Below are 57,671 nucleotides of genomic sequence, written 5' to 3' on the forward strand. Positions count from 1 at the left end.
TCTGGAATGTTGATGGTTGAAAATCTAAGAATGAGTGAGCAAACGCGAGAAAACATTAATTTATAGTGGGAGGATTGATACGATGTATAAGAATTGGTTCTCCGTTGGAGGTTTATTGATTGGCCTGATTGGATCATTGATGTCATTAATTGTTTGCTATGACTATATTTTTGGTGAATCCTTTAAAGGCCTCGACTTCTTGCTATTTTTGCTGATCATGCTTCCTGCCATTTGCGCTTTAGTTACGTCCTTCGTAGCCGCACCGATAATCTTGGTACCTTTTATTTGGTCGTTACCGTTCAGTACTTATCTGTTTATTGCATCAGATGTAAAATGGTTTGCGATTTCCTGCGTTACGTACCTTATTTCCGCATATCTAAAATTTCAGGGAACCAAAGACCATATCCATTTATCAAATTGAGCATTTTGTAAAATCCTGAGCAACCTCTAGTTGTCCATCCTAATCAAATCATTTAGAATTTACTGGATATAATTTCCATACAGGAGGGCTAGAGCATGCTTCCCGTTAGTCTTTTAAAATTACTCGCAGTGCTAATCTTGACAGTCATTATTTATAACCTAATTGATGCAATCTCTAGAAAAGGTATCGTTGATTTTGTTGATTCAATCGCTTGGTTGTTATCGTTAATTGCATCTACTCTTATAGTCCAGATGCTCACAGAAGACAAAGACCGTTAAAGCTATTTAACATAATTGAGCTTGTGTTTAATAGGTTCACTTCTCAACAATCTTGCCAGTAAAGTTTAACGCCTGTGCCAATTTAGCACGATATTATTCAGTCTACATCTGCATTGTCTTGCAATATTTGCTTTGAGCAAGGGAATCTTTTGCTCTGTTTTTTGGGGGGATAGCCAAGAGGCTGTCCTCTTATTATTTTTGTGAATATAGGACACGTTGATCTAGCAGTAGCGGTGGGCACCCCAAAGAACTTCGCTTTTTTCTCCTGCTTCCATCCGAAGCGGAGTAAAAAAAGAGAAACCTGCCTTTAGCGTCCACCCATGAGATGCAACTTGAAACGGCTGCTATGGACGCGGGTTTCCCTGTTTTTTCTCCTACACAAAAGCACGGTCGATAACGTTTTTCTTTTAACCAACAAGGAAGAATATTCCGGTATAAGCTGTCATAAGGTCTACTATACATTCTTCTAGAATTTTGGGTTGACAAGAAAACGGATTCAGGAGTATATTAATCACACAAATATGAAACCGGTTACAGATAATTAAATTAGCTAATTATCTTATTTTTTTAATTTATGTGTAACCGGTTACACATTATTATTCGGAGATATGATCATGCCAACGATTCGAGATGTCGCCAAATTGGCGGGAGTATCCGTAGCAACAGTCTCGCGGGTGCTCAATAAAAACAGCTATGTAAACAAGGACACCGAACAAAAGGTGGTAAAGGCGATTGAGCAGCTCCAGTACGAGCCCAGCACTGTTGCAAGGGGATTAGCTGGGAAAGAGACGGGAACAATAGCGTTAATCTTGCCTGATATTTCCAACCCTTTTTTTCCCGTTATCGCCAGGGGAGTGGAGGACGTTGCCCAAAGGCACGGTTACACGGTGATTTTGTGTAATTCGGACGATCATGGACAGAAGGAAAAGGGCTATATAGAGATGCTGCGAAAAAAATACGTCGATGGCATGATCTTCGCTTCTAGTACGTTGAGCGAAGTGGACGTAGAGCAGATGCGGAAAAACAAGATTCCCTTAGTCGTCCTGGACCGTGCGTTGACGAGCCAATCCTACAGTGTCATTCGCGCACGCAACTACGAGGGAGCAAAACTGGCTGTCCGCCATCTGTTGGATAAAGGCTGCAAGAAAATCGCTCATCTGTACGGACCGCAAGAGATGATTACAGCAAGGGAACGGCTACAGGGGTATGAAGATTCCGTGAAGCATGCTCCTTGGTATACGCCTAGCTTGATGCTGCCTGGTCACTTTCATATGGATGGTGGCCTTCGAGCAGTCAAGGATTTGATGGAAAAGCATCCTGATATAGATGGTATTTTTTGTGGAAATGACCTCATGGCTGTCGGTGCGCTGAAGGGCTTGCACCAATTGGGGATTCGAGTTCCGGATGATGTGGCCTTGATCGGTTTTGACGGCATTAGTCTGACAGAAATCACGCAGCCGGAGCTGTCTACCATTGCCCAGCCAAACTATGACATGGGTAAGCTGGCAGCAGAGGTGTTGTTTGAAGCCATTCAGTCAGGAGTCGTACAGCCCAAGCTGTATGAGCTGGAGGTTACGCTCATCGAGCGAGATTCGACTGCACGCAAGCCAACAGACAGGCCATAGAGAAAGGGAGAGACGCATGAGTCAAAAGCCGCACATTGCCATCATTGGCAGCTTGAACATGGATATCGTGGTAGAAGCAGATCGTCCGCCTATGCTCGGAGAAACCGTCATGGGCAAGCAGGTTCATTTTATCCCCGGTGGAAAAGGAGCCAATCAGGCGGTTGCCTCTGCACGACTTGGAGCGAAGACAACGATGATCGGCGCTGTGGGCAACGATGCCTTTGGTCAAGAGCTGATTCTAGCCATGCGTCATGAAGGGATTGATACAGAGGCAGTAAAGACGGTGAGCGATAGCCCTACGGGAGTGGCATCGATTGTTTTGGCGCAAGGAGACAACCAGATCATCGTCGTGGCAGGAGCCAATGAGGCTTGTTTGCCGCAGGACCTGACTACCCAGGAAGATCGGATAGCCGACGCTGATCTGGTGCTTTTGCAGCTGGAAATTCCGCTGGAGACGGTCGTTTCTGCAGCCAAGACAGCGAAGCGCTTGGGCAAAACCGTCGTTCTGAACCCTGCACCTGCCCGACCCTTGCCAGACGAACTGCTGCAAAACGTCGATGTGCTGATTCCGAACGAATCGGAGCTGTTCTTGCTAGCGGGAGTAGAGGCGGGGCACGATATAGAGTCTGCCATGCGTTCCCTACTGAACAAAGGGGTCCAAACCGTCGTCACGACCTTGGGAGCCAAAGGAGCAGCCTATCTGTCAGAGTCGGATGGAGCCGGATTTGTTCCCAGCCATTCGGTACAGGTCGTGGATACGACTGGGGCAGGAGATTCCTTCAACGCGGGCTTTTCCTATGCGTATGCGACAGGCTGCAGTGTTGCAGATTCCGTCGCTTTTGCCACCAAAGTAGCGGCGCTGGCTGTCACCAGATTGGGTGCACAAGCAGGTATGCCTACCCTGACACAGGTCGAGGAGTTCAACAGAGAATAAGGGGTTGTCGATATGAAGAAATTGGGCATTTTAAACAGTGAACTATCAGCAGTTATCAGCCAACTCGGGCACACGGACCAGATCGTCATCTGTGACGCAGGTCTGCCCATTCCCGATTTTGTGACACGCATCGACCTGGCAGTTGTACCGGGGCTCCCCTCCTTTGCTGATGTTGTGGAGGCCGTATTGCTGGAAATGCAGGTGGAAAAAGCGATTGTCGCGGATGAACTGGCTGTGGCTCAACCGCCATTGCTCGATCAGCTGAAAGAAACACTGCCGGATGTCCAATGGGAATCGGTCAGTCACGAATCCTTCAAGGATCTGACCAAAAAGGCAAAAGCGATTATCCGCACAGGGGAATGTAGCCCATACGCCAATGTGATCCTGCAATCCGGTGTTACGTTTTAACTGGATCTAAGGAGAAGGGAGGGAGAATGCATGTCGGGTTATTTGTTGGAGATGAAGAACATCAGCAAGTCTTTTCCGGGAGTCAAGGTGGTGGACAATGTCCAACTGAATCTGAACAGTGGCGAGCTGGTGGCCCTGATGGGGGAGAATGGCGCTGGGAAATCCACGCTGATGAAAATCCTCGGGGGCATTTATGAGCGGGATTCCGGGACGATCATCGTCAAGGGAACCGAGCAGGAAAAAATGACGCCGGATATTGCCAGCAGTCTGGGAATCGGGATCATTCACCAGGAGCTCAATCTCATCTCGCATTTGTCCGTCATGGAAAATATTTTCCTGGGGCGTGAGTTTACCTACGGAATCACGGGGTTTGTCAATTGGAACAAGATGAGAGAGGAAGCCAAGCACTGGCTGGATCAGCTGGATATCAAGCTTTCGCCGGATACGTTGGTTGGAGATTTGTCTGTTGGCCAGCAGCAGATGATTGAAATCGCGAAGGCCTTGTCCATGCAAGCCGACATTCTCGTCCTGGACGAACCGACAGCAGCACTAACCAACCGAGAAATTGAAGCCTTGTTTCAGGTGATCAATTCCCTGAAGAAAAAAGGCGTCGGCATGATCTACATCTCGCACCGGATGGAAGAGATTTTTCAGGTAAGCGACAGGATTACGGTACTGCGAGACGGTCAATACGTAGGGACAGTCGAGACCCCACAGACGAACATGGATGAGCTGGTGAAAATGATGGTTGGTCGCGAGATTACAGATCGCTTTCCCAAAGAGCAGATCGAATGGGGAGATGTACGTCTGCGCGTGGAGAATCTCAGTGTCAAAGGAAAGCTGGAGAAGGTCAGCTTTTCTGTCCGAAGCGGCGAGATTGTAGGAGTGGCAGGACTGATGGGTGCTGGAAGGACCGAGATGGCCAAAGCCATTTTTGGTCTGGAGCATGTGCATGAAGGCCAGATTTTCGTGGATCACCAGCCTGTGCGCATCACGCGTCCCATCGAAGCGATACACGCTGGGATTGCCCTGGTCACGGAGGACCGTAAAGAGGAAGGCCTGGTTCTGTCGCTTCCGGTACGGGAGAACATCTCATTGCCCAATCTGGAAAAAGTCTCGTCCTTTGGCGTCATGAAGCCGAAGCAGGAGCTGGACTTGAGCAACGATGCCATCAAGCGGCTGTTTATCAAGACGGCAGGCGGCGAGCAGATCGTCGGATCTCTCTCGGGCGGCAACCAGCAAAAAGTCGTTATCGGCAAATGGCTGGCGACCGAGCCGAAAATCCTGATTCTGGATGAACCGACACGTGGTGTGGATATTGGCGCGAAGAAAGAAATTTACGATATCATGAACCGCCTCGCCCAAGCTGGGGTAGCCATCCTGATGATCTCATCGGAGCTGCCAGAGGTCCTTGGAATGAGCGATCGGATCCTGGTCATGCATGAAGGGCGCATCACTGGCGAATTTAGCCGAGAAGAGGCAACACAAGAACGAATCATGCATGCCGCAACGGGAGGGAAGAGCCATGCCGTTTAACTTTTTGAAAAAAATGGGTCCCCTTTTGGGGCTGGCCTTGATCATCATTGTCCTATCCGTGATTACCACCGACTTTCTTACGGTGAGCAATATCTTCAACGTTTTGCGTCAGATTTCGATCAATGCCCTGATCGCGTTTGGGATGACGTTTGTCATTCTGACAGGCGGAATCGACTTGTCTGTCGGCTCCATTCTGGCACTCTCCAGCGCACTTACAGCTGGTCTGATGGCGGGTGGAATGGATACGACGCTTGCCGTACTGATCGGTCTATTGGCTGGAGCAGCGATGGGGGCAATCAACGGAGTGATCATTTCCAAAGGGAAAGTGGCTCCGTTTATTGCGACATTGGCTACGATGACGATTTTTCGCGGTTTGACTTTGGTCTATACAGAAGGAAGGCCGATCACCGGTCTCAATCCTGACTTTGCCTTGTTGGGAAAAGGATTTTTCCTGGAAATCCCGATGCCTGTCATCTGGATGCTGATTTCCTTTGCCATCCTCTACTTTATTCTTCGTCATACTACGTTTGGACGCCATGTGTACGCACTTGGCAGCAATGAAGAAGCGACCAGACTGTCTGGAATCAGTACGACGAAGGTAAAAGTAAAGGTCTATGCGATCAGCGGACTATTCGCTGCAATCAGTGGGATCATTCTCACGTCCCGCCTCAATTCGGCACAGCCGACAGCTGGTACATCCTATGAGCTGGATGCCATTGCTGCGGTCGTGCTGGGTGGAACCAGCTTGTCTGGGGGCAATGGGTGGATCGTCGGAACCTTGATCGGTGCGATGATCATCGGTGTGTTAGATAACGGTCTCAATCTGCTGAACGTCTCTTCCTTCTACCAGTCGGTAGTCAAAGGGGCAGTCATTCTCTTGGCAGTATTGCTCGACCGATCTAAATCAAAGAAATAAATAGCATGTTAAGCAGGAGGGATGGTTTTCATGAAAAAGTTTTTGAAAATGGCACTCGCATCAACAATGGTTTTGGGCGTTTTGGCAGGCTGCTCCACTTCGTCTAATCTGGAGAACAATACACCGGGGCAATCGACCGGAAATACAGGCACTACGGATGGAAAAGTAACCATCGGCTTGGCCGTTTCTACTCTCAACAACCCATTCTTTGTTTCTCTCAAGGAAGGGGCCGAAAAAGCGGCGAAGGATGCTGGTGTAGAACTTCTTGTCGTAGATGCACAGGATGATACAGCGAAGCAAATCAGCGGCGTAGAAGATTTGATCCAGAAAAAAGTGAGCGTCTTGATGATCAACCCGACGGACAGTGCTGCGATCGTGACAGCAGTCGAAGCAGCGAATGCAGCGAACATTCCGGTGATTACGGTCGACCGCGCTGCTGAAGGGGGTCAAGTTGTGTCCCACATCGCTTCCGATAATACCGCTGGTGGTAAGATGGCGGGAGATTTCATTCTGGAGAAGCTGGGTGGCAAAGGGAACATCGTCGAGCTGCAAGGCATTGCCGGAACCTCCGCTGCACGCGATCGAGGTCAAGGCTTCCACGACGCGGTAGACAACAAGGAAGGCGTGAATGTAGTTGCTTCCCAGCCTGCTGATTTCGACCGTGCAAAAGGGCTGACTGTCATGGAGAACATCCTGCAAGGAAACAAGGACATCCAAGCGATCTTTGCGCACAATGACGAGATGGCACTGGGTGCTCTGCAAGCGGTTGAAGCACAAGGCAAAGACATTCTGGTCGTAGGCTTTGACGCGACCGATGATGCGGTAAAATCCGTTGAAGATGGAAAAATGGCAGCCACCGTTGCGCAAAAGCCTGCTGCTATCGGTGAAACCGCTTTGCAAACCGCTGTGAAAGTGGCGAAAGGCGAGCAAGTGGAGAGCAATATTCCGGTAGCGCTGGAACTGGTGACAAAAAAATAAAAAATGATGTCAGACTAAGTCTCGCGAGTAGTGTATTCTACTTGCGGGGCTTTTTTTGTACTATCGGAAAGTTTAAGTGCGCTAAAGCGCTAAAAAGATTAGCGGAAGATAGTATAAGTGCAACTAAGGCTCCGCCAAAAGCTTGGCCGTAGCCAAGTTTTCTAATAGATGTGAGTCCAAATTACTGGAATTGATTGCGGAGTATGAGAAAGACTACGACGAAATCGTAGAGGAAGACGTAGCTTGGGAGATCGCAGACGTGGAGATCGCCAAGGTAGAGGATGGCGAAGTGACTGCTCTCAAGAAAGGTCGTACAACCCTCACAGCTTACTATGGTGGAAAGAGCACAAAGATCAACGTTAACGTGAAGTAAAAGGGAAAGTGTCAGCCCGAATCTGAGCTGGCACTTTCTTTCTCTTTTGATCAGAAGGTAGAGATCGCTCGCTGACAGAATGATTGCAAGGCGTTCAGGACATAGTTATAGAAAGGAAAAAAATAAACGGACCTGTCCTGAAACTGTTTACAAAACGAATCATACACGATATATTTACCTAGATTAGGATGAGTATTTCTACATATGGTGAGATGACAAGATGAAAACAATCATACATTTGGATACAATCGAAAAACAGTTTGCTGGTTCTGTCGTCGTTCCCCCTTTTTCTCTTTCAATAGAAGAAGGGGAGTTTTTGACATTGCTAGGTCCCAGCGGTTGCGGCAAGACTACCTTGCTGCGGATGATTGCGGGCTTTGAAGAACCGACCTCCGGTGAAATCTATCTGGATGGCAAACCACTAGCGCATGTCCCAGCTTATCAGCGGGATATGAACATGGTGTTTCAGCAATACGCTCTCTTTCCTCATATGACAGTCGAACAGAACATCCTGTTTGGCTTGAAAATGAAGAAAGTGGACGGCGCAGAGCAGAAGCGGCGACTGGAAGAAGTGTTGCAGTACGTTCAATTGACCGAGCTGAGAAAACGTACGCCGAAGCAGCTTTCTGGCGGTCAACAGCAGCGCGTAGCGATTGCCCGGGCAATTATTAACAACCCGAAGGTTCTGCTGCTGGACGAACCATTGGGTGCGCTCGATTATCAGTTGCGCAAAAGCTTGCAGCTGGAGCTGAAGAATTTGCAAAAAAACCTGGGCATTACCTTCATTTATGTAACGCATGACCAGGAAGAAGCCATGGCGATGTCTGACCGGATTGCCGTCATGAACAAAGGACGGATTGAACAGATCGCTTCGCCTGCTGAGATCTACAACCGACCACAGACGTTGTTTGTTGCTACCTTTATTGGGGAAAACAACATCTTTAAAGCAGAAGGCTCCTGTACGGCTGTGCGCCCTGAAAAGGTGAAGCTGTATCCGATTGATACGGAATCCGACAAGCACAAGAAGACTGGCAGAATCACAGATGTCGTATTTCTTGGAAATCTGCGAAAGATTTACATTCGCTTGGATGGAACAGAAATGAGCGTGTTGGCCCATCAATATGCCAATGAAGGCTTCGACTGGCAGGTGGATCATCAAGTGGCGATTGGTTGGTCACAGACGGACGAGGTGGTGCTTTCTTGTTGAAGACAAAGCGTATCAAACTACTCGCGCTTCCGACACTCGTGTGGATGGGGGCGCTCTTCGTCTTGCCGATGATCCTGATGCTGGTTCTCTCGTTCCTAACGAGAGGCACGTACGGGCAAGTTGTCTATCAGTTTACGATTGACAACTACATTCGCATCTTCGACCCTTTGTACGGACTGATTTTTTGGGATACGCTGGTCGTCGCAGTTCTTACGACAGTATTTTCGATCCTGTGTGGCTATCCATTGGCGTACTACATCTCCAGGCTGGATAAATCCAAGCAGCAAATCTGGCTGCTTCTCGTGATGATTCCTTTCTGGATCAACTTTCTGGTTCGTTCCTATGCGTGGGTGATCATCCTGCGTTCACAGGGGGTCGTGAATACGCTCCTGCAATGGCTGGGCATCATCGACGAACCGCTGACGCTTCTTTACAATTCAGGCTCTGTACTCGTCGGGATGGTGTACACGCTGCTGCCTTTCATGGTTCTGCCCATCTACGTTTCCCTGGAGCAGATGGATCACCGGAAGCTGGAAGCAGCATACGATCTCGGTGCCACACCGCTGAAGGCGTTCTGGCATGTCACACTTCCCATGACCAAGACGGGTGTGGTGACGGGTTCCATCCTGGTCTTCGTATCCTCGATCGGCATGTTCGTTGTACCGGACGTCATGGGTGGTGCGAAGTCAGCTTTGATTGGGAATGTCATTCAAAACCAATTCCTCTCGGCGCGTGACTGGCCATTCGGATCGGCTTTGTCCATCGTCCTGATGCTGTTGTCCATGCTGCTGATTCTTCTTTACTTCAAGGCTACGCAAGCTGGTGAAGCCAAGGAGGGATCAGCATGAAAAAGCGCAATAATGCGTTGACGGGATTTTCCTGGCTGATGATCGTCTTCCTCTACCTGCCGATCGCAATCCTGATTCTTTATTCGTTCAATGAATCGCGGATCAATGCGGTGTGGAACGGCTTTACCTGGAAATGGTACATCTCTTTGTTTGAAAACAGACAAGTCATGCAAGCACTCACGAACAGTCTGACGATTGGTTTGATCAGCAGTATACTGGCTACAGTGTTAGGTACAGCAGCGTCCATCGGGATCAAGCACTATTCCTTGCGCTGGCGAAATGTAGTCAACGGCTTGATTTATTTGCCGATTGTCATTCCGGAGATCATGCTGGGATTGGCTTTGCTCGTTTTGTTCAGTCAAATGAAAATGGATTTGGGTAAAGCGACGTTGATCATGGCGCATACGACCTTCAGTATTCCGTTCGTCATGGTCATCATCTCCGCGAGACTGGCCGATATGGGCAAGGAGCTGGAGGAAGCCGCGCAGGATTTGGGTGCAACCCCTTGGCAGACGATGCGGTACGTGATCCTGCCTTTGATCATGCCAGGGATTGTTGCAGGGTTTTTGATGGCCTTTACGCTTTCCTTGGATGATTTTATCATCTCGTTTTTCGTAGCAGGTCCCAATTCCACGACCTTGCCTTTGTACATTTACGGACTCGTGAAACGAGGCGTATCACCAGAGGTCAATGCACTCTCGACGCTGCTGATCGTCAGTACCGTACTACTCGTGATCGTGGCAGAGCTTTTCAGACGCAAGGATTCAAAGACAATTACCTATTGATAGGAGGATGAAAAGATTGAAACGTTTCAAATCATTGATGGTTGGCGTATTGAGCGCCGCACTTGCATTCACGGCCGTGGGCTGTTCTTCGTCATCGGGAGGAGACGCTCAGGTTCTCAACATCTACAGCTGGGCTGACAACTTTGATCCCGATGTGATTGCTGATTTTGAGCAAAAATTCAACGTCAAGGTAAACTACGATGTGTACGGCAGCAACGAAGAGATGCTGGCAAAAATCCAGGCGGGCGCATCGGGCTATGACCTGATCCAGCCATCGGACTACATGGTTGCGACCATGATCGAGCTTGGACTTTTGGAAGAGATCAACAAGGAGAATGTTCCGAACCTGAAGAACATCGTCTCGACATTCCAGACACCTCCTTTTGATCCAGGCAACAAATACTCCATTGTGTACACATGGGGCATTACAGGGATCGCGTATAACAAAAACTACGTAAAAGAACAGCCAACTAGCTGGAATGACCTGTGGAAGGACGAGTACAAAGGCCGTGTGATTTTGTTGAACGACCCGCGTGAAGTCATGGGTATGGCTTTGATCAAGAACGGTTTTTCCAACAGCTCTACCAACAAGACTGAGCTTGAAACTGCGTTTGCAGATATGAAGACGCTTGTGCCGAATGTCATCGCTTTTGATACCGATAATATCAAGCAAAAAATGATCGCTGAGGAAGCGTGGATCGGCTCTGTATGGTCTGGTGACGCAGCGTATATCCAGGCTGAGAATGCCAATGTCGATTATGTGATCCCGAAAGAAGGGGCTACCATCTGGGCAGATACGATGGCGATTCCAAAAGGGGCTAAAAACAAGGAATTGGCAGAGAAATTCATCAACTACCTGATGGATCCGGAAGTAAGCGTGAAGAACTACGAATCGATCGGCTACAGCAACCCGAACGAACAGGCGTATCCGCTGCATAGTGAAGAGTATCGTTCGAATAAAATGATCTTCCTCGACCCAGCAGACATCGCTCGCGCTGAGTGGCTGGTAGATGTGGGTGAAACGCTGCAAGAATACGATCGCTACTGGACAGAAATGAAGAGTGGACGATAAGCCAAATCGCAAAATCAAAGCCATGACTGGAAAGATCCGGTCCTGGCTTTTTTTTTACAAAATATCGACACGAGAAATAGCCCGGATGAGCCATATGGTACACGCCATCCTTCTGGTAGTGTTATGAATACGAAAGTGGAAGGTGATAGGTATGAAACGTTATCTGTTCTCCTTGTGGATTATGCTGATGCTCGTGTTCAGCTTAGGCGGGATGGCATCCGTACAAGCGCACGCCGGCCTGATGGGCAGCACGCCGCAGGAGGGAGAGGTGCTGAAAACAAACCCCGGTCAGCTCTCCTTTCAATTTACCGAAACCCTGGAGCCGGACCTGGTATCCATTCGACTGTATGACTGGAATGGAATCGAGGTCAGGCTGGAACAGCCTACCCTTCAGCCAGGGGATGCTTCCAGGGTGAATGTGCGACTGCCAGAGCTTGCGCAGGGAACCTACAACGCGATCGTAGCTGTGGTCTCGGAGGATGGACACCCGGTGGAGGAAAGGCTGTCGTTTTCGATTGGTCAAAAAAGTGCCACAGCAGTCATGCCGGAACAAAGACAAAGTGATTCGACCTATTTAATCGTATATCGCCACCTGACCCAAGGACTCCTTCTTCTGGGAGGCGGCATGTACTTCGTCGCCTGGCGGGCACAACGCTTCGGATTGCCTTCCTTTACACAAGTATTGGGGATGGGCAGGCAAATCGGGTGGTTCCTCATGGTGATCGGATTGTTTTTTCTTTGGTTTCTCTACGACGAGTCGCTGCCGGCTGTGTCTCTTACCACGATCCTGCTGCAAGGCAATTGGGGGGTATTGCTCCAATCACCCTTTGCCATCATGCTGCTGATCTCGCTCTTATGGCTGCTGCTGCTCGTGATTCCTGGCATGGTCACAGGCTGGTATCTGTTCATTTGGGCACTGCTGATCAGCACACAGGCTTTTGGCGGACATGCATGGGGGATTTCACCAGTGTGGCTGTCTCTTGCCCTGCGGCTCTTGCATGTAGGTACGGTCGCCCTGTGGCTTGGAGCGCTTTTCTATCTGCTGCTCACATCCAGACAGGTTGAACAAGGGAACCCGGTTTTCAAACGTTTCTTCTTGCGAATGGTGGCTATTGCCGCAATCCTTGCTGTACTGACCGGAGCTCTGATGCTGGCCGTACAGACAGATGTGGGAAGTCTCTTGGAGAGCTCCATGACCTGGAACTACCTGCTGTATGTCAAACTAGCGTCTTTCTTGCTCATGCTCGGAATCGCATTTAGACAAAACAGGTACTGGCGCCAGCAGAATACTTTGCAGGCTAGTTTGTTGCGTTGGGAATTGATGTTGGGAATCGTGGCAATGCTGGCTGGATTGTGGATGAGCCACACGCAATATCCCGGAACATAATAGAGGAGGACGTAGGTATGAAAACGACAAAATGGATGAGTAGTCTGCTTGTAGCAGGAGCGATTTTGACACTGAGCTCAGCTGCACAAGCGCATGTAAATGTGTATCCCAAAGAGACGACGACTGGGGCCTATGAGAAATATACGGTGCGTGTCCCGGTGGAAAAAGACGTCAATACAGTCAAGGTAAAGCTGGAGTTCCCGTCAGGCGTGAAGGTAAGCACCGTACAGCCAGTGCCGGGCTGGAGCTATGAATTCGAAAAGGACGCTGAGGGACGAAATACGGCTTTGATCTGGACCGCGACAGATGGCGGTATCAAAGCTCACGAATTCATGGAGTTTGCCTTTGTCGGCGCCAACCCGAAAGAAGCGGGTGAGGTTGCTTGGAAAGCTTACCAGACGTATACGGATGGAGAAGTCGTGGAGTGGACAGGAGAGCAGGATTCGAAAACCCCTGCATCCGTGACGACTATCAAAGAAGGGGCAGGAGCAGGTGACGGACATGGTCACTCGCATGGGGCAGAAACAGCAGCTCCTGCAGCAGGAAGCGAAGGAACTGGCAGCGACGGAAACAGCCTGCCCTTGGTTCTCTCTGGTCTGGCTTTGCTGCTTTCCATCATTAGCTTTTTCCGTAAAAAAGCCTAGAAGATTTACTCCGGAAGGATAGGCAAATGGTGTACAATGGAAATGTGTGTATTTTCTATATAAATGGAGGAATGTTAGAATGTCCACGGCCATTTTAAACTCGGGAAAATCCATTCGAAAAATTTTGGTGCACCAGCTGCAATCCTTACCTGAAGAGTATTTTAACGTTCAACCAGTCCCCTTCAACAACACGGTCAACTGGAACGTGGGTCATATTATCGTCTCGCTGAATACCTTCTTGTCTCTGTGTGGGATCGATACCATCGAATTGCCGGAAGGCTATCCAGGACTTTACAAGATGGGAACAAAACCTGCGGATTGGACAGATGCCCCGCCATCGAAGGAAGAGCTGCTGCAATACCTGACATCACAGTTGAACCACTTGTCCGAAGTCGCTCCTGAGGCGTTGGAAGGAGCTTTGAACTCTCCGATTACGATGGGGCCGTTGCAATTTGAGCAAAAAGCTGAGCTGTGCAACTTTGCCTTCGTTCACGAAGCGATGCATGCTTCCACGATTGCGAGCCTGTTAAAAGTCATTAAGCATCAAGAAAGCGCGACAAAATAGTCATCAGAAGAACGTACTTTTCTAATCGAGAAGGTACGTTCTTTTTTTCGAAAAAAAATATTCATGCCTGATTTTCGGTCACGTCCATTTTGTCACATGGTTTTCATGCATATAGAGGCAGTAGGCGAGGAGGAAATGGATGGACTCGGTAATGAAAGAACACTATTATCAATCACTTCTCGATAAAAACACCGAGTACGAAGGTGTATTTTATGTCGGGGTTAAAACAACGGGGGTCTTCTGTCGACCGACCTGCCCTGCGAGAAAGCCTAAGCTTGAGAACTGCGAGTTTTTTGAAACGGCAGAGCAAGCACTGCTGGCGTCGTTTCGACCGTGCAAGAGATGTCGTCCTCTCTCTCATCCCAATCAAGTATCTGAACTTGTCCAGAAGCTGGTCGATGCAGTGGAAGCCGAACCTGAGAAACGATGGACGGAGAAAGACTTTGCAGCGATGGGCGTAGATGTTTCAACGGCTCGCAGGCAATTCAAGAAAAGGTTTGGCATGACCTTTGTGGAGAATGAGATCATGTTTTTTCACTGTATCCAATTATTTCAATTCCGTTATAATAAAGTTAATTCAATTTGGAGGTGTACTTGCATGCAAACATTTTCTCATGCTGTTCAAAACGTACAAAACGGAGTAAAAAACAATCGGTAGAACGACACGTGCGCATTTGCTTTTCTAGGGTCGTGGACAACTGAATACGCAAGTGAACCGTGACGTGTTGTCTGCCGGAAGGGTGGACACAGTTAAATGAAGTTACACGCGTCACATCTATATAGGATCATGTCGTTTATCCAGTCCTTTGCCAATAGCACCATGTTTACGACGTATGCCATTTTCTACATAGCGACACTGGGGCTGAACCCGCTGGAGCTGTTGATCGTCGGGATGGTGCTGGAGTTGACCGTTTTGATTTTTGAAGGAATCACTGGTGTGGTGGCAGACACCTATAGTCGCAGGCTTTCCGTCATTGCCGGAATGTTTGTGCTCGGCAGTGGATTTGTCCTGCAAGGCTTTATTCCATCACTAGATGGGCTCATTCCGCTCGTCACAGTATTCGTTTGGGTGCTGATCAGTCAGTTCGTATGCGGCATCGGCTACACCCTGATCAGTGGTGCAGATACGGCTTGGATTGTGGATGAAGTCGGCGCCAGCCAAATGGGCAATCTGTTTTTGAAGGCGAAGCGCTATTCCTTGATGGGGACGCTAGCGGGTATTGCGCTGAGTGTGGCTCTATCCACACTCGGAACCCATTTGCCCTATATGATCGGAGGCTTTCTCTACCTGGTGTTGGGGGTTTTCCTGCTTGTTTTCATGCAGGAGCAGCGCTTTGTCCGACCAGAGCGTGTGGAGGGAACAACGCATTGGCACGAGATGAAATCGACATGGCTACATGGAGCCAAAGTCATTCGTAGACAACCGGTGCTGTTGATGATTTTGCTGGTTACTTTATTCAGCGGTGCTGCTTCAGAAGGGTATGACAGACTTCGCGAAGCACATCTGATCTTGGAGGTCGGAATACCGGATTCCAACCTATCGCTGGCGATGTGGTTCGGGTTGATCGCGGCCGTTTCTACATTTCTCAGTATCTTTGTCGTTCGATTGACTGAACGGCGATTGGATATGAACAACGAGCGTGTCGTACTAAACGGCATGTTTGTCCTGACAGGGCTTCGGATCGCTGCCATTTTGGCGTTTGCTTTTTCACCCAGCTTTACCTGGGCTCTTGTCTCCCTGCTGCTGATCGGAATGCTGGGAACACTGATCGAGCCTCTCTATGATACCTGGCTCAACTTGAACATCGAAGGCAAGGTAAGGGCGACCATCCTCTCCATGATGGGTCAGACCGATGCCTTGGGACAAACAGCAGGTGGTCCCTTTGTCGGCTGGGTCGGGAGCCGTTATTCGATTCGGGCTTCGCTGATCGTAGCGGCAGTCCTGTTCATGCCGATCTTGATGGTATTTGGGCGTGCGTTGCGCAAGCGGTAAATTCAAGCTAAAATCAGGCGACGAAAGGAGGCGGATGAATGGAGCTGCTCGTGGTAGGAATCATTTTTGTGTTTGTCTTCATGATTGTGTTGATGAATGCTGGCAAAAAAGGCAAGAAAAGAAGAAGGTACGGTTCCGCAGGGGATGGCGGAGGCGGCGGGGGCGACTGATCCTGTTGCATTTCGCAGTCCCCATGTTACAATAATTGGGTAGAAAACATCCAGACCACCAATCGGGACATGGTATGGAGGTAAAAAAGGAGAGATGTTTTATGGTAAAAACGAGCATTGTTGAGATCGCAGAAGTCGGGTCACAGGAATCCTCCTTTTAAACGAACCACATACCGTTTACCAGATGAGGATTCTACTGTGACTGGTTTTAGGCATGTTATGTACAAACCATTTGCAGGGGGAATCCGTAGGTGAATCAGAATCAACAAGGAAAACAAGATCAAGCTATTTTACAAAAAATGGGCTGGAATGCTTTTTTTGCAGAGCATTTTGCCCCTTACGCCGAACAAGGCTACAGCGTGGGACGCATTACGCTGGAACATAAACGTGTGTACCGTCTTCAAAGCGAGTACGGTGAGCTTCTGGGTGAAGTGACAGGAAAACTGCGCTATGAGGCAACGGGGCGTGAGGATTACCCGGCTGTCGGAGACTGGGTGGTGATCAGCCCGCGGGCGGAAGAAAAGAAAGCGACGATCCACGCTCTGCTTCCGCGCAAATCCAAGTTCTCTCGCAAAGTAGCAGGATCGACAGTGGAAGAGCAGATCGTGGCGACGAACGTCGATACAGTATTTCTCGTGAATGCCTTGAACAATGACTTCAATCTGCGCAGAATGGAGCGCTATCTGATCCTGGCTTGGGAAAGTGGCGCCACGCCTGTCATCGTGCTGAGCAAAGCGGATTTGTGCGATGATCTGGATGCACGTCTGAACGAGGTAGAATCCGTTGCGATTGGCGTACCCGTACATGTAGTGAGTGCAGAGCAAGGAGAAGGTTTGGATCAACTCTCCCCGTACCTGGGTGTGGGCAAGACGATTGCCTTGCTCGGTTCCTCCGGTGTAGGGAAATCCACCTTGATCAACAAACTGAGTGGCGTCGAGATGCAGCGAGTCAGCGGCGTGCGTGAGGGAGACGATCGTGGACGTCATACGACGACACATCGGGAGCTGTTTCTTTTGCCGAGTGGTGGGTTGATGATTGACACACCGGGTATGAGAGAGCTGCAGCTGTGGGAAGCAGACGAAGGCTTTCGCGGGACCTTTGACGATATTGAGTCGATGGCGGAAGACTGCCGATTCCATGATTGTCAGCATCTGCGCGAACCGGGATGTGCGATCCAGGCAGCACTCGCAGACGGCTCGTTGGATCAGGCGCGCTATGACAGCTATCGCAAGCTGCAAAGAGAGCTTGCCCACCTGGCTCGCAAGGAAGATGCGAGACTACAGGCGGCAGAGAAGGATAAATGGAAGAAAATCTCGATGGGGCAACGTCAGAAGAAGAAAAAAGTATAGGGTTCAAATGAAAACAAATCCCTCGGTTTGATCGGATGACCGAGGGATTATTTTTTTTGATCCAAAATTTTGTGAGATTCTTTTCTTTTCAAAAAAATAACGCTTGCTCCTGCTTTGCCAGATATGATAGATTGGTCAATATCGAAAAAGCATACTGCATGCTCGTATAATTTTGGGAATAAGGCCCAACAGTTTCTACCGGGTGACCGTAAATCGCCTGACTACGAGTGAAAGAGCGTCTAGGGTTCCGTTTTTCCTGTGGCCTGATTGGGTTTTCTACGGCTGTCTGGAAAAAGCTGGTCCGAGCGGCGCTGGCACTTCATTGTGCTACACCTGAGGGAGAAAAGCCCAGAGGGACAGGTTTCACTTGGTGTTGGTTGTATGAACCAGCAAGTGACCTGTCTGCTCTGGGCTTTATTTGTTTAGCTGCGCGAAGAGGGAAAGTATGGAGGGGGACAAACAGAAATGAAAGAACTGCAAGAGCGTATCATGCGTGATGGGAAAGTGTTATCCGAATCTGTCTTGAAAGTGGATTCGTTTCTGAATCATCAGGTTGATCCGCAATTGACCATGAATATCGGGCAGACCTTTGCGGAGCTGTTCAAAGATGAGGGCATTACCAAGGTGCTGACGATTGAGGCGAGCGGCATTCACTTCGCGATGGCAACCGCATTTGCGTTGGGCGTACCGTTTATCTATGCAAAAAAGAAAAAGGCGATCACCTTGTCTGAAGAGGTTTACGCCGCTCCTGTACACTCCTTTACTCGTCAGGAGACGTATCAGATCAGTGTCTCCCGCCAGTATCTGTCAGCGGAGGACCGCGTCCTGATCGTAGACGATTTTCTTGCGACAGGTGCAGCGCTCATCGGACTTACACAGATTATCAAGGAATCCGGTGCACATACCGTGGGTATCGGTGCAGTCATTGAGAAAAGCTTTCAGGAAGGACGCGGATTACTGGAGCAGACCGGTATTCGGATCGAATCGCTGGCAAGAATCAAGTCCATGTCCGTCAATCATATGGAATTCATCGAGCCTGCTACGAGTCGTGTATAAAAAATAAGTAGGATAAAGAGGAGAGAGTCAAACCGTCATGCTATCCAAACAAAAAGTAGTTACCTTAGGCTTGCAGCATGTCTTGGCCATGTATGCTGGTGCAGTAGTCGTGCCCCTGATTATCGGGGGAGCTTTGAATCTGACACCTGCCCAGATCGCCTATTTGATTGCGGCTGACCTGTTCACATGCGGTATCGCCACTCTCTTGCAGGTGATTGGTACGCGCTACACCGGGATTCGTCTTCCGGTCGTGCTGGGCTGTACATTTACCGCCGTGGGGCCGATTATCGCGATTGCCTCGACGAGCAACCTCGCCACCGCCTACGGTGCGATTATTGTCTCTGGTATATTCGTCGTACTGACGGCTCCTCTCTTCGGGAAGCTGCTCAAATTCTTCCCGACAGTCGTACAAGGCTCTGTGGTTACGATTATCGGTCTCTCTCTCATTCCGGTTGCGATGAACAACGTGGCAGGTGGACAAGGCAGTGCTGATTTTGGCCAACCACGCAATCTGCTGCTAGCGTTAGGTACACTGATCGTTATTCTGTTGATCAATCGCTTTACAACTGGATTTATCCGTGCGATTTCGGTATTGATCGGATTGGTCGCAGGTACGGTTGTGGGATATATGATGGGTATGGTCAATTTCGGAACGGTAAGCGAAGCATCCTGGTTTAGTGTCGTAGAGCCTTTCTATTTCGGGGTACCTGAGTTTAGCATTGTGGCCATTATTACCATGATCCTCGTAAATATCATCAGCATGGCGGAGTCTACGGGGGTTTACTTCGCACTGGGGAAAGCAACCAATACGGAAGTAAGCAAGCAAGATGTCGTAAAAGGCTTGCGTGGAGAAGGGGTAGCGATCGTGCTCGGCGGGATCTTCAACGCTTTTCCTTATACCGCCTTTTCACAAAACGTTGGTCTGGTTCAATTGAGCGGAATCAAAAGCCGCGACGTGATGATCGGAGCAGGGGGAATCTTGATCGTATTGGGTCTGTTGCCAAAGCTGGCTGCGCTGACGACAGTAATTCCAAACCCTGTGCTGGGTGGAGCAATGGTCGCCATGTTTGGAATGGTCGTAGCATCCGGGATCAATATTTTGTCTCAGGTCGATCTGCGTCAAAACGAAAATCTGCTGATCGCTGCATGCAGTATCGCGGTGGGACTTGGCTCCGCTGCTGTGCCAAGCATGTTTGATCAATTGCCTACCATGATGAAAATGCTGCTGCAAAACGGAATCGTCACCGGTTCCTTGACAGCGGTCGTGCTCAATCTCGTTCTGGTTCACTGGAACAAAAATTTGCAGCAAGCCATGACAGAAAACAAAACAACCGTATCTGAAGCTTCGTAATCCAAGCAAAGATGCGCCATGGACAGGGTGATCCACAGCAGGCAACTGCTAGTGGATCACCCTTGTTTTTTTACAAAGGCAAAAAAGGCACTCTTCCTCCTGCATCTGTCCAATGTTCATGGTCAAGTTTGACATAGGATGTAATCGTGATGGCATCCGGAAAGGGAGGGATTGCATGTCTACGTACAGACAAGCGCTTCAAGCCAAGGAGAGACTGGTGAAAAGATGGCACAAGATGCCAGGTGTGGTCGGGATCGGCGTCGGATTTGCCAACGGATTAAATCGATCAGGCGGCATGTGCGTCGTGATGTACACGCTGAATGCGAGTGCATCGATTCGAAAAAGCTGTCCGCGAAGCGTGGCAGTCAGATGCAAAAAGACGGGGAGAAGCGTACAAGTACCTGTCCAGAGAGTCACCTCAGGAAGATGCTCCTGTCATCCAGCCTTCAAACCAAGAGCAACGAGTCGATCACTGCGAAGCCGAATTCGTCCAGTAGTAGCTGGTTATAGTGTGGGGCGACCCGGCATATCTGGAACGGCAGGGCTTATCGTGGCTCGTGCAGCCAATCGGGCACAGCGCTTTTTGCTGAGCAACAACCATGTCTTGAACCGACATAATACAGGGGGATACACAGAGACGCTACAGCCGGGAGGAGCAGATGGCGGTCGCTACGGCAGAGACAGGATCGGCAGATTGTATCGATTTGTCCGTCTCAGTAGAAGTGGAGTGAATTATCTGGATGCAGCCTTGTCCATTCCACTGAACAATCGTATGCTTGCTCCCACTTATGCCAGGGTGGGGAGGATTCGCGGATACGTGCGCTCCTATTCACTGGGAAGTCGTCTGAAAAAGGTGGGACGTACGACAGGGCTGGTCAGCGGTGTCGTCACCTCGATCAACACGGACGTAGCCGTAGCTTACGGCTCCTATGGGGGATTGGGAACGATTCGTTTTCGCAACCAGACAGTCATTCGCAGCAGCCGGGCCAATTCATTGCCAGGCGATTCGGGTTCTGTCTGGTTGACATCGGGAAATCGCGCAGCAGCCGTGAATTTTGCCGGTTCGGAGGATGGCCGATTTTCCATCTCGTTTCCGATTCAATGGGCCATGCAGGCCTTTGGCATCCGTACTGCCGGAGCAGTAGCAAGCAAGGTCAGGGCAGCACGCTCCACTAGACTAAGCCATACAGCCTCGACCAGATGCTTGTCCAAGAAAGAGTTGAGCGAGGTAAAAAAACATCTGTCGAGGCGTATACAACGATGAGTGAAGTGACGACCGGCTAGCAGAAACACTTTGAAGCGAGTCCAGGAGATTGTTGATTTTATTTTGCATGCCTTCGATCGTTGTTTGGAAAGAGAGAGCAGATATCGACGGAAAGAATCGGAAAGACGCTCGATGGTTGTATTGTCTTCGATGATGTTCATCAAGTGCGAAAATTCTCTTAACATGAGGTAATGACGCTCTGTAATCGATTCCACATGTTGCTTTAGCAAAGGATCCAATTGTTTCAGCCGGTCTAGGTCTTCTTGATTGATTTGCAAAAATCTCAGCTTTCCTTCTAGCTGATCTGGAGCCGTTATATTGCTTTCTTGGATGCGGTTGGCTACGACAGCAATCTCTGATCGCTTTTTCCCAAACATACTTTCCCTCCGCTGTTGGCATAAAAAAACAGCATGAGAGAAAAGGCTGATTCCATTTGATTCTTGTTAATTTATAAATGGTTCGGGACAATATTTGCCGAACTTGTGTACCCCATGAAGAGGAGGATTGATTAATCAAAGAAAACCATATGATGCTTTTCATCCCGATAGTAAGCGAGGCGATCCTGAAGAGTTCCCGTATGCAGCTCGAATTTATGACCATCGGGATCAGTGAAGTAAATCGACAGCAAGTCGCGTTCATCTCTCTCCCGACCAGGCAGGATGTTGACCTGATGCGTTTTCAGATGCTCTCTCCATGTCGAAAAGGAATCCTTGTCGATTGAAAAGGCTAGATGCGTATACGAGTCATGGATTTCCTTGCGCGGGATATTGGATTCCTCATTCAAGGCAAGCCAGTATCCGTTCCATTCAAAATAAGCCAGCTTTCTTCCCTTTACCAAAGGGCGAGCTCCCAAGACATCCCGATAAAAAACAAACGAGCGCTCCAAATCTGAGACGGAAAACAGGAAATGGTTGATGCCGTTTAGCTTGGGCATTGGATGTCTCCACCTTTCAATATGTATGTTGTGACTCCAAGCCTGATTGTATGAAAGAACAACACAAAATGCAAAAAACAGGCAGGACCGTCAACCGGATTCTGCCTGTTTGGCTTGCAGCTGCAATTATTTCTGCTGTTGCTGCTGTTGCTGTTGTTGCTGTTGTTGCTGCTGTTGGGTTTGAATGGTCGATTGTACCTGTGAAATCATCGTTTGAGCTTGGGCAATCTCTTGTGTTGCCTGCTTCAATGCTTCCTCCGCCAGCTGGGGATTCGCTGCGGACTGTTCGATGGCCTGGGTGATCATGGTTTTTGCAAGTGTAGCGGAAACTTCCGCTTTTTTCAGGGAATCCGTATTGATCTGACTCGGCATTTGTTCATCCTCCTATCTTATCAACTCATACCCCTTTACTTTGCCCTTTTACCCCGGGGTTATGCAGGAATGGCGGCCGCCCATCCGTAAGAGTGCCCAACCGCAACAGTAGTCGGAAGCATACCCTTTTAGAAGGGAGGAATGCCGGATGCGCAAAAAATGGATTCAAACCATTAGAGCTGCCGAGAGAGGATTCTGGACCATCGTGTTTTCAGCAAGAAAGCGTGTAGGGGGACGAGGGGTATTGCTGCCGAAACGGTTTCATTCCGTACCCAAAATTCGCCGGTTTTTACGTAAAAACATGACCACCTGCTTGGCCAACCGCGTGATAGGTAACCTCGATTTGCGTCGGATCAAAGGTCGTTTGGCTGTGCCGGTAGGTGATGGGATTGGGGCACCGCCTATTGTGAAAACGAAGGTATTGTCAAAAGGGACGCGGCGCGTGACCATTGCCGTGTGGTTTGCTTTTGATCCAAGCGACCAGTTTTTCCGTGTCTATCAATTGAAAAAAGTACGGGGGCGCTGGATTGTAGTGGGTCGTCATCCGCTTGACTATCCTTTTGACAAGCCAGGTAGACGCAGGTTTTTGGCGGGCTGCTGTGCGCCGTGCAGGGGGAGAAGATAGAGCGGGCTCATGGCAGGCTGAGAGTGAGAGGAGGTGGGCATGAGCAAGGTTTTTGGGAGCACGATCTTACAGAAACTGAAACCTTTCCTCAAATAAAAGGTAATATGATTATAAGAAGACTTATCGACTGGAGGGAGCATATGGGAATCTTGTCAAGGATAAGAGATATTATGAGCAGCAATTTGAACGCATTATTAGAGAAGAGCAAAGATCCGGAGAAGACGATAGATGAATTCATGCGCAGCGTAAACAGTGATCTCGGCCAGGTCAAAGCCGAGTCTGCTTCCATGCTGGCGGATGAAAAGCGGGCCAAAAGAGCGCTGGATGAATGTACGGCGGAGATCCGAAAGCTGCAGCATTATGCCGAGAAGGCCGGGGAAGCGGGCGATGACGAGAATGCGAGAAAGTTCCAGGATAAGAAGGAATTGCTGGCAGAGAAAGAAGCCCGGCTCCAGGCGGTGTATGAAACAGCTGCTGCAAACGTCGCCAGCATGAAGCAAATTCAAGCAAAGCTGGAAGCCGATATTGGTCAGCTGGAAGCAAGGCGTGCAAAGCTGAAGGAGAAGCTGGCAGCTGCTAAAATTCAGCAAAAACTGAATTCGATCGGTTCGACGATGAACGGTAATGATGCGGTGTTCGATGCCTTTGAAGAAAAGGTAAACCGTACCTATGATGAAGCTATGGCTATTGCCGAGCTTCGGGCAGAAAAGAAGGACAATTTTGACGAGCTGTTCGAGCAATTTGAAAAAGGTAAGAAGGAATAGCCCTTTCTTCCATATAGAGGTGAGCGAATGCCTATTATCGATTACAAATGCCCAAACTGTGGCAGTGGCATGGTCTTTGACAGTGAGACCGGGATGTTGTCTTGTCATAGCTGCGGTAGAAACGAAGATATTCAGGATAGCCCTGATCCTTTGAAGGTACATGTTTTTTCAGAAGGTGAGGCAACCGAATATCATTGCAAAAGCTGCGGGGCTGTGGTGATGACTGAGTCGGAGACGACTGCGACCACTTGTAGCTTTTGTGGGTCTGTCGTCGTACTTGGAGATCGTTTGACCGGGGAGCTTGCCCCGCTACAGGTTATTCCTTTTGCGATTAGCAAGGAAGAAGCGGTACAGGCCTTTCGGAAATGGTGCAGGAAGGGTCTGTTGGTGCCCAATGAGTTTATGGCAGCCGATCGCATCAAGGGAATAACCGGGATGTATGTTCCCTTCTGGCTGTATGATATACATAATGCGATTGAGGTCCATGCGCACGGTAAGAGAGTGAGAACGTATGAGCAGGGGGACTATCGCTATACGGAAACACGGCATTACGATGTGTACCGCAGAATTCGCCTTAATTATGTGAATGTGCCGATCGATGCTTCCGAGAAAATGAACGACCAGCTGATGGATCGATTGGAGCCGTTTCCATACGACCAGTTAAAAAGCTTTAACACGGCCTATCTGGCTGGCTACGTCGCAGAAAAATACAGCTATGACTACAAGGAGCTATTTCCACGGGCGCAAGATAAAATCAGCGATTATATCGATTCTTATATATCATCTACGGTGTCACAATATACATCGGTGAGTTTTAGTGAAAAGAACATTCATGCCAAGTGCAGGGATGCAAAATATACCCTTCTTCCAGTATGGGTGGTCCATTATGACTACAAAAACTTGGAATATACCTTTGCCATGAATGGCCAGACTGGCAAGGTAGTGGGCAAGCCACCGATTAGCAAGCTGAAGGTGCTCGCCTGGTTTGCGGGAATATCAGGTGTCTCTTTCCTTTCACTGAAGCTGGTTACCTGGATGATGGGGGGAGGATTAGGGTGAAAAGGAACAGAGTAGTGCTGTCAGTCCTGATCTTTTTCGCTGTATGGCTTTGCTTCTCCATCGGAATGAAAACAAGTGTGGCAGAAGAGGCGGGATGGAAGCCGTTGATTTATGATGAGGCGGGTCTGCTGAATCAGGATGAGATCGATGAACTGAATGAATTGGCCAATCAAATGGGGGCACTAAGAGAAACGGATATCATCATTTGGACTTCTGATAATCCAGAAAATATCGACGTGGAACTCATGACCGAAGATTTTTACGACGAGCAGGCACCAGGATACGACAAGCCTCATGGCAATGCGGTTATTTTGACCTTGGACATGAACAATCGAGAGGTGTACCTGGCCGGTTTCTATAAAGCAGAGACGTATCTGGACAACGACAGGCTTGACGAGATACGCTCTCAAATTACTCCGGATTTAGCAAACGGCGACTACAAGCTTGCCTTTCAAACGTATATTGAAACCGCGGGCGCCTATTTGGAAGTCCTTCCTGAGGTGAAACCGGATATCACTTACAACAGTAACAATAGCTACAACAACGACTACTCGCCTCCCGTGCAGTCACCGACGCATGCTACAGATCAATATGTGACGTCTCGCCCTGAGGTGAATCGGGAACCGGATAATCTTTTCTTAAATACGTGGTTTCAATTGGCGGTTTCCTTGATCATCGGAGTGATCAGCGTAGCTGTGATGGCATATCGGTCCGGGGGGCGCGTAACGGTAAATAGCCGTACCTACGAGGAAGCTCACACATCTGGGATTCTGGATTCCCGAGATGACTATCTTCACACCACGGTAACGAAACAGAAGATTGAAAGGAACACCAACAATGGCTCGGGCGGCGGGTCGTCTAGCGGAGGCGGAATGACCAGCGGAGGCCACTCACATAGCAGCAGCAGAGGATCTTTTTAAAGGAAGGAAGGGTGCACCATGTCATTTTTCGGAAATCAATTTGCGAATGTAGTGGAATGGGAAGAATTCAGAGACGATATGATTTTTTGGAAGTGGAGCAACCGGGAGATTAAAAAAGGAAGCAAATTGATCATTCGCTCCGGCCAAGACGCCATTTTTATCAATAACGGAAAGATCGAAGGGATATTTGAGGATGAAGGGGAGTATCAGATTGCTTCTGAGATCGTTCCGTTCCTCTCCACGTTGAAAGGGTTTAAATTTGGCTTCAACAGTGGGATGAGAGTGGAAATCCTATTCGTGAATACCAAAGAGTTCACGGTCAAATGGGGAACGCAAAATCCGGTGCTGATCCCGACTCCCCAGCTACCAGGAGGCATGCCGATCCGCGCGAATGGCACGTTCAATTTCAAAGTCAATGATTACGTTACGCTGATTGATAAGATTGCCGGGGTAAAAGAAAGCTATCTTGTGGATGACGTCAAAATCCGGATTACCTCCGTGCTGGACCAGTTATTGATGAAGTGGATCAGCCGGGAAGGAAAAGATATGTTCAATCTGCAAGCGAATGCGCTTGATATTGCCAAAGGCATTCGTGAAGACCTTGATATGCAAGTGATGGACATCGGGATGACGATTACAGGCTTTCAAGTCATGAGCTTCAACTATCCGAAAGAAATTCAAGATAAGATCACGAAGACAGCATCCTACGAAATGATCGGAAATCTGCAAAAGTATCAACAGGTTGCCATGACGGACGGCATCGTATCAGGCAACGTCCAAGGCGGTGGAGCTGCTTCGGACATGGCTGGCATGATGATGGGGATGAACCTTGCGAACGAAATGATGAAAAATATGAATGCCGGTCAAAAGGTTTCGGCTGAGGCCGCAAATGCCCCTTCGACATCGACTTCTGAGGGGAAAAAACCGAACTTTTGTCCAAACTGCGGAGCGAAGAACGAAGGCGCCAATTTCTGTCCGAATTGTGGCCAGAAACTGAGCTAGGATCTATCTTGGGCTAGAATGAAGAACCCCCAGCTAACAGGGGGGTTCTTCATTTGATCTGGATGGTAAAACTACTTTTTTCGAACTGGAAAATATAATGAAAATTCAGCGTTTTGCCGTTCTGTCATCGAATAAACCTTGGAATACATTTCGAATCCGTAAGACCCTGCTTGCACATATTCTGACTGGGTGATCCAATCATATAATTGTCCATAAGCATCCCCAGCCCTGTCGATGTCCCCTTTGTAGTCTAAGACAGCATAGGTTGCTTTTGGAAGCTCGTATGAAATCATGCCCTCTGGCGGCTCCGCATCATGGAGAACTTCTACCCCAGCTATCCATGAAAATGGGTCGGTATCAGGATTGTAATTTGGCGGATCTACGAAAACTCCATATGTAACCGGGAGTCCGATGGTATTCTGTTGTTTCCATGAAACCCCTCTAACAAATGGGCTCAGAGATATTTCTGTGAAGCTGGATCTTCTCCTAGCATAGGTGCAACCTTCCGTGCTCATCTGCTTCAACAAGTGAAAATGAGATTGTCGAATAAACAGAAGATGAGACGATACGAAGTGGTGGCAGTTTTTTTGTCAATCAATAAAATAGAAAGAGGAAGGTCTGCCGGAAAAACGCTGTTAGAGCCTGATAAATCAATCTTTTATGTCAGATTTTCTACCATCTCAGTGCTTGTTAAATGGAAAAAATATCCGGTATTGCGTGCGTATCAATTTGTCTGTATAGTATTTAAGTGTCAGCGAGATTTGCGAAAAATGTCGAATGTTGCTGACTTGTTTATGCCGGTATGGCGGAATTGGCAGACGCGCGCGACTCAAAATCGTGAGGGAAACCGTGGGGGTTCAAGTCCCTCTACCGGCACCATCTACATTACATATGATCACCGCTATAAGGTGGGAAACAGCGAATGAAACCTGTTTCTCACTTTTTTAATGAAAAATGGTCTTTGAGATCCAGCCGAAGTGGTGGGCAGGAAACAGGAGAAAACGCTCCAAGATCTGCGCTTATTTGTCCTGTTTCCTGAGGACAGCTTCAAGCGAAAGTCTTTGGGATTCCAACCGAAGCGGAATGAAAAAAGAGAAACCTGCCTTTAGCGTCCACCCATGAGATCCATCTTGAACCGGCTGCTTTGGAAGCGGATTTCCTTTTTTTATACTATCGGAAAGTTTAAGTGCGCTAAAGCGCTAAAAAGATTAGCGGAAGATAGTATAAGTGCAACTAAGGCTCCGCCAAAAGCTTGGCCGTAGCCAAGTTTTCTAATAGAGCCGGGCAGGGATGACCTCCAGCAGGAATCCCAAGAACTTGGAGGGTTTTCTTCTTTTTTATCTCCTCCACAGAAGCCCGGGCAAAGTAAAGTCTCATGGAGGTTTCCATAGAGGGCTTCCTACCTGTACAATGATAAGGAAAGGGAGGCTGATTCCATGAGATTATCTGGCAAGAAAGTAGTCTGCTTCGTCGAGTCGGAGTTCGAAGATCTGGAGCTTTGGTACCCAGTGCTGAGACTTCGGGAGGAGGGAGCAGTCGTTCATTTGGTAGGACCACAAGCCAAACAGGTTTACATAGGCAAATACGGCGTTCCCTGCGAAGCGGAAATCGCGATGGCGGATGTGAATGCGGCTGATTACGACGGCGTTCTGGTGCCAGGGGGCTGGGCGCCTGACAAGCTGCGCCGCTATCCGGAGGTTATTTCCTTCGTCCAGGCCATGCACCAGGCGAAAAAGCCGATCGGTCATATTTGCCACGCGGGCTGGGTACTAGCTTCGGCTAAAATTTTGCAGGGTGTAACCACGACATCCACGCCCGGCATCAAGGATGACATGGAGAATGCAGGAGCGATCTGGGTCGACGAGCCGGTTGTCGTAGACGGACACATCGTAGGTTCTCGTCGTCCACCTGATCTGCCTCCATACGCCAAGGCATTTGCTGATCTGTTAGCTGAAAAATAAAACCGTGAGAAGGGCCTGTACGTTCCAGATCGTTGGATGTACGGGCCCTTATTGCTTATCCTTTTTCTTGCTTTCCACGGCGGATCGCCAAGCTCGTGCAGTTTGCTGACGATTCGATCCAGGACGAAGGGAACCAAAGCAGAGAGCAGGATGCCAATGATCATGAGATAGATCGTAATCTCACCAAAAAAGGTTGTCATGACGCTCGTTCTCCTCCTTATCAGTACCCTGAGCGGTTTATTTCACCGATGTTGCGGATAAAGACACGAGCTTCCACCGAAATCATGCTTTTTTCAAATAGACGTTTTCCTGAATGCCAATCTTGCTTGATCGTTTTCCATAAAGCGTGATGGTTTTGTTTCAGCTAACTATCCAAGCGTAGAACGTCCACTTTCATCTGCTTTTGCACTTTACTGATCGTGTCGTGACTCAGCCTCATAATCTCTTGCGCAAAAGCATGCCATGCGAGATCAAGATTTTGCTCGTTCGTCTGAGGTCGGGATCGCGCAGAAAAAAATCAATGGAGTTGGCGAATCCATTCGGGGAATTGGCAATTTGTTCAGAGATGACCACGACCTTCAAATGCTGGTAAAAAGGGGCGCGGCTGGAACGAGTAGCGATTTCTCTGGACGCTTCGAACAGGGAATCCCCTCCGAGGCGATGTTATAAAAGGGCCTGTCTTTTGATCCCTGGCCGTTTCCGCGCTGTGATCCAATCGCCATGCTCGCTGGAACCACTCGTTGCTGGGTGACCAGATAGCGCTGTTGACCTTCTGGCTTGCCAGGGGCTTCCTTATCTGCGTTTTTCTCTGCTTCATCCGTTCTGGGTGCATCAATTGCTACCGCCACAAGAAAATGTCTTCCGCATGGCTGAACAAGCTCTTGAAAATCGCGATATTTTCCTGCAAACTCGTGGATAGTTCCTGCGGGAAATGGGCTTCCGACGACTTCTGATTCTCGCTGTACATCTAGGAGTCCCTCCCCGCCAGGATGTGAATAAGATGTTAGTGCGATTTTTTCCAATCAGAGGGGAAGTATGCGGATGAAAGTTCCACGTGCAAACTTTCACACAAATAATTGAACAACCCCAGCAGGTATGATACATTCGGCTTGGTAGATATGGTGGGATAAAAAAGAGAGCATGGATTTGGAGAGGGTGGTAAAGATGCCTCATACGCAAGTGATGGAACCGCAGACGGATTTTGCCCGGATGGCAGATCTGATGGAAAAAGCGGCTGCACATATGAAGGAAAGCGGCGACGAGCAGACGCCGGGCAAGCTGATTCAGTTGGCTGATAAAACGAAACGTGCGGAGTTGAACATCGCTTTTTGCGGACACTTTTCTGCGGGAAAATCGACGATGATCAACACTTTGTTGGGAGTAAAGCTGCTGCCTTCCAACCCGATTCCGACGAGTGCAAACGTCGTGAAAATTCGCGGTGGTGAGAAGGCTGCGCGTGTTTATACCAAAGATACCGGAGTCGTTACATTCGATCCAGATACAGAGATGGAGAAGCTGAAGCAGTTCGCTGTAGATGGCGATACCGTTGAATGGGTGGAGGTACAGTACCCAGGAACTTTCCTCCATGAACAAGCCAGCCTGTTGGATACACCGGGAATTGATTCGACGGATGCTGCTCACAAGATCGCGACAGAATCCGCCCTGCATTTAGCAGATGTCGTGATTTATATGATGGACTACAACCACGTCCAGGCTGAAGAGAACTTCAACTTTACAAAAACCTTGAAGGATCGGGGAAAACCGGTCTATTTGGTGGTCAATATGATCGATAAGCACATTGATTTTGAGCTTGATTTTGACAGCTACAAAGAAAGTGTCGAGGACGCGTTTGAGACCTGGAACATCCATCCGGACGGGATTTTCTATACCTCGCTGGCAGAACCCGATCATGATGAAAATCAGTATGAAGAGTTTCAGGCCCTGCTGGCTCGCTTGATCTCGAATCGCGAGGAGCTGGTTGTGACCAGCGTACGTAGCGCAGCAGAGCATTTGGTCGACGAGCATGTGCAGGTGCTGAAGAACCGAAATGAGGAAGTACGTCGAGAGCTAGAAGGCAAGCTGGACGAAGTGCAGGTAGAAGGGCTGGACAGCCATGATGCGGAGCAGGTCGTCCGTGCCTTGCAGCAGGCTGAAGCAGCAGCTCAGGCACTTGCCAACCGCACGGCTGATGCGCGCAAACAGATGGAGAAGGAGCTGGGTGTTCTCCTGGACAACGCTCGCCTGACCTATTTCAGCACCTCTGAAGCGGCACAGAGCTACCTGGAAAGCCGCAAACCTGGATTTAAAGCGGGCATTTTATTCGCAGGAAAAAAGACAGAGGAAGAGAAGGCCAAGAGGGAAGAGGCGTTGCTGGCGGATCTGCGTGAAAAAGTGGCGGGCAATCTCGATTTCCACTTCAAAGAATTGATGGCGAAGCAGCCACAGGCATACGAACTTCGCGACGAAGCGTATCACGCTGCAGTGCATGCGACCAGCATTGCGTTGACAGGGGAGTTCCTCGCTTCTCACATCAAGGATGGAGCGGGCTCTCGCGAGTATGTGATGAATTACTGCAACGATCTTTCCAATGGGATCAAGCTGGAGTACAGACGTGCAGGTCTCGCTTTCATCGAGCAGGTCGTGGCGAAGCTGGAACAGCAGGTAAAGGCAGAGAATGGACAGCTGCAGGAGCGATTGGCTGATCTGCGCAAAATGGCAGAGGTTCATCAGGAATTGACGAAGCTCGCATCCAAAGAGCAAGCCGCCAAAGAACAGTTGCAGGCGATCCTGCAAGAAGGAGCGTAACGTACGATTATGAACCAGTTGAGAGAGAAGCTATTTGCCGCAGCGGAGCGCTTGCGGCGTGCAAGTATAGAAATCACAGATGTACCGGGTATGAAGAATCAGGCGCAAGCGATGCTGGATCGTGCAGATCGCTTGACTGCCAACCGCTTTACTGTTGCCTTGTTCGGGGCTTTTAGTGCGGGGAAATCGTCGTTTGCCAATGCCTTGATGGGAGATCTGGTGCTGCCGGTATCGCCCAATCCGACGACGGCTGCAATCAACAAAATTATGCCTCCAACCGAGGAACAGCCCCATGGAACCGTTCGTGTCGTGCTGAAAAGCAGAGATGCCATCGAACAGGACGTGCTCCGTTCCCTGGCTGTATTCGGATTGTCCGCTCCCGATCTGGAGGGCGCTTTGGACGAACTGAACAAAATTGACGTAGCGCAAATCCCTCCAACCGCGAAACCTCACTACACCTTCTTAAAAGCCGTCACGAAGGGTCTAGGTGAGATGGCGGATCATCTCGGCGGCGAGTTGCTGGTAGACATGAAGGCGTTCAAAGGCTTCGTAGCCAAGGAAGAAAAAGCGTGCTTTGCCGAGTACATCGAACTGTTCTACTCTTGCCCGCTGACGGATCAAGGAATCGTCCTGGTGGACACGCCCGGTGCGGACTCGATCAATGCTCGTCACACCGGAGTTGCCTTTGAGTACATGAAAAACGCGGATGCTGTTCTGTTCGTAACCTACTATAATCATGCCTTCTCCCAGGCTGACCGCGAATTCCTGCTGCAGATGGGACGTGTAAAGGACACCTTTGAGATGGACAAGATGTTCTTCATCGTGAATGCTGCTGATTTGGCTGTCTCAGAAGAAGAGCTGCAGGGTGTCATTACGCACGTAGAGAAAAACCTGCTTACCTGCGGAATTCGCCTACCTCGGATCTATCCGGTATCCAGTCAGACCGCTTTGCTGGCGCGGATGCTAGAGGCTGGCAAGCTTGCTGGATCTGCTGAAAAAGTGTACCGTCAACGCACGCAGACAGCAGAAGGTGAGCCTTTGATGCCAGCGGAAGAAGGATTTGCCCTGTCTGGAATGGCTCATTTTGAAGAAGATTTCCTGCGGTTTACCATCGACGAGCTGACCCAGATTGCGGTCAATGCCGCAATCGCTGAGATTCGCAGGGCACATGAAACCTTGTCCGAATTTATGCGCATGGCAACGTCCGGAGAAAGCGAACGTCTGGCTCGTCGGGATGCGGCCAACGAAGCGCAGGCTGCGGCGCTGGCTGCAGTAGATGCTCTCTCGGTCACTTCGATGGAGCGGGATTTGGACAAAGAGCGAGAAGAACTGCTTTTCTACGTCAAGCAACGTCTCTTTTTCCGCTTCAACGAGCTGTTTGGTTTTGCCTTCAACCCGGCTGTCCTAAAAGAGGATGGACGCAACATGAAGCAGGCTCTGCAAGGCTGTCTGACGGATCTCCTCCGTTCGATCAGCTATGATCTGGCACAGGAGCTGCGTGCGACCACGCTGCGACTGGAGAAGTACATGAACAGACAAGGAGTCACGCTGATCCAGCAGTGGCAACGTGATGTTCAGGCCCACGCGACCAGTCTCTCCCTGTCTCCATATCAGCCGAGGCAGGTAGAGACGCTGACATTCGCGGAGGATTTGCCTGTAACCAGCCAGGCCTTCCAACCTGCGCTCTCCCTGTTTAAGAACACCAAGGATTTCTTTGAACAGGATGGCAGAGTGAAAATGCGCGAGGATTTGGAAAAGCGCCTGCAAGAGCCTGTATCTGCCTATGTCTCTGGCGGAAGCGAGCAATTGCGCGACCAGTTTTCCACACTCTTTTCCACAATCGTGGAAACGGAACGTGCCCTTGTCAAGGAACAGGTTGCCTCCTACTTCACAGGTCTGATTGCCGCGTTGGAGATGAAGGTAGACCTGAACGAGCTGGAAGGCAAATTGAAACGTGTAGCAGCTGAACTGGAATAAATAGGGATGATAAAGAGGTGCTCCGAATCGGGCGCCTCTTTTTCTTTTTTCTCCTCCTTCATATTGCCACGTTTTGTTCATCGATCGTTCATATTGGGGAGCTATATTGTGGGCAGAGCGATCACCGCAGCAAGCGGTAAACATCGAGCAAAGGGGGGATGACAGTGCGGTGGTTAACCAAATCGTCTTTGCAAAATCCGGCTATGGTGGTGCTCCTATCGCTACTCGTCGCATTGGGTGGGGTGTTTTCGTTTCTAGTGATCAATATTGAGAGCGAACCCCAGGCAAAGCTGGGGATGCTTACGGTATCCACCTCTTATCCTAACGCATCAGCAGAAGATGTGATGAACGACGTTACCAAGCCTTTGGAAAGAGCTGTTGAGGCTGTAAGCGGCGTGAAAACGTACATTTCCAGCTCACAGGAAAATCACTCCATGCTGACGATATCGATGGAATCCAATGCGGAAATGGAAAAGGTCAGAGATGAGGTGGAAAAGAGCGTCATTAGCACAAAGCTGCCAGCCGCAGCAAATCTGCCCAAGGTAAAGCTCAGGGTTGTCGGCGGAGAACCGATGTATTTTTTGGCGATCAGCAACAAGGAACAGCTTCGAACCAACGAGGCATTTTATCGCTTATCCTGTTTGCTTTTCTACTGGCTGCCATGCTCGTGATCAGTGTGGTCCTGATTCTGGTATTCACCCGTTATCTGGTGAAGCCGCTCAAGACCTTGACTCAGGCTACCAAAAAGCTGGCTGAAGGCGAGTACGAGATACAGCTGGATATCCTGCGCCGGGATGAGATAGGCAATCTGGCAGCCAATTTTGCGCAGATGACACAATCGCTCAAACAGTTGGATGATATGAGGCAGGAATTCGTCTCCAACGTCTCCCACGAAATCCAGTCTCCGCTCACATCCATCCAGGGCTTCTCCCAGGCCATTCGCAGTGGTGAAGTGAGCGCAGAGCAGCAGGAAGCCTACCTCAAGATCATCGAAGAGGAGAGTAGAAGACTCTCCTCTCTGAGCAAGCAGCTGCTTACCCTTGCTTCCTTGGACAAGGAGACGAGCCTCTATGAGCCGTCCGTCTATCGCCTGGACGAGCAGCTGCGGCAAGTTCTGCTGATGCTGGAGATGCAGTGGCAGGATAAGCGCCTGCATATCGATCTGGAGCTGCCGGAGACATCGATTTTTGCAGACAAGCTCCTGCTCAATCAAGTATGGATGAATCTGATCACGAATAGCATCAAGTTTACACCACCTGAAGGGACCATTCGCATCGGAATCAGAAAAGACGAACGGATAGTGGTCACCATCGAGGATACGGGAACTGGCATCTCCGAAAGTGAGCTGCCACATGTGTTCGATCGTTTTTATAAAGGAGACAAATCACGCAACAGGTCATTGGTGGGAAGTGGTTTAGGGCTTGCCATCGTCAAGAAAATCGTGCACATGGCAGATGTGAGAATGTACGTGACTATAAGTTTCCAATTGTTTGCCAAGTCATACAATACAATAACCTCTAATTTGGATGTTCTAGAAAGGAGCAGACATCACTGTGGAGACGGAGAAACTGGAAAAGCTTTTGCACGCCAAATACCCGGATTTGGCCAAGGAATCCCTGCGTGTAGATGATACAGGATGGTACAATCTTGTACTGATCATCGGGGAAAGGATGATTTTTCGTTTCCCCAAGACAGAAGAAGCCAAGAGCATCATGGCCAAGGAGCTTCAGATCTTGCCCCAGCTTCACGCTGTTCTCCCTGTTGCAATCCCTCAATTTATCTATTCCTCGAATGAGTCTGATCAGATCCCCTATGTGGGTTATCCCATGATAGCAGGACGTCCGCTTTTTCCTGTGGACATGGCTGGCTTGAATGATCAAGAGCAAGAGCAGCTGGCCAAGGAGATCGGGGCATTTTTGACCGCCATGCATGCTTTTCCTTTGGATAAAGCATTTGGAGAAGCGGCAGAAGCTTCACAGATCAAAGACTACTACAGGGACCTGTTCAAAACGATAAAAAACAAAGCGTTTCCCGTTATGACCCCCAAGCTGATTTCATGGACCAGGCAAGTCTTTGATGACTTTTTAACAGACAAGGATTCATTCCGGTTTACACCCTGCCTTTTACACAATGATCTGAAGCCAGAGCATCTGCTGTACGATTTTGAAAAAAGAAAATTGTCCGGTGTGATCGATTTTGGTGCGATGGGGGCAGGGGATCCTGCCTATGATTTTGTCGGGATCTGCCGGGCTTACGGAAAAGCTTTTGTAAATAAAGTAATTCATTTTTACAAGGGACCGCTGGATTCGGCCTTTCTCAAGCGCATCGATCATTTTTACACAAAAATCGTCAGTTTCTGGTCACTTTTTCATGGAGTCGATACGCAGGATCAGCAATTGATTCAGATGCCCTGGATAAACTGCATGAACATGCAAAAAAAGGCTCATGACGGTTTTATCTCTATGAAAAGTATCGATACGTGTTTTTCCGCATTCAAAAGGATGGTTGCCGCCGTTACGCGAAAGACTTGCCGCCGCATATGGTATCGAATGATATGAGAATGTTGAGGTGAGAAAATGCGTGTCCTGTTTTTGGAGAGCCACCCGATGTGGATTTATGGATTGCCGAATGGATTTTGCGATTCAGGCCATAAAGTGATGATTTCAGGACCTCTGACGGATCAGAATATCCCTGAAATGATCGCAGAGTTTCAGCCCGATCTCATCGTCATGCTGGGGTGGGGACCTGAACAAACAACGGAGAAGCAGGAATGGATCTGTAAACATGTACATGCAGCGCAAGTACCGCTCGTGTATTGGGCAACGGAAGATCCTACTTTTACGAGCTATTTCACGTTGCCATTGATTAAGCGAGTGCAACCTGACTTCGTGTTTACCATTTGTCCGGCACGAGTGGACTATTACCGTCAACAGGGTATAAAAGCTGCTCATATGGATTTTGGCTATCACCCGAGCATTCATTGCACCGTGCCGAGTGAGGAAAAATACCGTACCTCGATTGCAGTCGTGGCTAATGCCTATCCCCAGGTGTTTGAACAATATCCCAATCATTATCGCCTGGTCTCTTTATATACGTTAATTCGACCGCTCCTTCATGCAAATATACGTATTGATTTTTACGGTCGTGACTGGGACAAAATGAAATTTTACTTAGGAAAAGACATCCCTGCGGAGTGGATACATGGTTATCTCCCGTAACCAGAAGCAAACAAAGTGTATAGTTCAGCAGACATCGTGATCGGATTGCAAAATTATGAGACCCAGCTTACCCAGCGGACCTATGAAATTCTAGGCTCGGGTGGCTGTCTGGTTACGCATAGTACACCTGAAGTCAGACGCCTTTTTGTTCCCCATCGAGATTTGGTAGCATCTTCGTCTGCTAAGGAAACCGTAGAGCTCGTCAGTCACTATCTGGAGCATCCCGATCTGCGTGAACAGATCAGAAAGCAGGGGATGCATGCCGTGCGTGAAGACACCTACCGGCATCGAGCTGACTACATGCTGGACGTACTCCAGGAGGAAGGCATCGTGAAAAAGGAAGACAGCGATACGCTGACGGGTGGCAAACTCACCTATTTCATGGATCGGATCAGGGAGAAATACGAGGTGCATGACGTTCGAGAGGGGGACACCCTTTGGAATATTGCACAACAGTACGGTGTGACGGTCGAACAAATCATGAAGGAGAACGGTCTGACTTCCGATCTGATTTACGTTGACCAGTATTTGAAGATCAAAGAAAACAACGGTTCTTGAGATTGGAGGTGAAAGAACGTTCATGCGCGTTTTGTTCTTTGAAAATAGCCACGCATCCGTTCATGGACTAGCGTATGGGTTTCGTGATGCAGGGCATCAAGTGATGATTACGGGACCATTAACCGAGAAAAATATTCCTGAAATGATCAAAAAATACAGGCCTGAACTGATGGTCGTGATAGGCTGGGGCCCAGAGCTGTCGATCACGCTGCAGCATGTCATTCGACAATGCTCCCAGGAAGCCAAAGTGCCGTTGGTCTATTGGGCGGTAGACGACCCTACCTTTCTCGAAATCTGGTCCTTGCCTTTGATTTCTCGCTTGCAGGTTGACTTTGTGTTTTCAGTATCCCCTGCATGTGTAGCCTCTTACAGACAGGCAGGCTTTCGGGCTTCACATATGGACTTCGGTTATGATCAGACTTTCTTTTTCCCCGAACCTACTCCCTCCGAACCTCGCCAATCTATAGCACTGGTAGGGCATGCTTTTCCCCACATGTATAAACATCATTCGGATCAGGATCGGTTGATGGCCCTGCATACCCTGATTCGACCGCTTTTGTACGAAAACATACGGATTGATTTTTACGGCAGGGATTGGGATAAAATGAAGCCCTTCTTTGGGCTCGACATCCCGCAGGAGTGGATTCATGCCTCCTTGCCATCTACAGAGATGAAACAAGTCTACTGCTCGTCAGACATCGTCATCAGCTTACTCACATGGGGTACTCAGATTCCGCAGAAAATTTTTGAAATACTCGGCTGTGGCGGATTCCTTCTCACACAGGATACGCCTGAGATCAGGAGATTGTTTCGCCCAGGTGACGATCTGCTGGTCTCTGCTACTGCTGAAGAGACACTTCGCCTCGTTCGTGAATACCTGGCCAGTCCTGAAGAGAGAAGAAGAATTCGCGAACGGGGAAATCTTGCAGTCCGTAACCACACCTACCGCCAGCGAGCGGAATATATGCTGCGTACATTGAGAGAGCATGGCATTCTGCCCGATCAAAAGGAGAGTCCCCAACACCACGGTGAGCTTCTCTATTACGATGCTGCCTCCATCGAACCTTACGAAACGCATATCGTGAGCCAGGGAGAAACCCTCTGGGAGATTGCCCAGAGATACATGGTATCGGTAGAACAGCTTAAAAAAGGGAACAAACTCACATCCAATATGATTTTTGTCGGGCAGCCCTTAAAAATACCGCCAGCACGTGAGGATTCTTTTGATGGACAGCAAGAAGTAAAAGTGATGCTGGACAAGGCGGCACGTCTGTTTCATCTGGACCCGATCCTTCTGCATGGGATTGCCTACGCTGAATCTAGCTTTGGAAAAAATGCAGGATTCAGCAAAGCTGGTGCATTCGGCATTATGCAGCTCTTGACTGAAACGGCAGAGGAGCTAGGAATCGATCGTACGAATCCGTGGCAAAACATTTTGGGTGGGGCGATGTACGTGAAAGAAATGCTAAAAGAATTCGAAGGCGATATTCCCAAAGCATTGGGGGCATATAACTGGGGTGTAAACAACATGAAAAAGGCAATAGCAGAACAAGGGAATTCCTGGTTGTCCGCAACGCCGGAAGAAACGCAGCAATACGTCGCCAAAATCATGAAATATATGGACGAAGCGGGAGAGTGTCGTTGAACGGTTTGAGATTGAAGCTTGATGGAGGTGAATGAATGAAAAAGGGTGAAGAAAAAGGGAAGAGCCGGTATAGTTCCACAGAAGCTCCAATTCGGAGAAAACCCAAGGAAGTCGCGCTTACCTTTGATGATGGTCCCGACCATCTATGGACCCCGCGTGTTTTGGATATCTTGGCCCAGTATCGCGTAAAGGCAACCTTCATGTGCGTAGGTCAAATGGCAAAATACAATCCCAAAATACTGGAAAGAATAGCGTCCGAGGGACATGTAATCGGGAATCACAGCTGGGACCATCCGTATTTTACGAAAATTGCGCTCTCTGCCGTGCTCGACCAAGTGGAGAGAACCACAGAGCAAATCGATAAAATCATTGGCTTGAAGCCACGCCTGGTTCGTCCCCCATACGGAGCGACGAATGAAGACGTGAACCGTATTTTAAAGGCTGGGGGTCACGAGATCATCCTGTGGGATGTGGACAGCTGGGATTGGAAGGGGCTTACCGGGCCCCAGGTAGCGAGGAATGTCCTCGGGCATGTAGGGCCGGGCTCTGTCGTCTTGCAGCATTGTGCGGGAACTGTAGATGATACACTCAAGGGAACAGTGGAAGCTTTGCCGTATATCATCGAAGTGCTTAGTGAACAAAAATACGCTTTTACGACGATCGCGGAGATGTTCCAGCTTGAAGCGTATTGGTAAGGGGTAAGAACTGGATAGACTGCCCGATTTCGTGAAAAAACGAAGCCGCGTCCCAAGCGCCGTCTCCAAGGAATCTCTCAGGGGTGGACGCTTAAAAGCGTGTTTCGTTTTTTCGATCCATCTCGGCCTTATCCTGCGATGTTGAACATGAGTCATTATTGTTGGTTCTTCTTCAGGTATGCATCGTATTGCGATTCTACTTCCTTCGGTGGCCTTGTCGTGACGTTGCTGACGATCAGGATCGCCAACAGGCTCACAGCAAAGCCTGGGACCATCTCATACAAAAAGTCCTTTAGCACATCGAATCTCGTCCAGATGATGACCGTCAAGGCACCCGCGATCATCCCTGCCAATGCCCCCCAGCGATTCATGCGCTTCCAGTACAGCGACAGCAGGATGACAGGTCCAAAAGAGGAACCAAACCCTGCCCAGGCGTAGCCGACTAGATCGAGAATGGTGTCGTTTTTGTTCAGCGCGAGCAGAAATGCGATGACCGCAACGACGAGAACAGAGAGCCGTCCGACTCTCACCAGCTCCTTGTCTGTTGCCGAGCGCCGAAAGAAAGTCTTGTATATGTCCTCCGTCAGGGAGCTGGATGTCACGAGGAGCTGTGACGAGATCGTGCTCATGATGGCAGCCAGTATAGCCGCAAGCAAAAACCCTGTGATGATCGGGTGAAAAAGTATCGTACCAAGCTGGATAAAAATGGTCTCCGGATCAGCCAGCGTCCAGCTGTTTTTGGAGTAAAGGGCAATTCCTACAAGGCCGGTGAGCATCGCGCCCGCAACCGAGAATATCATCCACCCCATGCCAATTCGGGTGGCCTTTTTAATTTCTTTCGTCGAAGTAATCGCCATGAAGCGAACGATGATATGCGGCTGACCGAAATAGCCAAGCCCCCAGGCGAAAAGCGAGATGATCCCGAGCAGACTGGTCCCTTTGAAAATGTTGAGCAGAGAAGGATCGATGGAGCGAATCTCGGAAAACGATTCCCCTACCCCACCTGCCGCAACGATAGTGACGAGAGGGACCATGATTAGGGCAATGACCATGATGAGGCCTTGGACAGCATCGGTCCAGCTCACAGCCAGGAAGCCCCCGAAAAGGGTGTACGCGATCGTCACCAGTCCCACAATCCACAACCCGGTTTGATAGCTGAGCTGGAAGGTGTTTTCAAACAAAACACCCCCAGAGACCAAGCCGGATGAGACGTAAAATGTAAAAAAGATCAGGATGACAAGGCCCGATACCAGTCGCAGCAGATGAGAAGCATCTCCAAAGCGATTCTCCAGATAAGCGGGAATCGTAATCGAGTTGTTGGCCATCTCTGTATAGGTACGCAAGCGCGGAGCTACATACAGCCAGTTCGCATAGGCACCTAAAGTCAGGCCGATCGCGATCCAGGAAGCGCTCAGACCCTGGGCGAACATGGCTCCCGGCAAGCCCATCATCAGCCATCCACTCATATCGGAAGCTCCTGCACTCAAGGCAGTGACAGTGGGACCGAGAGAGCGTCCGCCCAGCATGTAATCAGTCAGATTGGAGGTGCGTCGATAAGCGTAATAGCCAATGAGCAGCATTCCAGCCATATAGACGATAATGGAGCCAAGCAGCATGTTCATACGTCACAGCACCTCTTATGTATTCAGTCTCTATGGGTGTAATATGGACTTATTCTTTTTGATCATGCAAAAACGTGAAGGCTAAGGCTTGGAATAAAGACCCAGGATCTCAGCTTTGGATGGGCTCTCGGCAGCCAAAGAAAAAAAGCTTGCGATACGGGATCGCAAGCCTATCAAAAAAATCTTTTGAACGTCTATTCCTGCAATTGAATTTGTCCACTGCTGTCCAGATTTACCTGGAACTCCTTGACCACGGTAGGCTCCGCAGAAGGATTGTTCAGATCCTGCTTCAATACTTGGAATTTGCCGTCTCCGGTCAGTTTTCCCTTGTATTCGAGGCCGAGCAGATCGGATTTGTAAAAGCTGAAGTTGGCCAGCTCCGTTTTTTGCAATTCTTCACTTAAAAGCTGCCCGTCTCCACTAAACATCGCGTTTCTCAGTGCCTCAGAGGAGTCGTATTTTTCCTGCAGATAGGTTTTCAACTGTTGGGCAATCTCAGATTCGGCCAGCTGCTTTCCAGCCTCTACGACCTGTTTCCCTGTCTCGATCGCTTGCTTTCCTGTCTCGATTGCCTGTTGTGCCGTCTGTACACCTTCTGATACCTCTGAACATGCCGTCAATAGCAATGCGCAGAGGACGATAGCGGTTTTACGCATGCTGAATCATCTCCTTTCGGCGAAAAGACGAAAAGTCGTACTTTATTTATCATACCGTATCTCCACTTTCTTCGCATCCGCATAGGATGAAGTAAGCGCATAGCTGCAATTTGTACAGGGAGGAAATGCAATGATTCATGGGAAAGTGAAATGGTTTAGCAAGGAGAAGGGGTATGGTTTTATTGAACGGGATGGTGGGCCGGACGTGTTCGTTCACTACTCAGCAATCAGTGGATCCGGTTACCGCAATTTGGAGGAGGGCGAGCTCGTTACCTTTGAAATTGTCAATGGTCAACGAGGTCAGCAAGCAGCAAATGTAGAACGCTCAGCAGTGAACAATTAATCCGCCTTTTCAATGTCTGGCCACCAAAAAAAATAACGCCGTCGCTCTCGTTCGTAGAGAGCGGACGGCGTTTTTTTGCTAGCGAATGTTCCAAATCAGCGCAAATAGAGAAAGACGGCCAAAGCAATCAACAAGATTATGGTGATGACTCCGTATATGATCAACAGGTTTCGGGAGCGCTCGACGAATCCCCGCTGTCTGGTTTCTTCTGGCTGCAATCCGATCTTAAAGGTGGCAGCTAGGGCGATCGCGACCAGTACAAAGACAGCAATGATAAATGGATAAATGGACATACACCATCGTCCTTTATGGGAATGAACAGGATTGATTCAGATGAAGACAAGGAATCAAACATCTTGCACAACTTGATCATAGCGCGATCCATACAAATTGAAACCATCCACTTGGTAGCTTTTTTGCTCATCCACTTAAAGTGAAAGCATCTGCAAAGCGAGAAACAGCTTCGCGAATTTCGTCTGCATCCGCTCGCCCAAATGTGAAGCGCACGTATCCATCCTTCGCTCCAAAAAGATGCCCAGGGACAAAAATGGTGCCTCGCTTCACGGCTTCACGCAACAGCTGTGATTCGTTCCATTCACCAGCCAGACCGCACCAAAGGTGAATGCCTCCAGCTGGTATCACAAGTTCTGCCTGATCGCCAAAATGGCCTTGCAACGAGGTCACGAGCTGGTCGCGACGCAGGAGGAGCTGGCTGCGTAATAGATCCATATGTCTAGAAAAATCAGATGAGGATAGAAACTTGTCAGCCAGCCACTGCGGAAAAATACTGTGTCCGTAGTCAAATTGCTGCTTGGCATCTGCCAATCGCTCGATGACGGTCTGAGGTCCGACAATCCAGCCGATGCGCAGTCCGGACGCGACGATTTTTGTCAATGAACTGATGTATAGCACAGTACCGTGCCTGTCGAGTGATTTGAGTGTCGGTACGGACTCACCGGAAAAAGAGGTCAGACTATAAGGATCATCCTCAATAATCGGGATGCCGTTTTCTGCTGAAAGAGCCAACAAGCGATGGCGTCTCTCCAGAGAGAGCAGGCTCCCGGTCGGGTTCTGGTAATTGGGGTTGAGAAAGACCATCTTGATCCGATGCTTGCGATGAAGCTCTGCCAGTTGTTCGGGTATAATCCCGTCTTTATCTACAGGAAGTGGGAAGGTCCGTAAGCCGGAAGAACGAAACAAGGGCAGGGAATAACAGTAGGATGGTTCTTCGATTGCTACAGCGTCTCCAGGTTGCAACAGACATTGCACGACCAGATGCAAAGCTTGCTGTGCACCAAATATCCCGGCTGACGATCGTACCGCTGCCTCGCTTTCTCTCGACCACACCTGCTGCTTGCAACTCATCATACGCTGCGACGATCGTGGAGCGGTTTACATGAAGTTCCTTGGCAAGCAACCGCTCAGAAGGCAAAAAATAGCCAGGTGGAAATTCACCGATGCTGATCCGCTGCTCCATTTGTTCTGCAATTTGTTTGTAGCGTGGTTTGGTCTTCGATTCTTTCTCGTCCATTTGATCCCGCTTCCTTTTTCATGCGTTCGATTCCTTGTTATTATAGCATGCTGTATCCCTTCCGTTTTCAATCGCGCCGTTTTGGTTTAGTATAGACCTAATAGGGAAGGAGTGTAGGGGAATGAGACAATATCTGGACTTGTGCCAGCGCATTCTGGACGAGGGAGTCAAAAAGGAAGACCGGACAGGCACGGGGACCATCAGTGTTTTTGGTCATCAGATGCGGTTTGACTTGAGCGAGGGCTTCCCGCTGATTACAACGAAAAAATTACATACCAAATCGATTTTCCACGAGCTCTTGTGGTTTCTTTCTGGTGATACCAATATTGGCTATTTGCAAGAAAATGGCGTGCGCATTTGGAACGAGTGGGCGGATGAAAACGGAGATCTGGGACCGGTATACGGCAAGCAATGGCGTTCTTTCGCTGGACGAGACGGCAAGACGGTCGATCAAATCAAGTGGGTCGTAGAGGAAATCAAGCGAAATCCCGACTCTCGCCGTTTGATCGTAAGCGCCTGGAACCCGGCTGAGCTGGATGAGATGGCACTGCCTCCATGCCACTTGCTGTTTCAGTTTTATGTCGCCAATGGAAAGCTTTCCTGCCAGCTGTATCAACGCAGTGCAGACACGTTTTTGGGCGTGCCCTTCAATATCGCCAGCTACGCTTTGCTCACCCAGATGATGGCGCATGTAACGGGACTTGAGCCCGGTGAATTTGTGCACACATTAGGCGATGCTCACCTGTACCTCAACCACGTGGAGCAGGTAAAGCTGCAATTGACCAGAGAGCCGAAGCCTCTGCCAAAGCTGAAGCTCAACCCGGAGGTTACATCCATTTTTGAATTTACCTTCGACGATATTGAGGTGGTCGACTACGAAGCCCATCCACATATTAAAGGAGAGGTAGCTGTATGATTAGCCTGATCGTCGCGTATGCGAACAACCAGGTGATCGGCAAGGATGGCGTCATGCCTTGGCATTTGCCGGCTGATTTGAAGCACGTAAAGGAGCTTACGACAGGCCAAACGATCGTGATGGGAAGAAAGACGCTGGAAGGCATCGGCAAGCCGCTTCCCAACCGACGAAATGTCGTTCTGACCCGCAATCCTGATTTTCACATGCCAGGTGTGGATGTGGTTCATACCAAGGAGGAGGTGCTGGCGCTCGGAGATGTGATCATCTTCGGAGGAGCCGAGATTTATCGCCAGTTTCTCGATGTGGTAGATCGCATGTACATTACAGAGATCCACTTGGACACGCAGGGGGATACGTATTTCCCGGCATGGGATCGGGATGCCTTTACCTTGGTAGATAAGCGAGAAGGTATCATAGACGAGAAGAACCGCTATCCACATGCGTTTTGTACGTATGAGCGAAAAAGCGACATGAAATAGGTTCGTGTGACATATGCCCTATTCCCTCAACATAAAAACAAGTAAGACTGTTGGAAATACCCGCGGAGGGGATCGGGATGAAGGTAGATTTTCATGTCCATGTTGAGGAAGGGCCGTATTCTCTGGATTGGTTGATGCAAACAACAGCATCGCTTTCGCAGCAGGTAAAGGAAGAGGTGCCTGGCACAAGGGAATGGATGGACGGACTGGTGCGTAGATTGACGGATCGCATGAGGGAAGGGCCTTATTCGTCGGCCTGGCTGGATGAGTATCGGTCGCGAGCCAAGGAGCTGGGGATTGGAATCGTCGGCATCGTGGAGCATGGCTACCGTTTTACACAATTCAAAAGCCTCTATGAAGAGCAGCTGCATCTGGGACAGGATCATCTGGGACGAGTCCAGCGGCAGTGGCTGGATCAAGTCTGCTGCGAGAGCTTTCCGAGCTACCTCGCTTTTCTGGAGAGGGAAAAGCAGCGCTGGGAAGACGACGGGATAGCCCTGCGGGTCGGAATCGAGCTGGATTTTTTCCCAGAACAGGAAGCAGCACTGTCCGGGATCGTGAATGCCTATGATTGGGATTTCTGCCTGGGCGCCGTTCATTTTGTTGAGGGAGTGGCTGTTCATCTGCCCCAAACGAGCGAGCGCTTCGGGAGAATGGATCTCGGCAGCCTGTACAGTCGATACTTTGATCTGGTGGAGCAGACAGTAGAGAGCGGGCTGTTTGATCTGATTGCTCATGTGGATGGATTAAAGAGCTGCGGCTTTCGACCGGAGGAAACCTCTCTGCTGTCTTATTACCAGCGTATTGCCCGTTCCCTCAAGCGCAACCGGGTGGCGACCGAGTTGAACACCATGTGGTACCGCCACCCAACTGTCGGCGAAATGAGTCCAAGTTCCCGAATGCTGGAGATTCTGGCTCAACATGGGGTAGCTGTGACGACAGCTTCAGGAGCGACACGCCCGGATCAATTGGGGAATCATGGCGACATGGCTAGCGCGACGCTCAAGCGTGCAGGGTTTGAATCAATAGCCGTCTATGAGCAAAGAAAGCAGCAGATTCTGCCCCTTTGACGAATCTTCCATCCAGATTCCTTACTTTTTCTGCTATGATAAGGACAAACGATAGGACAAGAATCGCATTCGCATGGTATGGGAGGAAGTGCACAGCATGTCATTGCAGGAGCAGCTCAAAGACCGCTTGAAAGAAATGGAACCGCAAATCATCAGTTGGCGTCGTCATTTGCATCAATATCCGGAGTTGTCTTTTCATGAAGAAAAGACACCACAGATGATTGCTGAAATTTTGGAAGGACTGAATTTTGACGAGATTCGCACAGGTGTCGGGGGACGAGGGGTAGTTGGCGTCCTGCGCGGAAGCCGTCCTGGCGCAGTCGTAGCCCTGCGCGCGGATTTCGACGCGCTGCCCATCCAGGATCAAAAAGAGGTTACGTATAAATCCAAAGTCCCTGGGGTCATGCACGCTTGTGGTCACGATGCGCATACCTCTCAGCTGCTTGGCTTGGCCAGTGTTCTCGCCAATCATCGCGATCAGTTCGCCGGAGAAATTCGCTTTATTTTCCAGCATGCGGAGGAGGAGTCGCCAGGCGGCGCCATCCAGATGACACAGGACGGGGCAGTAGACGGCGTGGACGCGATCTTTGGGGTTCACCTCTGGTCCATGCTGCCAGTCGGCAACGTATACATCAGTCCTGGGCCGATCATGGCCAGCATCGATGATTTTGTCATCGAGGTTAAAGGACGGGGGGGTCACGGTGCCATCCCGGATGAAACGATTGACTCGATTGTCGTCGGATCGCAGATCGTGGGAGCCTTGCAAACCATCGCCAGCCGCAATGTCAGCCCGATGAACAGTGTCGTCGTCACCGTCGGAACGTTTCACGGAGGAGACAATAACAATGTCATCGCGGATTCCTGCCGCCTGACGGGTACAGTCCGTACATTCCTCCCGGAGGTTCGTGACCGCGCTGAGAAGCGGCTGACCGAGATCGCCAAAGGAACAGCAGCGATGATGGGGGCCAGCGCAGAGGTTCGCTATATCCGTGACTATCCGGCCGTCATCAACAGCGAGAAGGAGGCAGAGCTGGCACGTGAGGCAGCACTGGCCGCATTTGGCGAAGAGCGAGTCCTGCCGATGAAGCCTCTTATGGGAGGAGAGGACTTCTCCTACTATTTGGGTAAGGTTCCTGGTGCCTTCTTCTTTGTTGGAGCGGGCAATCGGGAAAAGCTGGCTGAATATCCGCATCACCATCCGCGCTTTGATATTGATGAAGACGCGATGCTGATCGCGGGGGAGCTTTTGGGCAGAACTGCTTTGCACTTTCTGGAGAAGCACCAATCATGAGGTTAGAAAATGAAGATGCGCTTTTGCCTAGTAGGGGCAAAGGCGCTTTTTTTCATTTCAGCCATAAACTGACTAGGAGAATAAAAGGGGAAGTGCACAGGAAGGCGGTGTTGCCACTAGTGAAGAAAAGGATCGGCATCCTTACCTACAGAGGGGAAAAAGGCTTTGTTGAACCAGGCTTCCTGCGTTTGTTGGTCCGTGAGGGAGAGAAGATGGGCTGTGAAATCTTCCTCTTTGGTCCGCAGGATGTTTATTTGAATGCAAAAGCAATCAAAGGCTATACGCCTGATGTGACAGGCTGGAAAAGCAACTGGTACGCCTGGCCCGACATCGTGATTGACCGCTACCGCTACTATCCGGTACCCAAGCACACCAAATACCTCACCTTTCGCAAGCAATCCTGGTTTCGGTATGCCAACAGCCGCTTCGCCAATAAATTCGCAGTTCACCAGGTGTTAGAACAGGAGCCTGAGCTAAGAAAATGGCTGCCGCAGACGCTATCCTACTCCCGAGCAGCATTGTCGATCATGCTGGCACATCATCGAGTCATTTATCTGAAACCGACCAATGGCACAGGGGGACGAAGCATCCTGCGAATCGAGAATAAACCGACCGGATATGAATTGCATGGCCGAACGAAAACGAAAAAGAAAATCGTGGAGAAGCTGAACAGCTTTTCGGCACTGTCTCAACGGCTAGAGCAGTGGATGAGACAGGAGAAAAGCGGAAACGAGCAGTTTTTTCTGCAGCAGGGATTGGAGCTGGGCCTTGTGCCAGGACGTACTGTAGATGCTCGCCTGCTCGCCCAGAAGGACGGTACCGGAAACTGGCGCTTGACCGGCATGGCAATCCGAATGGGGACGAGACAGTCCTCTACCTCCAACCTGCATAGTGGCGGAAAGGCCATACCGACAGGCTCCTTTTTGACGGAGCACTTTGGGCTGAAAATGGCTAGGCAGATCATTCGCGAATGTCGGGAGGTTGCCCTGCGCACCGTGGCTCGCATCGAGCAGCACTTCGGTCAGATGATGGAATTCGGTATTGATCTGGGCATCGATGTGCACGGAAACGTGTGGTTGATTGAAATGAATCCAAAGCCGGGAAGAGAAATTTTTCGCCAGCTGGGTCAAAAAAAGCAGTATCTGGAAGCAGTAAGAAGGCCTCTCGAATACGCGCTTTATCTGCTGGATGCCGAACAAAAATGGCAGTTTTCATAAGGCGTCTCCCCCAAAAGCAACAGCGGAGTACGAAGACTTGAAAAAAGTCCTAGTCTGCCGCTGTTGCTTATTTACTTGTACAACGATTTTAAGACGCATGGTTTCTTTTCTGTGGGCAGCCCTGCATAATAATAGGAAAGCCACAATGGATGCAGTCTGAAAAAGTACGAGGTGAAGCAAAATGAACAAGGGAACCTTTTCTCTGCCATTAGAAGAAGGACTTACGCTGCGCGGCAACTGGCATGCAGACCCCACGAAAGGGGAGCGACAGCCTGTACTGCTTTTTTGCCACGGCTTTAAGGGCTTTAAAGACTGGGGAAGCTTTCCGTATGTCGCCGACGAGCTGGCAAAACGGGGTATTGTAACAATCCGATTCAACTTCAGCTGCAATGGTGTTGGAGAAAGTGAAACCCATTTTGATGAGCTGGAAAAGTTCGGGCGCAATACATATGCACGTGAGGTGGCGGACCTGCAAGTCTTGGCGCAGTATATTCGCGAAGGCAGGCTGGGATTGCCAGATTACGCAGACCGTAACAAGCTGTTCGTCACAGGCCACAGCAAAGGCGGGGCAGACGTCATCCTGTTTGGAGCCGATAATCCACAGGTAGCAGGCATCATCACGTGGAACGGAGTGGCGGATGTCAATCTGTTCGACGAAAAGCTGCGCAACCAGATCGCGGAGAATGGGGTTGGCTACATCCCCAATGCTCGTACAGGCCAGGACATGCCGATTACCCGTGTCGTGATTGAAGACGTGGATCAAAATCGACAAGCCTATGATTTGCTGGAAAAAGTGGCAGAGATGAAACAGCCTTTGCGCATCATTCAGGGGCGGGAGGACTTTGTCCGTCTGGTAAAGGGAGCGCAGCGACTGCATGAAGCAGCGAATGAGAGTGAGCTGATCTGGATCGAAGGAGCCGATCATACGTTTAACGCAAGGCATCCGTTTGCCGGCAGTACCTCTCAGCTGGATGAAGCGATTCACTTGACAGCCGAATTTGTCCTCGACAGGTGCACAGCTGAAAAACAGTAGATTTTTTCTGTGAAAAACGTCTCGACGTTTTTCATATAAGTGGATGTGACCGCTTGCGGTCAAACAAAACGGTCATGACCGTTTTGTTTGCTTGTAGCTGCTGGGTTTTCACCGGAAAACGGGAAAACCCAGTGTTTTCCCGCATTTTCTTTCCTTGTGGGCTATGCTATACTGTGTATTGTTCAGTAATTAAAATGGTGAGATTATTCTGAAAAAAGAAAAAACGGACAATAGTTGGGGTGGAGACACATGGAGAGCAAGGTGTATCTGTACGATACGACCCTGCGTGATGGTACGCAGGGAGAAGGGATCAGCCTGTCGGTAGAAGACAAGATAAAGATCGCTCTGCGGCTCGATCAGTTTGGTATTGATTTTATCGAAGGTGGATGGCCGGGGAGCAATCCAAAGGACATGGCCTTTTTTGAACGAATTCGGGAAATTCCGCTGCAGCATGCCAAGGTCACAGCTTTTGGCAGCACCTGTCGTCCACATGTAGTGGCTTCGGAAGACGACAACCTGCGTGCATTGATTGCCAGCGGAGTAAAAGCTGCAGCAATCTTTGGGAAGTCATGGGATATGCACGTCACGGATGCACTGAAGACGACACTGGAAGAGAATCTTCGGATGGTAGCGGACTCAGTCGCCTTTTTGAAATCGAAAGGCTTGACCACGCTGTTTTTGGCCGAGCATTTCTTTGATGGCTACAAGGCAAATACCGAGTATGCCTTACAGGTATTGAAAGCTGCCGAGCAGGCCGGAGCGGACTGGATTGTTTTGTGTGATACAAACGGCGGCAGTCTGCCAACTGAAATATACGATATTGTAAAGCATGTGAACAGCCAATTGCAGGTGCCGCTGGGCATCCATCCGCACAACGACAGCGGCGTTGCGGTAGCCAATGCGCTTGCAGCCATTCAGGCGGGGGCAGCACAGGTACAGGGCACCATCAATGGAATCGGAGAGCGCTGTGGAAACGTAAACCTGATCTCTGTCATTCCCAATCTGCAATTAAAGCTGGGCTATACCTGCGTCAGCAGCGAGCAGCTTCAGCAGTTGACACAGCTTTCTCGTTACGTGGCTGAAATTGCCAACATGACGCTTCCAAACAACCAGCCTTTTGTCGGCAACAGCGCGTTTGCCCACAAAGGTGGCATCCACGTCAGCGCAGTGCTGCGCGATCCGAAGACCTACGAGCATATCGAGCCGGAGAATATCGGCAACAAGCGCCGTGTCCTTGTTTCGGAGTTGGCTGGACAGAGCAATTTACAGGCGAAAATGGAGGAGCTGGAGATCGATTTCTCCCTGGAGCGGGCAGAAGCGCGTGAGATCATCAAGCAGATCAAGGAGCGTGAATTCCAGGGCTACCAGTACGAAGGAGCGGAAGCCTCCCTTACCCTCATGCTGTTGGAAGCGGCAGGCAAGCTGAAAAAGCTGTTTACGCTGGACTCCTTCAAGATTTTGATGGAAAAATCAGCTGCCGAGGCCATCACATCTGAGGCCACTGTCAAAATCAGTGTCAATTCGGAGACAGTTCATACAGCAGCAGATGGCAACGGTCCGGTCAATGCGCTGGACAACGCCATGCGAAAAGCACTCGAAGGCTATTACCCAATTATCTCCAAGATGCATCTTACCGACTACAAGGTACGCGTCCTGGATGAGAATGGTGCCACTGCGGCAAAAGTCCGTGTATTGATTGAATCGGCATGTGATGGGGAGAAATGGAGCACGGTAGGAGTCTCGACCAACGTGATCGAAGCGAGCTGGGAGGCTTTGGCTGACAGTATTCGCTATCTCCTGTGGAAGGAAGGCTATGAAGAGGCGAGAAGCCTTGTTGCAGCAGAAGCGCGTGTCGGGATTGTAAACCATTGATGGAGAGTGAACATAAAAAAGTCTGGCCGATAGGGCCAGGCTTTTTTTCATCATCCGTGTCACTTTGACCTTAATAGTTTCTCAATCAGAGAAACTCTGTCGTTTAGTGACTCTAGTGTAACGGTAGACTCCTCAATTAACGCCGACTCCACCTCATTGAGACGTTCTATCAGCTGTCAATAATGAGATTATAAGTCGTATAATCCTTAATAACGATGTCTAGAAACTCATTTACCTCGTCTCTATCATAGCTGGAAATAAAGAATCCTCGTTCCCGAAATGCCTGATTATATACATCCAAGGGAGTAAAAGAAATGTTTTCCTTTATGATGGTCTTTGCATCTAGCAGCAAAAGTAAAGAAAAGAATTTGGTTCCGGAAATGACAGAGGATGAAGAAGGTGATGGCAGGATGAAAAAAAAGCCGGTTCTGATTGTGAAAGGGGAAGAGACGAAATGGATTTTGGAAAAGCAGTTAAGTTCCTATTTTGAACCTTATTGTGAAATCGAGAGCTACTCGGTTGATCAGACGATAAAACCGCTTGATCATGCGGATATGGTGCTTTTTAGTAGCCGCTTTTTGATAAATACGGGGCTCGCTGACTGGCGATTATCGGATTGACCATCATGATTGTGACGACATTCGGCTTGACGCGATTGACGCTGCACACGACTGATGCCTGTCATGACGGCAGGATTGAATGGGCTGCCGCTTCGGTTGACCCGCATGGTACCGCGATGTCCAACACGATCAATGCGATCGGAGGGGCGATTGGAACCGCCCTGTTCGTCTCAATCATGTCGGTCCGATCCGAAAGACACATCGCAGCCATCATCCGGGAGCAGCAGATCAATCCAGCAGATCAGGCTCAGATGGCGCTAGCTACCAACCAAGGTATGCCTTCGTGAAGGTAAAGCGATGTCCTTGCACACAAAAAAAGAATATGAGCCGGATTAGGGGAATGAACCGCGTCCATGGAACAGGGATCAAAAAAGCATCAAAACACCTTAGCCAATTTAAGCAGCTAATTGCCGAACATTTGAATCGGGGACTGGCTGCTTGAGTTTTGTCTAATCACTTTCTCACTGTCATAAAAAAACACGATCTATTCAACTTGACGACGCATTAATTGCGGGTGTACCACATTTTTTTGCGCGATTTTAGAAGAGTAATCCGGTTAAGATGGACACCAAGAGCGTTGAGTGCAGGCATTGCAATAGCACTTAAAAAAACGAATGCGGAGGTAGATCAACATGTATAAAGGAATAGCAGGTGCCATTCTCTATGTTGCAATCGTTTTGGGTGGATATGCTGTCTATAATGAGTACTTCACTGAAAAACAACAAGTCGCAGTTGAAGAACAGCATCCGGGCATTACCCATACGTCTCAAAACGATAGCCACGAGGATAGCAAAGAAGAGCACGGCGGCGACAGTCATGAAAATGAAGCAGGGCATGGGGATGGTAGCCAAGTACATACGTATGTTCAACCAGAGAGCAACGGAATCAGGATTTACCTGAAAGATTACTTGGGTAATGCAGTAGATGAGCTTGCAGTGAATCATGAGAAGCTTCTGCATTTTATCGTTGTGGATGAGCAACTGCAGAAATACTATCACCTGCATCCGGAGCAAATTGGAAAAGGAGAATTTCACATCGACAATGTACTGCCAGATGGGTTTTATAAAGGATTTATTGATATAAAACCTGAAAAATTGGCTTACCAGGTTACTCCAGTGTTATTCGTAGTCGGAAATCCAGTTGATCAGTCTCACGGCCACAGGCTTATGGCAGACCAGACACTCGTCCAGGAGATTGATGGAGAGACCGTTAAACTAAACATGAGTACAGATCAGATCAATGAGACCGTAACGTTATCATTTGATTTAAACAGAACGGCTTTGACTCCGTATTTGGGAGCGATGGGACATGTCGTCATTCTTGATGAAGAAGCTCAAAATTTTGTTCACGTTCATCCCGTAAATCATGAAGATCCAGTATTTCAAACCAAATTTAAGAAGCCTGGTCTTTATAAAATTTGGGCCGAATTCAAACAGGGTGAAAAAGTTAGAGCGTTCCCATACGTGGTCGAAATAAAAGAATAAAACGGGTTGGATACTTTTTAAAACGTGTCAACAAAGAAGGTGGTTTTTTCTTTGATCAACAAAAAATGGCTTTTGACTGGGATTGGATTGTTTGTTGGAACTGCTGTTGTTGGCCTGCTGAACCTGGTTAATAAAGAGACAGATTTCGAATCCTATGTCTACAAACCTGATTTAACGATGGTCGACGTGATAAAAAATGCAAGAACCAAGACAACAGTCGGAACCCTTGCAGAAAAGTACAGGGACTTGAAAGTGATCGATGTACATAGTCATGATGGACCCAATATTGAGTTTGTCAAACCCATATGGGATGAATTTTTTATAGATAAAATTGCAATATTTGGAAAAGTGAGCGAACCGGCGGCTATGGGTGATGATCAAAAAAGTTGGCGAGCTTTTTTGAAAAGTACGGAACGTTATTATCCCTTTTTTTCCGGGTTCGATATGCATAGTGAAGAAGGCATAGCAATGGTTAGGAAAAACTTGGAGCAGGGTTATATGGGGGTAGGTGAAGTAATTGCGGCTTCAACCTATTCAGATGTGGTGTCCAAGGTTGCTTGGAAGGGGAAGGATGCATTGGATGGGTATTTATCAGACGTGTATGCATTGTGTGCCGAGTATAAGGTCCCTATTCTGCTGCACATTGATCCGCTGGCAAGCGCACAAGTATCAGTCTTGCAGGAAGCGTTACAAAAACATCCAGATACAAATTTTATCTTGGCACATGGAAATGTTGGTGAATCAACCAAACAGGTTGAAATATTGAAAAAGCTATTGGAAAGCCATGATAACCTGTATATCGATTTTCTTGCTGGTTACTCGGTAAAAAGTAAGAGTGAGATGGACAGATACATTCCATTAATGGAACAATTTCCCTCTAGGTTCTTTTTGAGTACAGATAGCGGATATGGGTTATCGTCCCTTGCATTCGCATATGAAGCCATATACGAAGTGATAGATCGCTTGACACCGGAAGCAGCTATAAAAATTGCCTTTGAGAATTTTGAATACTTGATGGAGAATCAGCCTCCAACTAAAACACAGATTGAAAAATTGAATCAATTACTGGATGAAACAAAAAAGTCAATCGAAGGACTGCAAGTAAACAAACGAATGGCAGCTGAGCTCATTGTGGAATTAGAACGGGAGAAGAGGATAAAGAAACAGGAAATGGCTATGTCTCCGTCTCGTTGAAAAATGTTTCATATTTAACTGTGATGTCCGTCATGACGGCAGGATTGATTGAGCTGCCGCTTCGGTTTAACGAGTAGAGCTGCGATGTTCTTGCACACATGAAAAAAGAGTATGAGCGGGATTAGCCCGAGCTCATACTCTTTTGCTTGGTTTTAGCCTTGCTTGCGCATATGACCCAGTTCTTCCACGATCGCTGTCATTTCATTGATGCCAAAAGCTGTTTTCTTCTGAACCATGTTGTACAGATACAGCAGGTCTTCATAATGGACCAGATCAAAATCCTCCGGACGCATGACGGCTGTGTTGGCCATGTTCAGTTTAGCCTTGATGCCTTCAATGAGTACGGCAAGGTTTTCTACAGTAGGTTGGGTAAGATCAGCCATTCCACTTTCTCCTCTCGTCTCTTCGCTTTTCTGTGAAAATCGTCTCTTCGCTTTTCAGTGAAAAACGTCTCGACGTTTTTCATTTAATAGAATGTGACCGCTTGCGGTCTGCAAATACGGTCATGACCGTTTATTTGCTCAACTGTCCACGTGTGACGCCCAACTGATTGGTCGCCTTGAGGGTGCGCCAGACGTGCGTGCCGCTTACTTCCCCACGCAGCGCTTGACGATACAGAGAAATGACCTCTTTTACGCGGGCAGGCTCTTCTTCTAGAAATTCGATCCGATAGCTGCCAACTTGCAAGGCACGGAACTCCCTCATATACTCGGCGCCGGACTGGTCAATCGCATTGTAGACCGTATTGCGGCAGCCAGTATCCACGCGCACGGGATGGGAGAAGCCGACTCGGTCCTTGAGAGAGACGCGAGAGGTTTCGCAAGGCGTTCCGCAGTTCGTATGGTCGGTTCCTTCACTGAGAAACGTGCAGTAGACACAATGCTCGGTGTGGAACATCGGCATGTGTTGATGGATAACCAGCTCCATATGGGCTGCATCAGAACGCTCAAGCAAATCGACCATCTGCTGGATATTGAGATCGTAGGAAGGAGTGACTCGCTCCAGACCGGATTCCAGGAACAGCTCTACCGCCTTGTGATTGGCGATATTCAGGGAAAAGTCGCCGATCAGCGGGATGTCGATTTCATTTTTTCTGGACAAATAGTAGTACAAAGCACCTGTATTGCGTACGAGGATGGCATCTGGCTTGGCTTTCGAGATCAGGGCAAGCACGCCGTTTTCATCCGGCATGTGGATACGCATCGTAGCGATACCGATCTTTTTGCCATACTTGTGAGCCAGCTTTACCGCATCCGGGTATTGCTTGACGAACTCAAAGTCGGCATACAGGAAGTCTACATCTGTTTGGGCTGCTGCCTCCAATTGCTCCATCGACCGGCACAAGGCAGTCAGCAGTGGTTGTTCCACCTGCTTTTTCACCTGCACATCCGCATATACATCGACGTGGCGATGCTGATATACCGGTGGTTTGGAGCGAAGGTAGAGGAGCTGTTCGGCTGCTTCTCTGCGCAGTCGATTCAATTCACTCACAGGCAAAATCAGTTCGCCTTCCAGCTCTATCGTCAGATCAGCAGCATTTAGATGGAAAAGCGTGCCGCCCAGACGGCCCAGCTGATCATGCAGCAATTCATGCGTCAAAGGACGCTTCAAAGCCTGCTCCAACGGAATTTCCGATTGAATGGAAACAGCATGCTGAGCTTGCAAATCCACCCAGGTCAGCTTCAGCTTTTCGCCCAGCTTTCCACTGGCGTGTACAGCTACCGGGAAGGTATGGTACGGCTTTTCGGTTTCAAAGGTCTTGCGCAGGCGCTTATCCAGTTCAGGATCACTGGTTTTCCAGACGCGATCTCCGACGTTGATTCGCTTCAGATTGACGTCATTACGGCCCATAACGATCTCAAAAAGACCCTTCGCCACTTCACCCTCCACTTTTTTGCTGCGGGAGAGAATGTCGTAGATCCGTCCGCCTTCTTCCTTCTGGGTTGGATCTCCAGCGTCGAACACAATGCCGTCTCCACGTTTGACAGGGGAGGTGACTTCTACGAGCAAGGCGTTGGTCAATTTTTTCTTCACGGTTCCGAGGAAAACACCGCGGCTTTTTGGAAAGCTGCCGTCTACCAGCGTTTTGTTGTTGGTTCCCTCTAGGAAGCCATGTGTAAATCCGCGGGAAAAGCTTTGCTGCAGCTCACGGATTTCCTGTTCGGCAACAGGCGTGTCGATTCCGTCAAAATAACGGTCAATCGCTGCGCGGTATTTGCTGACTACGTTGGCAACGTACTCAGGAGTCTTGAGTCTTCCCTCGATTTTAAAGGAAGTAACGCCTGCTTCAATCAGCTCCGGCACCAGTTCGAGTGCAGCCAAATCCTTGGGAGAGAGCAGGTATGCGATATTGCCCATCTCCTTTTGCACACCGTCTACCATCAGATCGTACGGCAAGCGACAGGCTTGTGCGCATTCACCGCGGTTGGCGGAGCGGCCGCCCCACATTTCCGAGGTCAGGCATTGGCCAGAGTAGGATACACACAGAGCGCCGTGTACAAACACTTCCATCGGCAGCTTGGCCTTTTCACCGATCTTGCGAATTTCTTTCAACGAATTCTCGCGACCGAGCACCACGCGTTCGATGTCGAATGGCTTGGTGAACTCGACTGCTTCGGGTGAGGTAATCGTCATCTGTGTGGATCCGT

At 49.2% G+C, this 57,671-nt stretch carries 58 protein-coding genes, 1 tRNA gene, 4 pseudogenes and 1 riboswitch (1 of these 64 running past the window's edge); of the genes and pseudogenes, 49 read left to right on the top strand and 14 right to left on the bottom strand.

The features are described from left to right. Window positions 1–82 precede the first annotated feature (82 nt). From JZI27_RS07695 to JZI27_RS07800, 22 genes and pseudogenes are all read left to right on the top strand, one after another. A complete protein-coding gene (locus JZI27_RS07695) occupies window positions 83–421 on the top strand; it encodes a hypothetical protein (protein ID WP_251244368.1) in 339 nt (112 codons plus the stop codon). An 892-nt stretch (window positions 422–1,313) separates the two neighbouring features. Further along, on the top strand, window positions 1,314–2,324 hold the full coding sequence (locus JZI27_RS07700) for a LacI family DNA-binding transcriptional regulator (RefSeq protein ID WP_280207209.1): 1,011 nt from the start codon (window positions 1,314–1,316) through the stop codon (window positions 2,322–2,324). 16 nt (window positions 2,325–2,340) lie between these two features. Beyond that, window positions 2,341–3,258, top strand: a complete 918-nt coding sequence (rbsK, locus tag JZI27_RS07705; protein WP_122908768.1) for a ribokinase — start codon at window positions 2,341–2,343, stop codon at window positions 3,256–3,258. 12 nt (window positions 3,259–3,270) lie between these two features. Further along, a complete protein-coding gene (rbsD, locus tag JZI27_RS07710; RefSeq protein ID WP_122908767.1) occupies window positions 3,271–3,666 on the top strand; it encodes a D-ribose pyranase in 396 nt (131 codons plus the stop codon). 30 nt (window positions 3,667–3,696) lie between these two features. Continuing rightward, window positions 3,697–5,202, top strand: a complete 1,506-nt coding sequence (locus JZI27_RS07715; protein WP_280207210.1) for a sugar ABC transporter ATP-binding protein — start codon at window positions 3,697–3,699, stop codon at window positions 5,200–5,202. Next, entirely contained in the window at window positions 5,192–6,118 is a 927-nt protein-coding gene (locus JZI27_RS07720; protein WP_276330103.1) for an ABC transporter permease, read from the top strand. The genes JZI27_RS07715 and JZI27_RS07720 overlap by 11 nt, the downstream gene beginning before the upstream one ends. A gap of 30 nt (window positions 6,119–6,148) precedes the next feature. Beyond that, window positions 6,149–7,096: a ribose ABC transporter substrate-binding protein RbsB gene (gene rbsB, locus JZI27_RS07725; protein WP_122908764.1), complete on the top strand. Its 948-nt coding sequence runs from the start codon at window positions 6,149–6,151 to the stop codon at window positions 7,094–7,096. Between the two features lie 142 nt (window positions 7,097–7,238). Beyond that, window positions 7,239–7,469, top strand: coding sequence for an Ig-like domain-containing protein (locus JZI27_RS07730; RefSeq protein ID WP_280207211.1), 231 nt, complete (start codon window positions 7,239–7,241; stop codon window positions 7,467–7,469). Between the two features lie 220 nt (window positions 7,470–7,689). Further along, entirely contained in the window at window positions 7,690–8,676 is a 987-nt protein-coding gene (locus tag JZI27_RS07735; RefSeq protein WP_122908762.1) for an ABC transporter ATP-binding protein, read from the top strand. Window positions 8,677–8,720: 44 nt separating this feature from the next. After that, the gene (locus JZI27_RS07740) at window positions 8,721–9,524 is read left to right on the top strand and encodes an ABC transporter permease (RefSeq protein WP_251244405.1); all 804 of its coding nucleotides are present in this window, start codon (window positions 8,721–8,723) and stop codon (window positions 9,522–9,524) included. Beyond that, entirely contained in the window at window positions 9,521–10,309 is a 789-nt protein-coding gene (locus JZI27_RS07745; RefSeq protein WP_122908760.1) for an ABC transporter permease, read from the top strand. Before JZI27_RS07740 ends, JZI27_RS07745 begins: the two co-directional genes overlap by 4 nt. Before the next feature lie 16 nt (window positions 10,310–10,325). Continuing rightward, the gene (locus JZI27_RS07750) at window positions 10,326–11,381 is read left to right on the top strand and encodes an ABC transporter substrate-binding protein (RefSeq protein WP_276531825.1); all 1,056 of its coding nucleotides are present in this window, start codon (window positions 10,326–10,328) and stop codon (window positions 11,379–11,381) included. A 151-nt stretch (window positions 11,382–11,532) separates the two neighbouring features. Further along, window positions 11,533–12,768, top strand: a complete 1,236-nt coding sequence (locus JZI27_RS07755) for a copper resistance CopC/CopD family protein (protein ID WP_280207212.1) — start codon at window positions 11,533–11,535, stop codon at window positions 12,766–12,768. A 17-nt stretch (window positions 12,769–12,785) separates the two neighbouring features. Then, complete coding sequence (locus JZI27_RS07760; RefSeq protein ID WP_251244374.1) at window positions 12,786–13,412, top strand: YcnI family copper-binding membrane protein; 627 nt, start codon at window positions 12,786–12,788, stop codon at window positions 13,410–13,412. A gap of 79 nt (window positions 13,413–13,491) precedes the next feature. Beyond that, window positions 13,492–13,977, top strand: coding sequence for a DinB family protein (locus JZI27_RS07765; RefSeq protein ID WP_251244375.1), 486 nt, complete (start codon window positions 13,492–13,494; stop codon window positions 13,975–13,977). Between the two features lie 139 nt (window positions 13,978–14,116). Then, window positions 14,117–14,494, top strand: a pseudogene (locus JZI27_RS07770) (bifunctional transcriptional activator/DNA repair enzyme AdaA); the annotation flags it as partial. A gap of 237 nt (window positions 14,495–14,731) precedes the next feature. After that, window positions 14,732–15,970: an MFS transporter gene (locus JZI27_RS07775; protein ID WP_280207213.1), complete on the top strand. Its 1,239-nt coding sequence runs from the start codon at window positions 14,732–14,734 to the stop codon at window positions 15,968–15,970. Window positions 15,971–16,008: 38 nt separating this feature from the next. Then, entirely contained in the window at window positions 16,009–16,140 is a 132-nt protein-coding gene (locus JZI27_RS07780) for a hypothetical protein (protein ID WP_276531824.1), read from the top strand. A 299-nt stretch (window positions 16,141–16,439) separates the two neighbouring features. Then, window positions 16,440–17,489 (top strand): ribosome small subunit-dependent GTPase A, encoded by a 1,050-nt coding sequence (gene rsgA, locus JZI27_RS07785; RefSeq protein WP_280207293.1) that lies wholly within the window; start codon window positions 16,440–16,442, stop codon window positions 17,487–17,489. Between the two features lie 142 nt (window positions 17,490–17,631). Further along, window positions 17,632–17,733, top strand: a riboswitch (purine riboswitch). Window positions 17,734–17,954: 221 nt separating this feature from the next. Next, a complete protein-coding gene (locus JZI27_RS07790) occupies window positions 17,955–18,545 on the top strand; it encodes a xanthine phosphoribosyltransferase (RefSeq protein WP_122908753.1) in 591 nt (196 codons plus the stop codon). A gap of 37 nt (window positions 18,546–18,582) precedes the next feature. Further along, a complete protein-coding gene (locus JZI27_RS07795) occupies window positions 18,583–19,896 on the top strand; it encodes a nucleobase:cation symporter-2 family protein (RefSeq protein ID WP_280207214.1) in 1,314 nt (437 codons plus the stop codon). A 175-nt stretch (window positions 19,897–20,071) separates the two neighbouring features. Continuing rightward, window positions 20,072–21,160, top strand: a complete 1,089-nt coding sequence (locus JZI27_RS07800; protein ID WP_280207215.1) for a chymotrypsin family serine protease — start codon at window positions 20,072–20,074, stop codon at window positions 21,158–21,160. 83 nt (window positions 21,161–21,243) lie between these two features. On the opposite strand, the pseudogene JZI27_RS07805 reads toward JZI27_RS07800, so the two are convergent. From JZI27_RS07805 to JZI27_RS07815, 3 genes and pseudogenes are all read right to left on the bottom strand, one after another. Next, a pseudogene (locus JZI27_RS07805) lies at window positions 21,244–21,537 on the bottom strand (protoglobin domain-containing protein); the annotation flags it as partial. A 131-nt stretch (window positions 21,538–21,668) separates the two neighbouring features. Continuing rightward, window positions 21,669–22,094, bottom strand: coding sequence for a metallothiol transferase FosB (gene fosB / locus JZI27_RS07810; protein WP_122908749.1), 426 nt, complete (start codon window positions 22,092–22,094; stop codon window positions 21,669–21,671). A gap of 126 nt (window positions 22,095–22,220) precedes the next feature. Further along, complete coding sequence (locus JZI27_RS07815; protein ID WP_280207216.1) at window positions 22,221–22,466, bottom strand: hypothetical protein; 246 nt, start codon at window positions 22,464–22,466, stop codon at window positions 22,221–22,223. Window positions 22,467–22,614: 148 nt separating this feature from the next. Here JZI27_RS07815 and JZI27_RS07820 point away from each other — a divergent pair, with 148 nt between their 5' ends. The 5 genes from JZI27_RS07820 (at window position 22,615) to JZI27_RS07840 (ending at window position 26,836) form a co-directional block, all read left to right on the top strand. Further along, on the top strand, window positions 22,615–23,091 hold the full coding sequence (locus tag JZI27_RS07820; protein ID WP_122908747.1) for a hypothetical protein: 477 nt from the start codon (window positions 22,615–22,617) through the stop codon (window positions 23,089–23,091). A 140-nt stretch (window positions 23,092–23,231) separates the two neighbouring features. Beyond that, window positions 23,232–23,855: a PspA/IM30 family protein gene (locus JZI27_RS07825; RefSeq protein ID WP_280207217.1), complete on the top strand. Its 624-nt coding sequence runs from the start codon at window positions 23,232–23,234 to the stop codon at window positions 23,853–23,855. A gap of 27 nt (window positions 23,856–23,882) precedes the next feature. Further along, entirely contained in the window at window positions 23,883–24,914 is a 1,032-nt protein-coding gene (locus tag JZI27_RS07830; protein WP_122908745.1) for a TFIIB-type zinc ribbon-containing protein, read from the top strand. Further along, window positions 24,911–25,834, top strand: coding sequence for a TPM domain-containing protein (locus JZI27_RS07835; RefSeq protein WP_280207218.1), 924 nt, complete (start codon window positions 24,911–24,913; stop codon window positions 25,832–25,834). Before JZI27_RS07830 ends, JZI27_RS07835 begins: the two co-directional genes overlap by 4 nt. 18 nt (window positions 25,835–25,852) lie before the next feature. After that, window positions 25,853–26,836 (top strand): SPFH domain-containing protein, encoded by a 984-nt coding sequence (locus tag JZI27_RS07840; protein WP_280207219.1) that lies wholly within the window; start codon window positions 25,853–25,855, stop codon window positions 26,834–26,836. A gap of 71 nt (window positions 26,837–26,907) precedes the next feature. Here JZI27_RS07840 and JZI27_RS07845 read toward each other — a convergent pair whose 3' ends face one another. Further along, window positions 26,908–27,351, bottom strand: coding sequence for a GyrI-like domain-containing protein (locus JZI27_RS07845; protein ID WP_280207220.1), 444 nt, complete (start codon window positions 27,349–27,351; stop codon window positions 26,908–26,910). Between the two features lie 281 nt (window positions 27,352–27,632). On the opposite strand from JZI27_RS07845, the gene JZI27_RS07850 reads away from it, so the two are divergent. Together JZI27_RS07850 and JZI27_RS07855 are read left to right on the top strand one after the other, a co-directional pair. After that, window positions 27,633–27,715: transfer RNA gene (locus JZI27_RS07850), tRNA-Leu, on the top strand. 557 nt (window positions 27,716–28,272) lie between these two features. Then, the gene (locus tag JZI27_RS07855; RefSeq protein WP_122908742.1) at window positions 28,273–28,797 is read left to right on the top strand and encodes a type 1 glutamine amidotransferase domain-containing protein; all 525 of its coding nucleotides are present in this window, start codon (window positions 28,273–28,275) and stop codon (window positions 28,795–28,797) included. Between the two features lie 435 nt (window positions 28,798–29,232). On the opposite strand, the gene JZI27_RS25040 is transcribed toward JZI27_RS07855, so the two are convergent. From JZI27_RS25040 to JZI27_RS07865, 3 genes are read right to left on the bottom strand one after another with little or no spacing between them, the layout of a single operon-like run. After that, entirely contained in the window at window positions 29,233–29,439 is a 207-nt protein-coding gene (locus JZI27_RS25040) for a Ger(x)C family spore germination protein (protein WP_481752805.1), read from the bottom strand. Beyond that, complete coding sequence (locus JZI27_RS07860; RefSeq protein WP_280207221.1) at window positions 29,376–29,645, bottom strand: hypothetical protein; 270 nt, start codon at window positions 29,643–29,645, stop codon at window positions 29,376–29,378. Before JZI27_RS07860 ends, JZI27_RS25040 begins: the two co-directional genes overlap by 64 nt. Continuing rightward, entirely contained in the window at window positions 29,636–29,764 is a 129-nt protein-coding gene (locus tag JZI27_RS07865; protein WP_276330101.1) for a hypothetical protein, read from the bottom strand. The genes JZI27_RS07860 and JZI27_RS07865 overlap by 10 nt, the downstream gene beginning before the upstream one ends. Before the next feature lie 197 nt (window positions 29,765–29,961). Here JZI27_RS07865 and JZI27_RS07870 point away from each other — a divergent pair, with 197 nt between their 5' ends. From JZI27_RS07870 to JZI27_RS07905, 8 genes and pseudogenes are all read left to right on the top strand, one after another. Further along, complete coding sequence (locus tag JZI27_RS07870; RefSeq protein WP_122908740.1) at window positions 29,962–31,602, top strand: dynamin family protein; 1,641 nt, start codon at window positions 29,962–29,964, stop codon at window positions 31,600–31,602. Window positions 31,603–31,611: 9 nt separating this feature from the next. Beyond that, a complete protein-coding gene (locus JZI27_RS07875) occupies window positions 31,612–33,579 on the top strand; it encodes a dynamin family protein (protein ID WP_280207222.1) in 1,968 nt (655 codons plus the stop codon). 164 nt (window positions 33,580–33,743) lie between these two features. After that, window positions 33,744–34,250, top strand: a complete 507-nt coding sequence (locus JZI27_RS07880) for an efflux RND transporter permease subunit (RefSeq protein WP_280207223.1) — start codon at window positions 33,744–33,746, stop codon at window positions 34,248–34,250. Then, window positions 34,247–35,209 carry a sensor histidine kinase gene (locus JZI27_RS07885; RefSeq protein WP_280207224.1) on the top strand — a complete coding sequence of 321 codons (963 nt, stop codon included), beginning with the start codon at window positions 34,247–34,249 and terminating at the stop codon, window positions 35,207–35,209. Before JZI27_RS07880 ends, JZI27_RS07885 begins: the two co-directional genes overlap by 4 nt. After that, entirely contained in the window at window positions 35,133–36,137 is a 1,005-nt protein-coding gene (locus JZI27_RS07890; protein WP_280207225.1) for a phosphotransferase family protein, read from the top strand. Before JZI27_RS07885 ends, JZI27_RS07890 begins: the two co-directional genes overlap by 77 nt. Window positions 36,138–36,155: 18 nt before the next feature. Then, window positions 36,156–37,355: pseudogene (locus JZI27_RS07895) on the top strand (DUF3880 domain-containing protein). Between the two features lie 22 nt (window positions 37,356–37,377). Next, entirely contained in the window at window positions 37,378–39,000 is a 1,623-nt protein-coding gene (locus JZI27_RS07900) for a DUF3880 domain-containing protein (RefSeq protein WP_280207226.1), read from the top strand. A 35-nt stretch (window positions 39,001–39,035) separates the two neighbouring features. Next, window positions 39,036–39,695, top strand: coding sequence for a polysaccharide deacetylase family protein (locus JZI27_RS07905; protein ID WP_280207227.1), 660 nt, complete (start codon window positions 39,036–39,038; stop codon window positions 39,693–39,695). Between the two features lie 155 nt (window positions 39,696–39,850). Here JZI27_RS07905 and putP read toward each other — a convergent pair whose 3' ends face one another. Then, the gene (gene putP / locus JZI27_RS07910; protein WP_251244396.1) at window positions 39,851–41,317 is read right to left on the bottom strand and encodes a sodium/proline symporter PutP; all 1,467 of its coding nucleotides are present in this window, start codon (window positions 41,315–41,317) and stop codon (window positions 39,851–39,853) included. Between the two features lie 194 nt (window positions 41,318–41,511). After that, entirely contained in the window at window positions 41,512–41,973 is a 462-nt protein-coding gene (locus JZI27_RS07915; RefSeq protein WP_122908730.1) for a hypothetical protein, read from the bottom strand. A gap of 130 nt (window positions 41,974–42,103) precedes the next feature. On the opposite strand from JZI27_RS07915, the gene JZI27_RS07920 reads away from it, so the two are divergent. Next, window positions 42,104–42,316, top strand: coding sequence for a cold-shock protein (locus tag JZI27_RS07920; protein WP_122908729.1), 213 nt, complete (start codon window positions 42,104–42,106; stop codon window positions 42,314–42,316). 95 nt (window positions 42,317–42,411) lie between these two features. Here the strand turns inward: JZI27_RS07920 and JZI27_RS07925 are convergent, their stop codons facing one another. Both JZI27_RS07925 and JZI27_RS07930 read right to left on the bottom strand, forming a co-directional pair. Beyond that, window positions 42,412–42,609 carry a hypothetical protein gene (locus JZI27_RS07925; protein WP_122908728.1) on the bottom strand — a complete coding sequence of 66 codons (198 nt, stop codon included), beginning with the start codon at window positions 42,607–42,609 and terminating at the stop codon, window positions 42,412–42,414. 127 nt (window positions 42,610–42,736) lie between these two features. Beyond that, window positions 42,737–43,847: pseudogene (locus tag JZI27_RS07930) on the bottom strand (aminotransferase-like domain-containing protein). Window positions 43,848–43,968: 121 nt separating this feature from the next. Between JZI27_RS07930 and JZI27_RS07935 the strand changes: the two are divergent. The 7 genes from JZI27_RS07935 to cimA all read left to right on the top strand — a co-directional run bounded on the left by JZI27_RS07935 (window position 43,969) and on the right by cimA (window position 51,725). After that, a complete protein-coding gene (locus tag JZI27_RS07935; RefSeq protein ID WP_251244398.1) occupies window positions 43,969–44,763 on the top strand; it encodes a thymidylate synthase in 795 nt (264 codons plus the stop codon). Beyond that, entirely contained in the window at window positions 44,760–45,242 is a 483-nt protein-coding gene (locus JZI27_RS07940) for a dihydrofolate reductase (protein WP_280207228.1), read from the top strand. Before JZI27_RS07935 ends, JZI27_RS07940 begins: the two co-directional genes overlap by 4 nt. 77 nt (window positions 45,243–45,319) lie before the next feature. Continuing rightward, window positions 45,320–46,312 carry a PHP domain-containing protein gene (locus tag JZI27_RS07945; protein WP_280207229.1) on the top strand — a complete coding sequence of 331 codons (993 nt, stop codon included), beginning with the start codon at window positions 45,320–45,322 and terminating at the stop codon, window positions 46,310–46,312. 97 nt (window positions 46,313–46,409) lie between these two features. Continuing rightward, on the top strand, window positions 46,410–47,603 hold the full coding sequence (locus JZI27_RS07950; protein ID WP_251244401.1) for a M20 metallopeptidase family protein: 1,194 nt from the start codon (window positions 46,410–46,412) through the stop codon (window positions 47,601–47,603). Window positions 47,604–47,722: 119 nt separating this feature from the next. Then, a complete protein-coding gene (locus tag JZI27_RS07955; RefSeq protein WP_280207294.1) occupies window positions 47,723–48,820 on the top strand; it encodes a YheC/YheD family endospore coat-associated protein in 1,098 nt (365 codons plus the stop codon). 181 nt (window positions 48,821–49,001) lie between these two features. Next, window positions 49,002–49,853: an alpha/beta hydrolase gene (locus JZI27_RS07960; protein ID WP_251243560.1), complete on the top strand. Its 852-nt coding sequence runs from the start codon at window positions 49,002–49,004 to the stop codon at window positions 49,851–49,853. A gap of 249 nt (window positions 49,854–50,102) precedes the next feature. Then, complete coding sequence (gene cimA / locus JZI27_RS07965) at window positions 50,103–51,725, top strand: citramalate synthase (protein ID WP_122908722.1); 1,623 nt, start codon at window positions 50,103–50,105, stop codon at window positions 51,723–51,725. Between the two features lie 169 nt (window positions 51,726–51,894). On the opposite strand, the gene JZI27_RS24915 is transcribed toward cimA, so the two are convergent. Continuing rightward, window positions 51,895–52,077, bottom strand: a complete 183-nt coding sequence (locus tag JZI27_RS24915; RefSeq protein WP_338075376.1) for a DivIVA domain-containing protein — start codon at window positions 52,075–52,077, stop codon at window positions 51,895–51,897. On the opposite strand from JZI27_RS24915, the gene JZI27_RS07975 reads away from it, so the two are divergent. The 4 genes from JZI27_RS07975 (at window position 52,040) to JZI27_RS07990 (ending at window position 55,023) form a co-directional block, all read left to right on the top strand. Then, window positions 52,040–52,345, top strand: coding sequence for a hypothetical protein (locus tag JZI27_RS07975; protein WP_251243562.1), 306 nt, complete (start codon window positions 52,040–52,042; stop codon window positions 52,343–52,345). The two genes, JZI27_RS24915 and JZI27_RS07975, sit on opposite strands and share 38 nt — an antisense overlap. After that, window positions 52,342–52,632, top strand: a complete 291-nt coding sequence (locus tag JZI27_RS07980) for a hypothetical protein (protein WP_280207230.1) — start codon at window positions 52,342–52,344, stop codon at window positions 52,630–52,632. The genes JZI27_RS07975 and JZI27_RS07980 overlap by 4 nt, the downstream gene beginning before the upstream one ends. Window positions 52,633–52,977: 345 nt before the next feature. Continuing rightward, a complete protein-coding gene (locus tag JZI27_RS07985) occupies window positions 52,978–53,829 on the top strand; it encodes a hypothetical protein (protein WP_251243557.1) in 852 nt (283 codons plus the stop codon). Between the two features lie 51 nt (window positions 53,830–53,880). Further along, entirely contained in the window at window positions 53,881–55,023 is a 1,143-nt protein-coding gene (locus JZI27_RS07990) for an amidohydrolase family protein (protein WP_280207231.1), read from the top strand. A 152-nt stretch (window positions 55,024–55,175) separates the two neighbouring features. Here JZI27_RS07990 and JZI27_RS07995 read toward each other — a convergent pair whose 3' ends face one another. Continuing rightward, a complete protein-coding gene (locus JZI27_RS07995) occupies window positions 55,176–55,406 on the bottom strand; it encodes a DUF1128 domain-containing protein (RefSeq protein ID WP_057134208.1) in 231 nt (76 codons plus the stop codon). Between the two features lie 130 nt (window positions 55,407–55,536). Beyond that, window positions 55,537–57,671, bottom strand: partial view of a U32 family peptidase gene (locus JZI27_RS08000; protein WP_251243556.1) — the 3' portion only. The gene runs 358 nt beyond the window's last position; the window shows 2,135 of its 2,493 coding nt (coding positions 359–2,493); its start codon lies off the right edge, out of view — the gene reads right to left on this strand; its stop codon occupies window positions 55,537–55,539.

This window comes from Brevibacillus sp. AY1 (assembly GCF_029870785.1).
In the GTDB taxonomy this organism is placed as follows: Bacteria; Bacillota; Bacilli; order Brevibacillales; family Brevibacillaceae; genus Brevibacillus; species Brevibacillus invocatus.

Coding starts and splice junctions, on each gene's coding strand:
- JZI27_RS07695 (WP_251244368.1), top strand. CDS start 83: ATGTATAAGAATTGGTTCTCCGTTGGAGGTTTATTGATTGGCCTGATT.
- JZI27_RS07700 (WP_280207209.1), top strand. CDS start 1,314: ATGCCAACGATTCGAGATGTCGCCAAATTGGCGGGAGTATCCGTAGCA.
- rbsK (WP_122908768.1), top strand. CDS start 2,341: ATGAGTCAAAAGCCGCACATTGCCATCATTGGCAGCTTGAACATGGAT.
- rbsD (WP_122908767.1), top strand. CDS start 3,271: ATGAAGAAATTGGGCATTTTAAACAGTGAACTATCAGCAGTTATCAGC.
- JZI27_RS07715 (WP_280207210.1), top strand. CDS start 3,697: ATGTCGGGTTATTTGTTGGAGATGAAGAACATCAGCAAGTCTTTTCCG.
- JZI27_RS07720 (WP_276330103.1), top strand. CDS start 5,192: ATGCCGTTTAACTTTTTGAAAAAAATGGGTCCCCTTTTGGGGCTGGCC.
- rbsB (WP_122908764.1), top strand. CDS start 6,149: ATGAAAAAGTTTTTGAAAATGGCACTCGCATCAACAATGGTTTTGGGC.
- JZI27_RS07735 (WP_122908762.1), top strand. CDS start 7,690: ATGAAAACAATCATACATTTGGATACAATCGAAAAACAGTTTGCTGGT.
- JZI27_RS07740 (WP_251244405.1), top strand. CDS start 8,721: ATGGGGGCGCTCTTCGTCTTGCCGATGATCCTGATGCTGGTTCTCTCG.
- JZI27_RS07745 (WP_122908760.1), top strand. CDS start 9,521: ATGAAAAAGCGCAATAATGCGTTGACGGGATTTTCCTGGCTGATGATC.
- JZI27_RS07755 (WP_280207212.1), top strand. CDS start 11,533: ATGAAACGTTATCTGTTCTCCTTGTGGATTATGCTGATGCTCGTGTTC.
- JZI27_RS07760 (WP_251244374.1), top strand. CDS start 12,786: ATGAAAACGACAAAATGGATGAGTAGTCTGCTTGTAGCAGGAGCGATT.
- JZI27_RS07765 (WP_251244375.1), top strand. CDS start 13,492: ATGTCCACGGCCATTTTAAACTCGGGAAAATCCATTCGAAAAATTTTG.
- JZI27_RS07775 (WP_280207213.1), top strand. CDS start 14,732: ATGAAGTTACACGCGTCACATCTATATAGGATCATGTCGTTTATCCAG.
- JZI27_RS07780 (WP_276531824.1), top strand. CDS start 16,009: ATGGAGCTGCTCGTGGTAGGAATCATTTTTGTGTTTGTCTTCATGATT.
- rsgA (WP_280207293.1), top strand. CDS start 16,440: ATGGGCTGGAATGCTTTTTTTGCAGAGCATTTTGCCCCTTACGCCGAA.
- JZI27_RS07790 (WP_122908753.1), top strand. CDS start 17,955: ATGAAAGAACTGCAAGAGCGTATCATGCGTGATGGGAAAGTGTTATCC.
- JZI27_RS07795 (WP_280207214.1), top strand. CDS start 18,583: ATGCTATCCAAACAAAAAGTAGTTACCTTAGGCTTGCAGCATGTCTTG.
- JZI27_RS07800 (WP_280207215.1), top strand. CDS start 20,072: ATGTCTACGTACAGACAAGCGCTTCAAGCCAAGGAGAGACTGGTGAAA.
- fosB (WP_122908749.1), bottom strand. CDS start 22,094: ATGCCCAAGCTAAACGGCATCAACCATTTCCTGTTTTCCGTCTCAGAT.
- JZI27_RS07815 (WP_280207216.1), bottom strand. CDS start 22,466: ATGCCGAGTCAGATCAATACGGATTCCCTGAAAAAAGCGGAAGTTTCC.
- JZI27_RS07820 (WP_122908747.1), top strand. CDS start 22,615: ATGCGCAAAAAATGGATTCAAACCATTAGAGCTGCCGAGAGAGGATTC.
- JZI27_RS07825 (WP_280207217.1), top strand. CDS start 23,232: ATGGGAATCTTGTCAAGGATAAGAGATATTATGAGCAGCAATTTGAAC.
- JZI27_RS07830 (WP_122908745.1), top strand. CDS start 23,883: ATGCCTATTATCGATTACAAATGCCCAAACTGTGGCAGTGGCATGGTC.
- JZI27_RS07840 (WP_280207219.1), top strand. CDS start 25,853: ATGTCATTTTTCGGAAATCAATTTGCGAATGTAGTGGAATGGGAAGAA.
- JZI27_RS07845 (WP_280207220.1), bottom strand. CDS start 27,351: ATGAGCACGGAAGGTTGCACCTATGCTAGGAGAAGATCCAGCTTCACA.
- JZI27_RS07855 (WP_122908742.1), top strand. CDS start 28,273: ATGAGATTATCTGGCAAGAAAGTAGTCTGCTTCGTCGAGTCGGAGTTC.
- JZI27_RS07865 (WP_276330101.1), bottom strand. CDS start 29,764: ATGTACAGCGAGAATCAGAAGTCGTCGGAAGCCCATTTCCCGCAGGAA.
- JZI27_RS07870 (WP_122908740.1), top strand. CDS start 29,962: ATGCCTCATACGCAAGTGATGGAACCGCAGACGGATTTTGCCCGGATG.
- JZI27_RS07875 (WP_280207222.1), top strand. CDS start 31,612: ATGAACCAGTTGAGAGAGAAGCTATTTGCCGCAGCGGAGCGCTTGCGG.
- JZI27_RS07900 (WP_280207226.1), top strand. CDS start 37,378: ATGCGCGTTTTGTTCTTTGAAAATAGCCACGCATCCGTTCATGGACTA.
- JZI27_RS07905 (WP_280207227.1), top strand. CDS start 39,036: ATGAAAAAGGGTGAAGAAAAAGGGAAGAGCCGGTATAGTTCCACAGAA.
- putP (WP_251244396.1), bottom strand. CDS start 41,317: ATGAACATGCTGCTTGGCTCCATTATCGTCTATATGGCTGGAATGCTG.
- JZI27_RS07915 (WP_122908730.1), bottom strand. CDS start 41,973: ATGCGTAAAACCGCTATCGTCCTCTGCGCATTGCTATTGACGGCATGT.
- JZI27_RS07920 (WP_122908729.1), top strand. CDS start 42,104: ATGATTCATGGGAAAGTGAAATGGTTTAGCAAGGAGAAGGGGTATGGT.
- JZI27_RS07925 (WP_122908728.1), bottom strand. CDS start 42,609: ATGTCCATTTATCCATTTATCATTGCTGTCTTTGTACTGGTCGCGATC.
- JZI27_RS07935 (WP_251244398.1), top strand. CDS start 43,969: ATGAGACAATATCTGGACTTGTGCCAGCGCATTCTGGACGAGGGAGTC.
- JZI27_RS07940 (WP_280207228.1), top strand. CDS start 44,760: ATGATTAGCCTGATCGTCGCGTATGCGAACAACCAGGTGATCGGCAAG.
- JZI27_RS07945 (WP_280207229.1), top strand. CDS start 45,320: ATGAAGGTAGATTTTCATGTCCATGTTGAGGAAGGGCCGTATTCTCTG.
- JZI27_RS07950 (WP_251244401.1), top strand. CDS start 46,410: ATGTCATTGCAGGAGCAGCTCAAAGACCGCTTGAAAGAAATGGAACCG.
- JZI27_RS07960 (WP_251243560.1), top strand. CDS start 49,002: ATGAACAAGGGAACCTTTTCTCTGCCATTAGAAGAAGGACTTACGCTG.
- cimA (WP_122908722.1), top strand. CDS start 50,103: ATGGAGAGCAAGGTGTATCTGTACGATACGACCCTGCGTGATGGTACG.
- JZI27_RS07975 (WP_251243562.1), top strand. CDS start 52,040: ATGTTTTCCTTTATGATGGTCTTTGCATCTAGCAGCAAAAGTAAAGAA.
- JZI27_RS07985 (WP_251243557.1), top strand. CDS start 52,978: ATGTATAAAGGAATAGCAGGTGCCATTCTCTATGTTGCAATCGTTTTG.
- JZI27_RS07995 (WP_057134208.1), bottom strand. CDS start 55,406: ATGGCTGATCTTACCCAACCTACTGTAGAAAACCTTGCCGTACTCATT.